This is a genomic window from Treponema primitia, assembly GCF_046533075.1.
GTDB classification, from domain to species: domain Bacteria; phylum Spirochaetota; class Spirochaetia; order Treponematales; family Breznakiellaceae; genus Termitinema; species Termitinema primitia_B.
Window position 1 is genome coordinate 1 of record NZ_JAJQRB010000064.1, and the last position, 57,671, is coordinate 57,671.

Sequence of the window (57,671 nt, forward strand, 5' to 3'; positions counted from 1 at the left end):
CGGTAAAGTTGCTGACAAATTCCCCCTGTATCAGCGCGGGAATATAATCTTGCGTGTCCGCTAAGCCCTGCGTTTTGGGAGCCAGGATGGCGAGGCTTATGCCCTTGCCGCCTTCCCCTGAGAAGTAGGAGCTGGCCTCCGCCGTTAAAGTCTCCTGTACGGGTTGTTCGGACGAAACGCATGACGCAAGGACAAGCGCAACAATACAAAACAGCGGAACGAAAGTTTTATGATTCATTCGGCTACTCCTTTTTTCTCTAATTCCTGCCTGAAATATGGAAATATTGTAGCCAATACGAGAAATTTGTGCAATATCTTTTCTATACCGGCTAAGAAAACTCCGTGTCCCCGCGCCTGTCCCGATTACTTTTTCCTTTTAGGCTTTTCCGGCAGGGCCTGGGGCCCTAGGGCATCCAGAAGTCCGTCAAGCCGATACCCGGATTTGGCCTCCGCCTTGGTAAGGGCTTCGGTGATTGCTCCAATTTTCGCGACCCGGTCAAGCCAATCATCTGCCGAAAGCTCCGCCCTTGCCTTTGGGGCAGTTTTTTTGGGCGGACAGGGGACCCCTTCCAGGGCGGCGCCGCTTTCCAGGGTTATGAACAGGGGCGCATAGAACAGCGCTTCCTCAAAGGATTCCTTGTTAAACCATATGGTATCCTCAAAGATATTCACCCCCAGAAGCTTCCGGAAATCCTCCTCATGGTAATTGTCCAGGATAAGGGTTTCCGCCCGGGAAAGGGCGGGAACAGTTGTCTTTTTTTCTGGCGGCGGAAGCACAGGGCTGGTGCGGGCCAGTACGGCCTTCATAATTTCCATGACCCGGTAGGCTTCGTCCCTGTTTATACCGCTGCCGAAACATTCCCGCAGCTTCCGGTCCAGGGTCCAGTGATCCGAGAGAGCCTTGGCTTCAAGCCCGGAAGCTCCTGCGCCGATGATATTTCGCAGCAGTGATAGTGTTCCATAGGCATAGGCAAAGACCGCGATGGCCGGTCGGGCGATAATCTTTTCTCCAAGGCTCCGCAGAAAACGTATCGCCTGAGCATCAGTCTTATGGGGTGTGCTGTATCCGTATTCCGTCAGGGTCTTCAGGCGGTTGAGGTAGGCGGCAAACTCTTTCCATATCTGTTCACCCGGTATTTTTTGGCAGGTCCATTCGGTGACAAAGGGATCGTACAGGGCGCCGTCAAGGAACTTTTCCGCAACGCTTATAAAGCTCAGGGCGGAATCTTTCAGGGAATCGATAAACTCCGTGATAGTAACACTGTTTTTAACCGGTTTTGACCGGGTGGATTTTGCGCTTTCCGCCGCCGGCTTTCCCGGTTTTTCAATGAGAATGCTGAGCAGGGTATCCACATGGTCCCGCCTGAAGAGTTCGGTAAAGCGGTAGTAAAGTTCACCAAGATAGATATCCTGGATCGCCGTATGCACATCTTTGACGCCCCGGCCGTTGAGTTCCGCGTGAAGCCGGGCAAAGCGTCCCCGCTTATCGTCTTCTGCTTCGTGGATATCGATAAAGACCTGGGCTTCGTAGCCCTTAAGGGAAACAAAGAGACCCCGTTCGGCAATTTCCTTGGAGGACCGGATATACCAAAGATCCTGCCTTTGTTCTTTGAACAGGGCAAAAAAAGTATCCGTGCCATGCAGACCCAGGGCTTGGCAGAGGCTGTCCTGCCGGAAACTGCCGTCCTTCTGGGGGATAGCCACTGCGCCCTTGGAGATCCAGCCGCCGGCTTCTGCATAGGCGTTGTTGAACAGCACTAAACTCCGGTCGTTACCGGCGCGGTTGGAGTAGGCAAACACATTTTCATTCACCGAGCCCTGGGGGGTGTAGAGATCGTAGAGACAGAAATCGGCGCTTCCGGAATAAATATGGCGCTTCTTCATCAGGGGGAAGATTTCCCGTTCATGGCGATCCATCAGGTGGCGATCCGGCTGTTCATCCCGGTAAGCCCGGCGGTATTCCATACCGTACTTTTCCTCAAAGCCCTCGATCTGGCCGTGGCCGAACATGGGGAGCCCCGGCATGGTTACCAGGAGGGTGGCAATGCCGAAGTACTTGTCCCCCTTGCCAAACTGGGCAACCGCAGTATCCTCATCGGGGTTGTTCATAAAGTTGACGAACCGTTTGAGAACCTCGGGGTCAAACTCCAGGGTGTTTTTGATGGAAGCCCGGTATTTGGCGTTTTCTTCGTTTTTGAGCATGTTCATAAAGGCCGAATTGTACACCCGGTGCATACCCAATGTACGTACAAAGTACCCCTCCATCATCCAGAAGGCTTCCGCCAAAAGCAGGGTATGGGGAGCCTCTGCGGCGCAGCGGTCTACCACTTCCCGCCAGAACTCGTTGGGGATACGGCGGTTAAATTCGTCCGCGGGAAGGGCGTGTTCGGCCCGGCTGGCTATGTCCCCGCCGTGTCCCGGTTCGGGGTACCAGAGCCGCTGGATATGCTTTTTGGCCAGGGTCATGGCCGCATCAAAGCGGACTATGGAGAACTGCTGACAGACCCCAATAATGGTACGGATAACCGCTTCCCGGGCTTCGGGGTTCAGAAAATCTATCTGTGCGGTGTCGTTCCAGGGCATGGATGTACCATCGTTGCCGTGGTAGATGTAACGCACATCCCCAGTGTGGTGATCGATCCGTTTGAAAACCACCGCAGCGTCACTGCGGTTATAGTAATGGTCCTCAATCTGAACGGTAATACCATCCCGGTTGGAAAGGTTACCGCCGTTAAACGTATAGGTAGGGAAGGGCGAGTAGCTGAGCTGAAGGAACCGGTCCGGGTGTTCCATGACCCACCGGGAATCAATACCCGTGTGGTTGGGGACCATATCAGAACCAAGCCGTATGCCCCGCTGAAAACAGCGTTCCCGGAGATTGGTCAGAGAACCCCAGCCCCCCAGTTCCCCGGCAATATCGTAGTCGTGGAGGCTGTAGGCGCTGGCCGCAGCTTCGGGGTTTCCCGTCCACTGCTTAATAGTCTTGGAGGCGTTACTCCGCTCCCAGAGGCCGATAAGCCAGAGCCCGGAGAAGCCCCGCCGGGCCAGTTCGTCCAGTTCCTCGTCGGGGATTTGGTCCAGGCGCTCAATGGGGCGGCCGTATTTTTTGGTCAGCTGGTAGAGCCAAACCAGGGTACTTTTTGCCAAGAGTACCGTCCGGGGCATCCACTCCTGGTCCGGGCTGAACCGCTCGTATTCGTCCTGGCCGTCATAGGTGTAGGCCTGGGTCGGGCCGGGGCCGAAAAAAACAGGCTTATCCTCTTCCTTGATGACATCCAGGCCCATGAGAAGCCGGGCTATAAATTTTCCAAGCAGAAGCCCCCATTTGCTCCGCATATATTCCAGTTGGCCGCTCAAGGTCGTTGAAGCCAGGGCCGGGGCGCGAAGGAGATCCCAGAGGTTCTGGCCATCAGGGCCAAAGGTGGGGGACTCCGTTAAATGGGCCCGTAACACGGAGATCGCATCGGTATAGGCGGTAGCGGTTTCCAGGTCCTTATCATCGAAGAGAAACGTAAAGGGGGTAAAGGCGGGGTTGAGGTTTGCCAGGGCCAGGAGCATCAATTCCTCCAGGGCCAGGGATTTACAACTCTCCCCTTCGTCGGTTCCCCGGAGATAGTCTGTAACCGAGGTTTTCCCGGCATAAACCGTTTGGGGCGGGAATTGGGCGCCGAAGGTTTCCAGAAGATGGGCGGTTTGTTCTTCCCCAAGGGATGTATTCAACCGTTCCAGGGCGGTTTCAAAAATGTCCTTTTGGACCTGCTGACGGTAGAGGGCAACCATAAAGTGAAGGATCTCGTCGATGAGGCCCATGGCATTAAGCTGTCCCGCCTTGATGATCCGTTCCGGGTGGGCAGCCCCGTCCACCTTTGCGTTGAACTTCGCCGTAAGTTTTCGTACCTGCTGAAAATCCGCCAGGATTACGTTGCCCCGGAGTGAAAAAAGGGCCGTATCAAGCTCATGCTCCACACGGACATCATGACGAATATGAAACTCCATGGTAGCCCTCCGCTGCGCCGCCCATCCGTCCTGAAAGGAAGCGTTGATTATAAATTTCCGCATTGATTTTCCTTTCTTGATTTATTTTTTTTTCGGTACAACCGCAGATAACTCCTGAATTGATTTGATCAAAGACTCATCCTTCCCTATCTCCTTAATAGGAGCGGGAAGACGATAGGTCCAGTTAAATTCGTTGACATTACCGGGCACATTGATCCGTTCCGATGCGGGATCCTCGGCATACCACTTGGTGGAAAGGTGGAGCAGATCCTGGATCTGGAAGACCCGGAACCGGGATGCAGCAGCAGCGGCCTTGGTAAGGATAATCTTTGCCGTACCGGGATTATACACCTTCGGCAGGGAAGGAACCCCAAGGAAGGCGCTGAAGCCGTCCTGATCCGCTTCCCGGTCCCACCACTCCCGCAGGGTAGAGCTGTCATGGACCGAGGGGGTACAGACGCTCAGTTCCGGGTACTCGTCGAAGGCATAATAAGGCTGGCCCGGTTTGGCCCATTCACGGTGCCACCGGATAACCCGGAGCCCCAGAATCTTGAGTTTTGCCAGTACCCGGGGCACACAGTCCGGAACCGCCCCCAGATCTTCCGCGCAGGGGAGCATTTTGGAGGATTCGAGCAGCACCGAAAGGAGTTTTTTCCCCTGGGCTTCCCAATTCTTTTCCGATTCATCCTGCCGCCTTTTCAACAAATCCTCCAGGGCGTTCCGTTCGTCCCCCGAGAGGGACTTGTAGGCCCGGGATTCCCGGAAAAACCATAGGGGGAAGAACTTTCCCTTTTCATATTCCAGGAAGAGCCGGTTCCGCCAAGCCCAGCGCAGATAGTTGGTTGCAGCCGGGTGTAGTCCCAGGTCGGTAATATCCTTCTCGCCCTTGATGGTTTTTTTGAAGAGCCACAGTTCCTCGCTGCCGATACGTTCCAATACCTTGGAGAAGATCTTCTCCGCTTCCGAAGCGGCGCCGGTATCTTTCAGGGCGTCCCAGACTTCACCGGTAGGGACATGAGGCTGGGAAAGCCAGCGGACCCGGGCTTCATCAAAGTGAAGCTCATCGAAGTCCTTTTTAGTAACCGGAGTATAGGGCGCATAGCGGCCTAAAATTGACTGATCGTAGTTATTTTCCCGCAGGGAAGACCAGATACGGAAGAAGCCGAGTACATGGTCTATACGGTAGGCATTGTAGTACTTTTCTGCGGTTTTAAGCCGCAGACGCCACCAGGAATAATCATCCTTGGCTTGGACGGTCCAGTTATAGGTGGGGAAACCCCAGTTTTGTCCATAGGCATTGTACATATCCGGGGGCGCCCCGGCGGAAAGCTCGGGATAGAAGTATTCAGGGTGAGCCCAGACATCACAGCTGTCTTCGTTCATCAGAATGGGAAGGTCCCCTTCAAGGAGTATCCCCTCTTTGTTCAGGGCCTTTGCGGCTTTACTGAACTGGGTATCCAGCGCTTCCTGGAGCCAGGCCCAAAAGAGATGATCCTTTTGCTGTTTTTGGTCCTTCCAGAGGACCTGAATATCTTCGGGAGTTACGGTCTGGTGGGTTTTCCATTCTTTCCAGCTTTTTTCTTCGTTAAGTTCTTTAAGCCGGCGGTATACGGCATATTCCTTTACCCAGGGGTTTTTATCGATCCAGGCGGCCAGAGAAGCCCCTGGTTTAGCCTTTGCAACTATGCTTTTTTCGTTTGCCGCGTATATTTCCCGGAGTAGATCCATCTTTGCCCGGAGTATCTTGTAGTAGGGGAACCGGGATTCCTTGTCAAATTTCTTTTTAAGGGCCGTAAGTTTTTCCGTAAATTCCGCAGCTTCGCCCAGATCCCCAATCCTAAGGTAGAGGGGATTGAGGGCAAAGGCTGTCAGAGAACCATAGGGGGAACTTTCGTACCCCGTATCGTTTACAGGCAAGATCTGGATAAGACCTACCCCCATCTGTACGCACAGACCGGCAAATTCGACCAGATCCGGAAATTCCCCGACCCCAATACTCTGTTCTCCCCGGAGGGAACCAACCGGGACGACCACGCCAATAAGACGCCCTGTGGAAACTTCAGTGACCTTCTGTTCTTTCTGAGCCTTTGCCATAACGTCCTCCCGAAAATAATAAGTAGTTTCACATTTTGATAATACGTAAGTATATTATTATCCATATATTGTGAAAATGAAAGATACCCAAGTGGCGCCCTCTATAAATATTTTGATAAAATGATTAAAATTTGAATGATCCTTCTTAAAGGCAATGGTATGAACAAGATACTTAAGGAAAAAATCCGGGAAGCCTATTCCTCGGTTCTCCCTATTTCTGTGATTGTTCTCGTGGCGAGCGTGGTGCTGGTACCCATGCCTACCGGTACTATCCTGATGTTCATAGTCGGCGCGGCCATGCTTATCGTGGGAATGGGGTTTTTTACCCTTGGGGCGGATATGTCCATGATGCCCATGGGGGAAGGCATAGGGGTTCAGCTTACCAAAACCACTAAACTGATCCTGACCATGGTTATCTGCTTTTTCATGGGGCTCATCATCACCATCGCCGAGCCGGATCTGCAAGTTTTGGCCGCCCAGGTACCTGCGGTTCCCCCCCTTCAGCTGATTTTGGTCGTCGCCGTCGGGGTGGGGCTATTTCTGGCCTTAGCGATATTCCGTATCCTTTTTAAGATACGGCTTTCGGTGCTGCTCCTGATTTTTTACGGCATTTTGTTTGCGGTTATCATTTTTATTCCCATGATCCCCCAGTACAGTTTCCTGACCGACTTTATCCCCGTGGCCTTCGACTCCGGGGGGGTTACCACGGGCCCCATGACGGTACCCTTCATCCTGGCCATGGGTGTCGGCGTTGCTTCGGTTCGTAGTGATAGGAACTCCCAGGATGATAGTTTCGGCTTAGTGGCCCTTTGCAGCATCGGCCCGATTCTGGCGGTCTTTTTTCTGGGGGTTTTCTTCAGGCCCAGCGGAGAGGATGTGGTGATCTCCGCCATTCCCCAGGTTAATACTTCCCGGGACGTGATTAAACACTTCGCCATTGAATTTCCCCGCTATATCGAGGATGTGTTTCTGGCCCTGGCGGCTATCGTGGTATTCTTTATTATTTTCCAGGTTATTTCCAACCGTTATAAAAAACGCCAGATCGTCCGTATCCTTATCGGGTTTCTGTACACCTTCATCGGCCTGGTGGTATTCCTAACCGGGGTCAATGTAGGCTTTATCCCCGTGGGCCATTTCCTGGGGGAACAATTGGCTTCCTCCTCTTTTAAGTGGATTTTGGTTCCCCTGAGCGTTCTAATCGGGTACTATATCGTGGCGGCGGAACCTGCGGTCCATGTGTTGAATAAACAGGTGGAGGAGATTTCCCAGGGTACCATACCCCAAAAGGCCATGAAGCGGGGACTCTCCATCGGCATGGCTGCTGCTCTGGCTATCACCATGGTCCGGATCCTGGTGGGCATACCCATCATGTATATCCTGGTTCCCGGCTATGTTCTGGCCCTGGCCCTTACTTTTTTTGTTCCCAAGATTTTTACCGGTATTGCCTTTGACTCCGGCGGCGTATGTTCCGGCCCTATGACCTCCACCTTCCTGCTGCCCCTGGCCATGGGGACCTGCAAGGGCGTTGGGGGGGACCTGATGAAAGACGCCTTCGGTATCGTTGCCATGGTTGCCATGACCCCCCTGATTGTTATACAGATCATGGGATTGCTTTATGGCCATAAGATCAAGACCGTAACGAAACATGCGGCGGCACAGGCCATGGATAGCTCCGGGGCCGGAGAGATTGTTGAATACGGAGTGGAGGGATCCTCTGATGATAGATAGTAATGGCGTAAGAATACCCCTGTTAAAGTGTGTAATCTTTATCGTTGACTGGACTAAGGCCCGGGTGGTTACGGATATTTGCGAGCAGGAAAAGGTGCGGTTCCACTATATCGTTAAGGGCCGGGGTACTGCGAGTTCCGATATACTGGACCTTTTGGGAATAGGCAGTACCGAGAAAGCGGTGATTATGTGTCTGGAACAGGATGTCGGGGTAGCGTCTCTTTTGAAGGAGGTTACCAAGAAGATTGGTCTCCACAACCCCGGCGCCGGGATTTCTTTTACCCTCCCCCTTTCGGGGATAAATCAGCCTATTTTGCAGGTTTTTAAGGAAAGTATAGAGAAGAACTTTAAAATTTCGTTAGAAGCGGAGGCGGAGAAAGTGATTTCCGAAACTAAATTCGATTTGATAGTGTCGGTGGTAAACCAGGGTTATAGCGATGAATTTATGGCCGTAGCCCGGGAAGCCGGGGCCACCGGGGGTACCGTGATTAATGCCCGCGGTATCGTTCATCAGGGGCCGGTTAAATTTTTCGGTATTTCCGTTCAGGACGAAAAAGAAATTATCACCATCCTGTCCACCCGTGAAAAAAAGGCGCCGATCATGCAGGCGGTAAGCCAGGCATTTGGCATTTCCTCCAAAGCGGGGGGGATAATCTTTTCCCTGCCCGTGGACGGGGTTGCGGGTCTCGATCTAAAATAAATAGTTTTTTTCCTATAATCTTGTTTTATTTCTATGGTAATGATATAGTCTGTCTTATTGTATAGTAAAAGGAGGGTTTTTTAATGCGTAGTAAGTTATATGCTGTTTTTACCGGAATACTATGTGTTTGTGTAGTGATTGCCTGTGAAATACCGCAGTCAGTAACCGTTAAGGGCCAGCCGGGGGTATATCTTAACCTGGGCAGTCCCTTTGGGAGTGAAAATATTCTCACCGATAAGTTCCTTGATGTGGATAGCTTACGGGGGCAGATGGGAGACAGTTTTACCGGCCGTATATATACGTATCGGGGTGATAGCGATGCGACAGACGTTGTTCAGACCTATTTAATAAGCTTCCCGATAATTCCGCAGTTTACGTTGCCGGCAGAGGCAACGGGGTATCCGATGGAGCCTCGTTCGGTTGAAATACCAAACTTGGCTTTACACGAGATTGCGGATTTCTTAGGGGGCGCTGAATTTGATGCGGTTCCGGCGTATTTATATGTATCCGGACTGACCGGCGGTAAAATGACTCTAACCTATAAAATTTCTGAAGTAACAACGGCGTTGCTGAATAATGTAGATATTAATAGCACCCTCCCAAACCCCTTCATCACAGCAACTCTATTTGCGGATAAGGCAGTAAATGTTGTAACGTGGGAAACTTCGGATATACCTGCTGTTCCTACCGTTGATCTTAGACCTGCATTTAATGCTGAATCCGATGTCACCCTGGGTTTTACAATTAATGGAACCGTTGCGGGCGGCCCGATCAAGGCTGATCTGGTTATAAAGCTGCCGTTAAGATTTTCCCCTCCTTTAACTAAGGAGGGTGTTTCGCAGGAAGTAACAATAGCAAATAAAGAGTATGTTAAATTGGCTTTGGACGCCCTCCCTACGGACGATGAAGATTTATTCGGCAGAGAGGGAAACGATGATGATCTATTTGATCAGTTACAATCTGTAACCGTATACATTAAAGCCATTGAGAACACCGCAATTGGGAATCTGAAATTAGGAATAAGCAGGAAAAATCAAATCATATCCTTGGATAATGACCCCGGCGCCGATTACAAAATACAATTTGCAAATAGTGAATTGGATCATCCCTTTAATCCCGGGTTTCTGGTCCTTGTGGAAAAAGCGAATAACAAAATCATCATAAAGCCCCAGGCAGATGGTGTGGAAGCGAAATTTGATTTTAAATTAGCCTTGGAAGCCCAAGCCGATTTAAACATAAACCAGAAACTTAATTAGGGGATGGCAAAAATGAAGAAACTTTTACTGTTTTTTATTATATCATTCTTGGCTGTGGGATTGTACGCTCAGGAAACTGAAGAGCCCACGCTTACTCAGGAAGAAGTTCCGGCGGATAGTGTTGTTGAAGAATTGGAAACGATAGCTGCGGAAAGTGCTGAAACAGCCCAGGAACAAGCGTATCAACCGTACCAGGAACAAACATACCAGGAACAAGCGTACCAGGAACCGGAACCGGAACCGGCAGAGGAAAAACAGCGGTCCTCGTTCATAGGTAGAATTGGTACCGGTATTCTGGATTATTTTACCCAGCCCGCAACCACACGGCATAACGAAGCCATCCGGTTTTTTGATTTTGGGTTTAATGCGGGAGGAGGTTTTGCAAATAGCCTTATCGGTGGGAGCGATATCTTTACAAAAGATGTTGTCATTGATCTGAATAGCTGGAATGATAAAATAAAGAGTAATGGCGTCGATATCGGTTTTGACGCATCTTTCCACCAATTTATGAATGTTAATATTAAAAAGGGCGGATGGGGTTTCGGGGAATTTGCTCATGTTGACGCTCAATTTGACGGGAACCTGCCCAAATCCTTGTTTAATCTTTTGTCCGAGGGGAATCTGGGTGACCACAACCCGTCCGGTGAATTTGCTGTTTCCGGCGCTGTATTCGCGGAGGCAGGCTTTCATTGGTACGGAACTTTCCTGAACAAAAAATTGCGGGTCGGCGTGGCCCCGGCCTATTATGTTCCGCTGATATATATTCCCAAATCTACCCTGAACTATGAATTGAATACCGACAACGGATTGTATGTTGCCGTTGGCGGCGATTTGGATTTCTTTAATGCTTTTGATGACTTTTCAAATCTGGGAGGGGGTGGTGATATTTCCTTGCGCGGGGAATATGCGCTCTTCCCTATTCTTGATGTGGGAGGCACGATTAGCCATATTCCTCTTATTCCCGCCAAATTATCCAATGGTAAGAAGCTTACCGTCGAAGGGATATTATTAAATGATGATAACCTTTTTGATGGAATTGGCGATATTGGAGAAATTACAACGGAGGATGGCATAGCAATCGGTGAACGGACTGTGGTACGTCCTCTGCGTTTTGATTTTTATGTTCTGTACCGGCCTCTCAGAAGGGACCTTCTGACCATTAAGCCGAGCGTCGGATTTACCGTTTTTAACCCCAGCGAGGAAACGTATTTTAACGGCATTCTTGAGGCTCAGCTGAACGTGGCTCGTATTCTCTTTCTTAGCCTGAGTACCGGTACGGAGGAAGGATATTGGCGGCATAAATTTGGATTTGCCGTTGATGCGCGGATCTTCGAATTTGATATTACCGCTGCATTAAAATCCCAGGATTATCTTAAGAGTTATCAGTTAAGCGGAGTAGACGTTGCGCTTGGACTGAAATTTGGGTTCTAAGGTTGTTCAGTTTTTATCTTCCCGATGAAGTGGGAAAAGGTATATAACACAAGGGCAAGTGCCGAGGGGAGTCCCAGAAGCACCGTGGCTGGCAGGGCTCCGAAAAACTGAGCCCCCAGGCCAATGCGTTCCGCCAGGGCAAAGAGCAGGGCTGCGATGGCAACCCCCCACACCTGGCGGAAACCCAGGAACACTGCGGCCAGGCATATCCAGCCCCGGCCGGCTACCCCGCCGGGGGCATAGGCGCCAACCCGGAAAGTCAGGGCCGCTCCGGCCAAGGCTGCAAGGAAGGCTGCCGCTGCCCAGGCGCCTTCCCGGTAGCGCTGGGACCGTATTCCCCGTTCCGCCGCTGCCTTTGCCGACAGCCCCGATGCCCGCAGCCGCAGGCCTATCCTGGTCCTGCCGATGATCAGGGCAGCCAGGAGGGTCAAGCCCCAGGCGGTATACACAGAAGGGCGTTCCCCCGAAAGTATCCCCCCTGCGACGGGGATTCGCTCCAGCAGGGAAATGGTTACCGGCCCGGGAATTAGGATATTCGGATTACGGAGCACCCCCTTTGTACCAAACCAAATAATGGAAAGAGAGTCGGTGATGCCCACGGCAGCCAGGTTAAGGGCCAGCCCTGCGATAAAAGGGTCGGCTCCGGTGGCGTGGACGAACCGGGAAAGACCGGCTCCGGCAAGACCTGCCAGGACTGCGGCAAGGATGATACCCACAGCCGCCGATCCGGTCCAGCCGGCGAAGATCCAGGAAAAGAAAGACCCTAGGGTCATAAAACCTTCAATAAAAATTCCCAGGGTTCCTGATAATTCTGTAAAGAGCGCCCCCAAGCTGCCCATCATCAGGGGGGCGGCGGAGCTAAGTAAGCCCCGGATCATTTCAGCGGAAAATAAGCTCGTCATAGGTTTGATTCCTTTTTTTTAGATGGAGACTTTAAGATGAGCGGCGCCGAGAAGTGGATAGTGGCAAGGATAAGAACCACCGCCTGAATGAAGGCTGAAGTTTCAAAGCTTAACCCCCGGGCCAGTAGGGCCGATTCGGAACCGGCCTTGAGCCAGCCGTAAATAAGGGCTGCGGGGATCAGCGCCAAGGGCCGGTTCCGGGCGATAAGGGCCACCGCTATGGCGTTCCAGCCGAGACCGCCTGAAAAGCCCTGGTGGCAGAGTCCGTAGGTACCTGCCACGGCGAAAAACCCCGCAAGCCCCGCAAGGCTGCCCGATGCGGTCATAGCCGGAATCCAGCGCTGTTCAGGATTGATTCCTCCGTAGCGGGCAAATTCCGGGGCGGAACCTGCGGTTTTAAACCGGTATCCCCAGACGGTTCTGTAGAGGAAGATGTGTCCCAGAAGGATCAGGCCCAGAGCAAACACAAAGGAAAGGGAAAGATTTGAGGGGGGGAGCAGCCGGGGGAGCAGCCGGTTTTCGGCAAAGCGCTGGGTAGCCAGAAGATTGCCCCCGGGATTCCGCAGGGGCCCTGCGATGAGGTAATCCGCCGCCGGAACCAGTGCTGCGGACAGCAGGAAGGATGTGATCAATTCATTGGCCCCGAAGCGCCTTTTCAGGATCCCCGAAAGGGCTCCCATGGCGCCCCCGGCAGTCATAGCCGCAAGGCAGGCAAGACAAAGCAGCCCCAGAGAGACAGCGTTTCCGGTTGCGGGAATGAGGAGTACCAGCGAAGCGGCTATACCGCCAATGTAAACCTGCCCCTCGGCGCCCAGGTTAAAGCAGCCGCCCCTAAAAGCAATGGTTAAACCCATGGACGCGGTGAGTAGTAATGCTATTCCATCCAGGGTATTCCCCAAAAACCAGGGGGAAGCCCAGGGGCCGATAAAAAAAGCAAGGAGCGATGTTTGGGGAGCGGTGGAGCTAAATACGATAAGGAGTACCGTTAGTAACACTGCTCCGGCCACCGTAATAAGCGCTCCCATAAGGGCAGCGGGGATAAATAAAACAGATTTAGTACGGCTTAATTTAAACATTGAACTGTTCACCCCCAACCATGGCCCGGCTTATCCGTTCTTTAAGTTCCCGAAACAGAGGCGCTTTTTCCTTCCCCCGGAAAAAATCAAGGGAAATCCTATCGGAAAATTCTCCGTTCCGTAAAACCAGGATTTCATCGGATAGGGATAGCAGTTCGTCCACATCGGTAGAAAAAATAAGCGCCCCCTTCCCGTGGGCAGCATGTTCTTTAAGCGCCCGGGCCAGCGCTTCCCGGCCGGTCCGGTCCAGTCCCCAACCGGGTTCCGCCAGTATCAGGAAAGCGGCGTCCTCAGCAAATTCCCGGACCAGGATGACTCGCTGCAGCATACCTCCGGAAAGGGAATCCGCCCGGACCAGGGGGTTTCGGTCGACCTTGGCCGCTTCCAGAATACGCCTTATCCAGGATTTCAGCAGTCCCTCATCCATGATGCCGAATCTGCCCCAGAAACCCCGCCGGGAACGGCGGTGGACGTGGATAATGATATTATCGCGAAGCCGGAGTGAGGGCGCCATGGCCTGGCCGGTCCGGTCTACGCCGATGTAGGCTCCCCGGGCAGTCCGAAAAGCCCGGGGACCCTTGCCTGTTATGTCCTGACCGCAGAGGAAAACCTTCCCCGCCGAAGGGTGCAGGAATCCTGTTATCCCCAGTTCCAGAGTTTCCAGACCGCTGTCCCGGACCCCGGCAATGCCCAGAATTTTCCCCGGCGGCAGTTCCAGATCCACATTGCGGATAAAAGGCCGGCCCCGGACTTCCACCGACAAACCCTCTACCCGCAGTCCCTGTTTTTCCGCAGCAGCACCCGCATCAGTGTCCGGCGCAGGCGCTGCAGGGTTTAGCGTTACTGTCATGGCTGCAGTCTGTTCCGCCGGTTTAATCCCAAACATCAGTGTACCGGCTTTTTCGCTATCCAGAGATGCGGCCTTCAGGACGGCGGTGGTTTTACCTTTCCTCAAAATGCTTACCCGGTCGGCAAGGCTAAGGGTCTCCTCCAGTTTGTGGGAAATGATACCGATGCCTCTCCCTTCCGCCTTGAGACGCCTGAAAAGGTCAAAAAGACCGGCGGTTTCTCCGGGGCTCAGGACCGCGGTTACCTCGTCAAAGATAAGATAACGCACTTCCCTATGCTTTCGATGCAATTCACCCCTTAAAAGGAGGGCGAGGACGGCAGTTTTTTGCCGCTGGCTTACGGTGAGGGTTTCAGTGTTCCTGTCCAAGGGCAGATCGAAACCCCAGCGGTCTGAAACGGACTGCGCCAGTATCCGGGCTTTTTTACGGTTTACTATTCCTGCTGTACTAGGTTCCGCGCCGAGTATGCAATCCTCCCAAACCTTAAACCCCGGTACCAGATGGGGGTGCTGGCGGACCATACCGATCCCGGCGGAAAGCGCATCCACCGGGGCGGCAAAATGGTGTTCCTTCCCGTCTATCAGGATATGTCCCGATCCGGGTTTTAGGTAGCCCGCCATAATGTGCATCAGGGTAGACTTTCCCGCTCCGTTTTCTCCCAGCAGTGCGTGGATTTCTCCGGGCCGGAGATCAAATTCAGCGTTATCCAGGGCGGTAACTCCGCTGGAAGGAAAATATTTCTGTATACCCCTAAGCTCCACCACGGTATTCTGCTCCCCGCATCATTTTCCTAAAACTAAAACCCCTGAACGAATTTGTTCAACAAGCCGGGCCTGTTTTTCCCGTAATTCCCCACTGACCGCTGCGATATAATGGGGATCATCGTCAATAAAGCCCACATAGCCATCTGCTACTCCAACTATTTCGGCGCTGCCAAAGGGGAGACGGCCTTCCAGATATCGCTTTGTCTGCTCATAGGCGGCTTCGTTTTGATGCAATACCGCGCTCCCCACTACTGTTCCCGGGAGCAGGTCATAGCCATTGATATCGAACCAAACCACTTTTGCCCCTTCTTCGAAGGCCGCCTGAAGGACCCCTGTACCGGCGCCTCCGGCAACGGGAAGGATCACCGATGCGCCGTTGTGGATCATTTCCTCTGCAAGCTGGGCTCCCCGTTCCGCATCAAACCAATTACCTACCACCCGGAAGTCCACGGTAAAGGCCGGATCAACCGCCTGGGCGCCTTCCCGGTAACCCGGCAGAATAATATCGTTCATGGCAGGATATTCCTGGGCTGCCACCAGACCAATTCGGGCTTGGCCCTGTCCCGCAGCTTTAGCAACCAATGCCGCGATATGCCCCGCCATATAGGCTTGTTCCCACTGGTTATAACGCAGGGTATAGATACTGGGATTCCCCGATAATTCCCCATCCAGAAGCAGGAAATACTGTTTAGGAAATTTTGCGGATACCTCCGAGGCAATCGCCGGAAGGGAGGGATTGGAAGAAACGATAAGATCATAATCCCCGGAAGCGGCCATGGATGTTACCCGGCTTTCCCATTCCGCCTGGTTATAACCACCCTCGATGATCGTTGCTTCAACGCCGGTATTTTCCGCCGCCGCCCGCTGTACCCCCAGGGCCAGCATTTCGTAGAGGGGGCTCCCGGACATAACCCCGGGGATGAATATGCCTATGGATACGGTCTTCGCTGCGCCGGCCCCGGCTCCGCCGGAGTTACCGCTCTTGCATCCGAACAGTAACGCTGTGAGGGTAATGAGTATTAGTACTTTTTTCACAGAGGCCTCCAAGGGGATTTCCAATCGGGGCCAAAAAAAGCCCCGGCAAGCTACGGAACATTCCGCAGCAAAAATCCAGGGCGCAGGTTCATGGGAAATTCGGGCTTGGGCCCGGGATTTTCTTCCATCCGGACTATACCGTCGGCGCCGGAATCTCACCGGTTCGATCCCGGACCTGCGAACCTTTGGTTCGAATAATCCCGGATTCGCGGGCTATAACCGCCGGTTGGGAATCATGAAGCTGCCTTCAATCACCCGACCCTGAAAATCTACACTTAAAACGATAACAGCAATGTCTATCAGGGTCAATGGCTCGCTGTCTCAGCAGGGCCTATTGTTCTTGTGATTAAATTCCCATTTTCGTCAAGTTTGGCAAACTTCATGACCAAACCACTCTCCGCTGCAATAGCTTCCGCTCTTTTTTGGACGTAGTCCCCGAATTCGGGGGAGAAAACATCATGTTCATCCTGCAATTTTAACCGAACCGCATGGATTTCCCGCAAACCCATAGGTTCGTTCACAATTTCCGGATCATTCATGTAATCATCAAAAGTTTTCATCAAGCGCCTCCCGCGGCTTATAAATGCCGATTTCCCTGTACCCTTCCCGGGCATTTATTATAGCCACCTTTTCGATGGTCCAGGGCCTTACAATATGCTGAAAATTCAGACTCACAATAAAGTTTAGTCCATAAATAGCGGTCATGGCAATATGGATAGCATCGGTTCTGAAGCGTAGAGAAATTACATTCTCTGCTAGATAAATGTCTGCAAGACTTTCCGCTTCCCAATTTTTTTCTAACATGGCGATCCCATATTCAGGGATAAGCTGCTTCATCCGATACCTTTTTTCCTTTTCCGGCGTATCATCTATCTCCAGTAGGGTATAAGCCGAGGTGTAGGGCTTAAATCTTCCGGTATTGATTGCATGGAAAAAATCTAAAGTATCCTGTCTATACTGTGGGGAATCATCGACATAGGGAAAGTTAAATATGGTTGTTTCTAAATAGACTCTAGGTATACGCATTACTCAAATTTCCTCCGGGTGTTCGGGCATAGATATCCCGTTTAAACCTTGTTAGGAGGCTATTATGGAAAATGCTTTAGTTGGACTGAAAAAATTTGTGGTTTTTGTAAAAAATACTTTGAACCAGCTACGCTCCAATCTAGGCGGTAAAAAGGCCTTGACCAATCAAATCTCCTAGTGTATACTTAAAGTGTACACTAGGAGATATACCTATGGAAATTACCACAAAGCAGCTAAGAATCCAACCCGGAAAAATCATTTCCCAGGCATGTAACGGCCAGGAAATTATTGTGACATTTCGGGGGAAAGCCGTTGCAAAAATTGTGCCTGTTTATAATAAAAGCAGCGCGGATTTAGCGGAAGCGGATGATGAATTATTCGGCATGTGGAAAAACAGGGAGGACATGGCCGATGTGGATGCCTATGTCAGAAACCTTAGAAAAGGGAGACAATTTTGATCATCGACACGGATGTGCTGATATGGTTTTTACGGGAAAATGAAAAAGCAAAGAAAGTAATTTACCAAAACATTCCGTTTAGTATTTCAGTGATTACCTATATGGAATTAATACTCGGCATGAAAAATAAAAATGAATTACTCGTACTGCAGAAATACTTTAAGAAATGGACGGTAAAAATACTGCAAATAAACGAAAATATTTCAGTCAGGGCGATGATACTCATGGAGCACTATTTTTTGAGCCACTCATTAGAAACCGGGGATTCATTAATAGCGTCGACATCCCTGGAAACAAATGAGATATTACTTACGGCAAACGATAAACACTATAAATTTATACCAAATATTCAATTACGAGTTTTCAGACCCCAGTAAGATTTCAAAGAGCTCAACCAACTCCGGGATATCCCAGTTTATCGCCCCCACAAGCCTGGTGAGGATTCTACCCTCCCGGCTTATGATGTAGGTTGTGGGGAAGGCTTCAATTCCGTAGATCGCCGCAACATCTCCCCTGGGGTCCAGCGCCGCAGGAAAACTAAGGCCGAGCTCGTCCATAAAGGCGGCGACGTCTTTTTGACTTTCCAGGACATCTACCGCCAGGATCTCAAGCCCCTGATCTTTAAAGTGTCCGTACAGGGCTTCCATGGAGGGCATTTCCATTCTGCAGGGACCGCACCAGGTGGCCCAGAAATTGAGGAATACCACTTTTCCTTTGAAATCCGATAGTTTGATGAAAGATCCGTCTAATAACTCTGCGGAAAAGTCAAATATAGGAATAGGCCGGTCTACAACCGGAATGCCCAGTTCTTCAAAAGCCTTTTTTACACCCGGATCTATCTCCGGCAGGGAATCCCTGTCGATTTCTTCCGCCGGGGCTGCCGTGCCGGTGGTCCTGTCGGTATTACCACTGTTTTTTTGCAAGGCCCCTTTGGCCGGAATGCACTGGGGGAAGATCAGCAGGGTTCCTAAAATGAAAAAGATGCATAAAAACTGTTTGTTTATCATTGTTAAACTCCTATATGGTCTGCCGGTAGAGCAGCCAGCGGGCGAGGAGACCCGCGCTGTCCAGAATTCCCGCAGCCTGGACAATACCCAGAATACTAAAGATACCGGAAAAAATGATAAGCGGCCAGGACCGCAGGGGCCGTTTTTTGAAGAGCCGAAACGCCGGGGGCAGGGCCGCGATAATGAAAAAGAGGATGGCCGGCAGAACCTGCACCGGAGGGTCTCCGGTTTTAGCCCAGGATGAGAAGGCGTATTCAGCCTTTAGCAGGAAGATATTCAGCCGCTGGTACTGGCCCAGGAGGATGAAAACGCCGATGCCGATGAGGAAGATTCCGCTGATCCGTTTTATCAGGGGCAGGCGGGAGCGAAGTTTCGCGGCGCCCTTGAGAAAGCGGTTAAAAAAGACCGCAGCAGCCAGGAAAGGCAGCCCCAGCCCGGCGGAATAGACCGCCAGGTACAGCATAGCCTGACCGGCTTTTCCGCTTTGCCCGGCCATGAGGAGTATACTGCCCAGAATAGGCCCTACACAGGGGCTCCAGCCTGCGCCAAAGGCGATACCCACCAGGAAAGCCCCGATAAAGCCCTTGGGACGCCCGGTAAGGGCCGCTCTTTTTTCGTAATTCAGGAATTTGAGAAAGTCGAAGAGGACATTCAAGCCAAGGAGGATGACAATGATCCCTGCGGCTATGTTGATATACCGGGCTGCTCCGCCTAAGAGGAGAAAGGTCCCCGAAAAGAGTATGCTCAGGGCAGTAAAGACGGCGCTGAACCCCAGGATAAAGCTTAGGGTTGCCGCAACCAGGTGGCGTTTGTTTGCCATACCGCCAAGGAAGGCAAGATAAGAGGGGATCAGGGGTAATACACAGGGGGATAAGAACGAAAGCAGGCCCGCCGCAAAGGCTAACAGGATGGATATCTGGTAAAACATGGTTTTCCTCAAAAAATAATTGTTGACATATACAATTATATGGTATAAATTGGTATAAGTAAAACATACTAATCATAGGTGTTTTATACCCATTAATAAATGGGGCATGATTAAGAAGCTACTGAATTTTATAAAGCCAGAAGGAGATATATTATGGCTAACAAAAATTACAAGTTTGAAACCCTCCAGGTCCATGTGGGCCAGGAGAAGCCGGATCCCGCCACCGATTCTCGGGCGGTGCCTATCTATCAGACATCCTCGTATGTCTTCCCCTCATCTAAGTCGGCGGCGGATCGTTTCGCCCTTACTGAATCGGGAAATATCTATACCCGGATTATGAACCCTACCTGGGATGCCTTTGAACAGCGGATCGCCGCCCTGGAAAAGGGGGTCGCCGCTCTGGCCACATCGTCCGGGGCTGCCGCCACCACCTATGCCATCCAGAATATCACCAAAGCGGGGGATCACATCGTTTCGGATTTCCAGATCTACGGCGGTACCTTCAACCTTTTCGCCAATACCTTTAAGGATCTCGGCGTGGAGACCACCTTTGTGGACGGCAGCAAGCCTGAAAACTTTGAGAAGGCCATTAAGCCCAACACCAAGGCCATTTTCTTTGAAACCCTGGGTAACCCTAATGCGTCGGTGGTTGATATTGAAGCGGTGGTAAAAATCGCCCACAGCCACGGTATCCCGGTAATCGTGGACAATACCTTTGCTACGCCCTATCTCTTAACCCCAATTGACTACGGAGTGGACATCGTTGTCCATTCGGCTACCAAGTTTATCGGCGGCCACGGAACCTCCATCGGCGGGGTTATCGTGGACAGCGGTAAGTTCAACTGGGCCCAGAACGATAAGTTCCCCGGCCTCTCCAAGCCGAACCCCAGCTACCACGGCGTAGTCTTTACCGATGCGGTGGGCCCCGTGGCTTACATCATCAAGGCCCGGGTTACCCTGCTCCGGGATACCGGTTCCGCCCTCTCCCCCTTCAACGCCTTCCTCTTCCTCCAGGGCTTGGAAACCCTATCCCTGCGGGTGGAACGCCATGTGGCCAATACCATTAAGGTGCTGGACTTCCTCAAGACCCATCCCCAGGTAGAAAAGGTGAACCATCCGTTGCTTGCGGAACACCGGGACCACAAGCTCTTCCTACGCTACTTCCCCCGGGGCGGCGGTTCAATCTTTACGATCGAGCTTAAGGGCGGCGCGGAAAAAGCCAAGCGCTTCACCGAGGAACTGAAGCTTTTCTCCCTCCTGGCTAACGTGGCGGACGTAAAGTCCCTGGTGATCCATCCGGCATCCACCACCCACTCCCAGGTTGATGAAAAGGACCTGTTGGTCCAGGGCATCAAACCCAACACCGTTCGGCTGTCCATCGGAACCGAGCATATTGATGATATCATCGATGACCTGAAGCAGGGCTTTGAAGCAATAAAGTAAGCTGAGAATAAACGAACAATGAGAAGGGCTGTTCAGTATTTGTAGGGCAGCCCTTTTTACTTGTAATATTGCGGATATTCCCCGCCTCTTGACAAATTTGTCATTATAAAATAGTATTTACCTAAGTTTACTAAGATTTAGGAGGATATGTATGTCTAAAAAACCTATTTTAGCGCTTCCTGTTTTTTTCGCATTTTTGTTTATTATAATTGGCCTCTTGATCGCCATTGGCCCGCTTACCCTGTTTCCTGTGTGCGAAGTGATGGGAACCATGATCATGAAATGTTTCTGGACTGCCCGGGCTGAATTGGGAATAGGTCTGGTCATTGCCATCCTGGGCGCCTTAGGTCTTTGGTTTAAATCTCCCCAGATCCGGCTGGGGCTGGGTATCGGGGTTTTTCTAAACGCCCTGTTGGCCCTGCTCATTCCCACGGTCCTGATTGGGGTTTGCGATCATGGCCATGCCTCCTGCCGGGTTCTGACCCTGCCGGCGCTCACGGTCCTGAGTAATCTTTTGCTCCTCGGAGCGATCATTAACGGTCTGGTATTGGTTAAAACCAAAAAATAAAAAGGAAAAAAGATGGGATACAAACCCTTAACAACCGGACGGATTGCGATCCGTAATTTGCTGCATAAGCCCTTCCGTACCGCCTGTCTGGTTATCGCCGCAGCTATGGTAGCCTTTACGCTTTTTAGCGGCGCGGTCTTAACCGCGAGTCTGCGGAATGGCATAGATCGTATGACTCAGCGTTTTGGGGCGGACCTGATGGTTGTTCCCTCGGGTTATAGCGAAAATGCATCGGCCCTGCTGCTTAGAGGCGAGCCCCAGGTTTTTTATTTTAATCAGGCGCTGGTTCAGAATATCGCCCGTTTGGAGGGGGTAAAACAGATAAGCCCCCAGTTTTTTCTTACCTCACTGGCGGACGCATGCTGCTCCCTGCCGGTTCAGATTATCGGGTTTGATCCGCAAACCGATTTTGTGGTCCAACCCTGGATTGCCGAGGTTCTGCGTGATGGCATTAAGGACGGAGAAATGGTGGTGGGCAGTGAAATCATCGTAAAGGAAACCGGGACCCTGAAATTTTTTAACCATAAATACCCGGTAGCAGCAAAACTGAGGAAGACCGCTTCCGGGCTGGACACTTCTATTTTTGTGACCATGAATACCATCCGCACTCTAATAGATGCCGCCCACAAGGAAGGTAACAGCTTTCTTGCCGACAGTCAGCCGGAAGGGGCGATTTCTTCTATTCTGATACGTTTGGATAAGGATAGTAACGCCGCCCAGATCAGCAGAACGATAAGGAAAGAGAATCCCGGGGTGGAGCTTATTGCTTCCAGTAAAATTTTTCAGGGAATTAAGGAAAGCCTGAACTCCCTGACCGCATATACCAAGGGGTTTTCTGTGATTCTTTGGATCCTCGCCGTGGTGGTGCTTGGGGCGGTATTTTCGGGTTCGATCAATGAGCGGAAAAAAGAATTTGCCGTTATCCGGGTATTAGGGGCCACCAGGCAAAAGTTGGCGGCCATCGTATTGCAGGAAGCCGCTTTGGCCGGGCTAACGGGGGGGCTTATCGGCACAGCGCTTGCGGCGCTGGTGATATTTCCTTTCAGTACTTTTATCGGACTGCGGCTGCAGCTGCCCTATATCCAGCCCAGGGGCTTGGAAGTTCTTTGGATTACCGGCGTAAGTCTGGTCCTATCCTTCATAGTGGGACCCGTGGCTTCGATTTACAGCGCCGTCAAAATCAGCCGGGCGGAAACCTACTATACCATGCGGGAAGGAGAATGATATGCGTTTAGAGATTAGGGATCTTACCAAGGAATATAAACGGAACAAAATTCCCTTTGCTGCGGTTAATAAGGTAAACATGGACATAGGTTCCGGGGATTTTATCAGCATCATTGGACGTTCCGGGAGCGGTAAAACTACCTTTCTGAATATTATAGCCGGTCTCTTAAAACCCGACTCGGGTTCCGTAAGCTTAGACGGCAGGAGCATCCTTACCCTGCCGGACCGGGAAGCTTCCCTGCTGCGGAACACGCAAATCGGTTATGTTCCCCAGGGGCAGAGCCTTCTGGCTAACCTTACGGTTCTGGAAAATGTAAGTCTCCCCCTGTACCTTTTTAAACATGAGGGGGACCCGGAGGAGGATGCCGTCCGGGCTCTGGCTCTGCTGGAACAGGTGGGTATAAGCCATCTGGCCGCATCCTACCCCAAACAGCTTTCCGGGGGGGAGCTTCGCCGGGTTTCCATTGCCCGTTCCCTTATCAGTAAGCCTGAGCTCCTCATCGCCGATGAACCTACCAGCGATCTGGACAGTGAAACTACCGCGGATATTATGGAACTTTTCCGCCGCATAGCCGGAGAAGGCGCTGCGGTACTCCTGGTAACCCACGAACTGGATACTCTGGAATATGGGAACCGTGTATACTCCATGGCCGGAGGGAATCTAACGGAGCAGAAAGCCGGAGAGGTGTAAGTTCGGTAGATTTGAGTAAATCTCAGGTAAAGACTTCTTTGCCAAGGGGAATCGCTTCCATGGCGCCCTTTCGTGAGACCGCGAAGGAAGAGGCTTTACAGGCGATTTCCAGGGCCTGAGCTACGGTACAATTTTTCGCCCGAGCGGCGATGAAATACCCCGTAAAGGTATCCCCCGCTCCAGTGGTATCCACAACCGGCAGGTCGATGATGTCCCCTTTTTCCCGGGTTTTTCGGAAACCGTAATAGGCGCCGTCTTTTCCGGCGGTGAGTATTATCTCGGCCCTTGGGAAACGCTCTACCAGGCGATCCAGTATCTGCGGCGCTTGTGTTGTAGAAGGCAGGGACACTAATGCGGCGCCCTCAATTTCGTTCACAAAAAAAAGATCCACCAGATCCAGGGGCAGTTTTTCTATTTTCTCATCGCAGGGCGAGGGGTTAAGACAGATCCGTAAACCCTGGTTTTTGGCGGCTTCCATGATTTCCCGGAGATGGGCAACTTCGTTTTGCAGTACGATAGTATCATCCTTACCGAATTCCCCTATGGTCTCTTTAATCTCCTCAATGCCTATCTGACCGTTACCCCCGGAATACAGTACAATTGAGTTCTGCCCATTTTTATCCACCTGGATAATGGCCTGGCCGGTAGCTCCTTCGTACAGGCGTACCTTGTCCGTATTAACCCCGTAGGAACGAAGGAGCTCCAGGAGAAACTGCCCATCCTGGCCGATTTTTCCCGCCATATAAACGGGCAATCCCGCTTTGGCCAGGGCCGTTGCCTGATTAGCCCCCTTTCCGCCGGCGCTTTTTACCAGGGAAACGCTGCTTATGGTTTCCCCGGGCTTCACAATGTGGTCTACGGAGAAAATCAAATCAATATTCATAGAGCCAAAAACAAGAATTTTCATAAAACACTCCAATCCTTTAATTATCGAATAGTATACAGTCTGCTTGATATTTTATTATATAATAGTATTTCGGGCCAGGATGGTACGCAGTATTCTATCCGGATTAGGGTTGAAAAAAGAAGGACGGCAGGGAGGAGGAGACACCCTGCCGTCCATTCACCCCTTTTTTAAATATCGGATCGGGAAGACGCGGGACCCGGTCCATTTGGGTTTTTGTAATAGTATATTCATATCTTATAAATCATATGAATATACTAGGAATATATTCGAAATAGAACTTCCTGTCAAGCGGTTTTATATTATTTTTAAAATCTTTTTCACCGCTATAATTCCACTAAATTGAAGGGTGTTTCCTGGTATACATAGTTAAGCCAGTTATTGAAAAAAAGGTGGGCGTGGGCCCTCCAGCGGACCACAGGCGCCTGAGAGGGGTTATCCCCGGGGTAGTAGTTCTTGGGAACATTGATGGAAAGGCCTTTCCCAATATCCCGGCGATACTCCTTGTCCAGAGTCAGAGGATCATACTCCAAATGGCCCGTAACATAGAGCTCCCTGCCTTCCCGGGCGGTAACGATAAAAACCCCTACTTCATCGGTTTCCGACTCAATGGTCAGCTCCGGTATGGCGGCAATGGCCTTACGGTCGCTTTCGGTGTGCCGGGACTGGGGGGCTAGGAACTCATCGTCAAAGCCCCGGAACAGGGTGGTATGCCGCTCATTCACCCCGTGGGGGAATACACCGAAGAGCTTCCGGGATAGTTCCAGCTTGGGAACCCCATAACGGTGGTACAACCCTGCCTGGGCGCCCCAGCAGATATGCAGGGTGGACCAGACATACTTCGAAGAATAGTCCAATACCGCCGTCAGCTCGCTCCAATAGTCCACATCCTCAAAGGGCAAGGTTTCCACCGGAGCGCCGGTGATGATCAGGCCGTCAAAACGAACATTTTGCCGAATAATATCCTCGGAACTGACATAAAACCGTTCCAGATGCCCCGGGGGGGCGTTCCGGGATTCGTGGCTCCCCATACGGAGGAAGCTGATATCAACCTGTAGGGGACTGTTCCCCAAAAGCCTGAGAAGCTGTATCTCCGTATCCACCGTGGTAGGCATAAGATTAACAATCCCCACTTTAAGGGGGCGTATATCCTGATGTTCCGCTCTGTCGTCGGTTATAATAAAGACATTTTCTTCCCGCAGGGTATCATGGGCGGGCAGGGTTCTTGGAATTTTAATCGGCATGGTACACCCTAAAGCCCTGCGTCCAGGGGGATCCGGGGAACTCCGGAGACTCCCAGGTAACGGCTGATGGTCTCGACCAAAATATCATGATCCTGCAAATGGGGCAGCCCGGAAACCAAGGCCACGGCAACAATACCTGTTCCCTTTACCACAATGGGGAAGCCGCCGCCGCACAGGACATATTCCGCCGGAGACAGCCCCTGGTACGCGAGGTTCTCATCTTTCTTCTGCCACCGCAGGGTCGTAAGGAGGCTGCTGTTTTCCTTATCCCTTACCAGATTAAATTTGCGGGTCAAATAAAAATTATTATTCAGATTGGTTCCTTCGGGAATGTACTGAAAAGCGATCAACCCATTGATCAAACGGATACTGGTGGAAAGCACATACTTTTTGTCAAAAATTTCGCTTACAATCACATTTCCCAGATCCCAGACATCCTTCCGTGAAAAATGGGAAAATTGAAGCAGCGCTTCCTGTTTCTCCGCAATACCGATGGCAGTATCAATATCCATACTCATGACTCACCCCTTCTAAAACACTGTAAAGGTCCGTGGTTGCCGGTATTTCCAGGGACAGCACACAATGTCCATGTCTATTTATATATCTTTTAAATACCCTTGCAAAGGACCCAATCATTCACAGTATAATAATATATGCACCATTTTAAAAGACTTGCCCTATCCCTTGTACTGATACCGGTAATCCTCTCCTGCGCGGGGATATCCGTTGTAAATAGCGCCACCGCAGGAAAATCCGTGGTCAGCTACGGAGGCCTGGGCGCCCCCACGGATCCCATACCCTTCACTACAGAAGCCCGGACCGGTACACTTCCCAGCGGGTTGAAGTACTATATCCTGGAAAACAGCATGCCCGAGGGCCGTGCCTACCTGACCCTGGCGGTCAACGCTGGTTCGGTTCTGGAAAAAGACAATGAACGGGGGCTGGCCCATTTTGTGGAGCACATGGCCTTTGACGGTACCGAGCGTTTCCCCAAGTCCGATCTGATAGAGTACCTCCGTTCCCTAGGCATGCGCTGGGGTCCGGAGGTGAACGCCTATACGAGCTTCGACCAGACGGTCTACGGCATTGAAGTTCCGGTGGAATTTGACGGGGAAGGCCGCAAGGTTATCCCCGATAAGGCCCTGGCGGTTATTGACGACTGGACCCGGGCAATCAGTTTTACCCCGGCGGACGTAGACAGCGAGCGGCCGGTTATATTGGAAGAACACCGAACCCGCCGCGGCGCCGGAGAGCGGGTTTCACAGAAATTGGTCCCCATAATCTACCGCGGCGCCCCCTACGCGGAACGGCTCCCCATAGGGCTTCCGGAAATTATCGAAACCGCCCCGGCGGAACGGCTGGTAAATTTTTACCGTACCTGGTACCGGGCGGATAACATGGCCCTGGTCTTTGTAGGCGATTTTGACGGTCCCAAGCTCGAGGCGGATCTTGCCTCCCACTTCTCCATAAGCGCCCCCGCAGACGGCCTGGAAAGGCCTGTCTATGATCTCCCGGAGCCAAAAAAGGGTAACTTTGCTGTGGAACTATTTACCGACCCGGAACTGACCCACACCCGGATCGACCTGTTTTATAAACTGCCATCGGATAAATCTGCGGAGGATCTGGCTTCCTTCCGGCGGGGGGTAATCGACCTTCTTATTGACCGGATGCTGGAAATCCGCTTTGCGGAAGCAAGTTATAACCCCGATACTCCTTTTACCGCTGCCGGCGCGGGGCTGAACCATGTTGCAAGAAGTTCCCGGTATTACCTGATGATAGCCATCGCCAAAACCGGCAATATCGAGGCAACACTAAACAGGCTGCTTCTGGAGAAGGAGAAAATGGCCCGGTACGGCTTCACCGCCGCAGAAATTGACCAAACCAAACGTTCCATCCTGGCGGATATTGAACGCCAGGTCTCCGAGAAGGACCGGCAGCATTCATCGGGCTACTTAGACAGTTTTGTCTCCCATTTCATCAGCGGTTCCTCCGTTACCAGCATCGAATGGGACCAGAAAGCATTCTCCGCATTACTTCCCGGCATTAGCGCCGAAGAAATCGCCGCCGCCGCTAAGGACTACTTTGCCTACAAGGATCTTACCGTATTCATCAGCGCCCCGGAGGCCGAAGCGGCAAGCCTCCCTACTCCGGCCCGTATCCGCACCATGGTACGGCAGAGCGCCCGTGTCCGCATCCCCCGGCCGGTAAACGAAGAGCTGGACGACAAACTTTTGGACACCCCTCCGGCGCCCGGGAGTATCAAAGAGGAAAGCACGGATACTGCGAGCGGAACCACTCGGTGGGAACTCAGCAACGGCGCGACGGTCATCCTTAAAGAAACGAAAAACAAGAACAACGAGATCGTCCTCTATGCCCTGGCTAAAGGCGGCATCACCGCCGTGCCCGAGGAGCAAATCGTTTCTGCGGATCTTGCCGCAGAAATGCTAAGCGCCTCCGGTATAGGCCCCTATTCCCGGCCGGATCTGATAAAAAAGCTCGCGGAAAAACAGGTTTCCATAAACTTTTCCCTCTCGGGCTTCATGCGGAATGTCCAGGGCTCCTCTACCCGGGGGGATCTGAAAACTCTGTTTGAACTCCTCTATCTTACTTTTACCCAGCCCCGGATAGACCAGGATGCGGTGGCATCGATACTCGACGAGTATCGTACCGATCTTGCCCAGCATGATCAAAACCCCGAAGCTGTCTTCTTTGACGAAAGAACCAGGACTATCTTTAGCGACAACCCCTGGTACCGGCCCATGGTCCTTGCAGATTTAGAAAGGGTAAACATCGCCGACGCCATGGCAATTATCCGAAAATCCCTCAATCCTGCTGACTACACCTTTGTATTTACCGGCAACCTGGATATGAACGAACTACGCACATATGCGGAAACCTACCTGGCCTCCATACCCCGGGGCGAAACATGGAACACCTGGGCGGATATAAAGATCACCAGGCCGGGGAAACTCGAAAAGGTAATCTACAAGGGGCAGGAAGAGAAGAGCCAGGTTATTATGGACTGGATAGTACCCCAGGAATATTCCGAATCCGGAGAAGCCACCGCGGCGGTGCTTGGCGAATACCTTGAGAACAGGCTCATGGAAATAACCCGTAAGCAGATGGGGGGAACCTACTCCCTTTCTGCGGGAGTATCCCAATCTATCCTGCCCCCTGGCGGTGAACTCAATCTGTATATCTACTTCCCCTGCGATCCTAACCGGGTAAAGGAACTCAGCGCCGCGGTTCTGGAAGAGCTGAATCTGATCGCCCTGGGAACCATTGACCAGGACGCATTTAGTAAATCCGTGGCAGCCCTGAAGAAATCCTTCGAGACCTCCATCCAGGAAAACAGCTATATCAGCCGGAACTACGCCTATTTTTCGGCGATCTACGATCGCCCCCTGTCCCGGCTGGAAAAACGCCCTGAACTCTACGAAACAGTCACGGCCCGCGATATTCAGCAGGCCGTAGAAAAACTATTACCCCAGGGTCCCGTTACGGTGATCCTCTATCCTGAAAATGCAAAGGAAGTAAAGTAAGATGAAAAAAACACTATTCACCCTCGCCCTCATCGCCGCCCTCGTCGCTCCCTGGCAGAGTCTTAGTGCCGCAGACGCGGACACCCAGGCCATTGGCGTCATCACCGGCCACTATGCCCCCCGGAATTTTGCCGCCGGATCCATAAGCCGCGCCGACCTGGACAGGATCCTCTCCGCTGCGGTCCGCGCCCCCAGTGCCTCTAACCGCCAGAACTGGCACTTCACCGTAGTGCAGGATGTGAACTTGGCCAAGCGTATTGTCTCCAATATCACCGACGGCAATATCCTCATCATCGTCTCCGCTCCCGGTGACAGCAAAACCAATGGAGCAGTAATGCTGGACTGTGGCCTAGCCACACAAAGTATCTATCTGGCAGCCCAAGCCCTGGGCCTTGGTTCTCGAATCTACACCGGCCCCATGGATGCCCTAAACGCCACCCTCAAGGGCGAACTCGGTCTCCCCGGCGGTTACAGCGCCGCAGCTCTGGTACGCATAGGCCGCCTCTCCCCCGGAGTGGACGCAGTCAGCGCCGCTTCCAGCAGAAAGTCTATAGATAGTGTTGTGAGTTATAAGTAACAGAGGCTGAAAAAACAAAACCCTGGGAGATATGATCCCGGGGTTTTTGAACGGGTTATTTATGATCAATAGCCAAGAGGAGTCCGAACACAGCTTTACTATTTTCCGACTTTACATCAAACCGGATCTCGTGGCCATCGTAGCTTGCATTATTGGAAGGGATAAAATCAGGACCCACTGCGGCGGCTACCCGCTGGGGGAAGCTGCCCTGGGCCTGGTCAAAACGCCTTCGGATGGTTTCAATGGGGATCGACTGCTTCGAATAGAGGATGATCAGATAATCGGTCCCCGTGATTTCATCCATCCGTATCCATTCACGTTCACCGGGAAGGACAATAGTGTTTTCCGCATAATCCAGTATGGGAGATATGCCGCGTTCCCGGGGCGGAAAGATCTGGGTACTCGGGCTGCCGCTGCTGTCTGCGGCAAAAACATAGACATAGGCGGGACTGGTATTACCCAAATGAAAGCGGAATTCCGTTCCCGATGAATAGGACTCGGTGGTTCGGTAGTATCCTTCTTCGGCGAATGCTACCGGCATCTGATGGGGGAGCCCATCGGCGGAGTCGGCCAATTCGATTTGGGCGAATCCGGAATACTGGTTCGTTTCATCAAAGACGGCGAAGTTCTCTATTATCTCATAGGCTTCCATGACCCATTGGCCAAAGGCTTCATAGGGTATCCACATATAACCGCCGTTTCCCCATTTCTTACCCCAGCTGTTCTGAACTTCAAAGGCGCCGCCGAATCTTGTATCATCGTATCCAACCACACACATGGCATGACCGCCATAATGGTAACCGGGGTTTTCCCGGGGACGCCATACGTCTTGGGCGTTAAGAAAAGATTCCGGAGTGTTCATGCCGATGATTACGGGCTTTTTTTCCGCAAGGCTCTTCTTGACCATCTGGATACGGGATGGCCGGTTGGATCCGCGTTCTTCATCATTCCGGAACAGGGTTACATAATCCGCTATAGGATATTTCCTACTTTCGGTAAAAGAATCACGGTTTATTTTTCTGAAATCCAGATCCCGTTCACTTTCAAGCATCTTAACCGCTCCGGTGTTTTTCATCAGATCCAGGGCCCAGAAAATCATGGCCCCGGACTGGCAATCGGGATCATCGGTAATGTTCATGTATATATATGCGGGGGAAAACACATTATCTGTGGATAGGGAACGTTCCCGCCGGTTTATGGCTATGGACTCCGATATGGTCCGGGCGGCATAGGCGGAAGCCCAGGCTACACAGGTTCCGTAGGGAGTCTGATTTCCCGGAATGGGAGAGTATTGTTTTAGGGAAACCGTAGGCGGAAGGGCGTTATAAGCCCTGGTGGAAAGAACTGCTTTCTGGGGGAGTCTATTATATGTTTCAGAATCGAGAATCGCCCCCAGGGCAAATTCTTGGGGGAAAACCTGAAAAGCAGAAAACAGCAGGAATATCAGCGTGAAAGCCCATACTTTTATTCCGGTTTTGTTTTTCATAGTATTACTCCCATTCAATAGTTGCCGGGGGCTTGGATGAAATGTCGTAGGTCACCCGGCCTATGTCTTTAACCGTATTCGTAATACGGGTGGAAATTTCCAGCAGATCCTTAACCGGGAAGGGATAGACATCGGCGGTCATGCCGTCGGCGCTGACTATAGCCCGAAGAGCGAGAACCCAGCCGTATTTACGGACATCGCCGGCGACCCCCACGGACCGTATGGGAAGGAGCACCGCGAAGGCCTGCCAGATTTCGTCGTAGAGCCGTTCCCCCGCCGGGGATAGCCTGTTTTTCAGTTCCTCAATATAGATTGCATCGGCATCCCGGAGTATATCGCACTTCTCCCTGGTAACCTCGCCCAGGATGCGGACCGCGAGGCCGGGGCCGGGGAAGGGATGGCGGCGGACCACTTCCTCATCGATTCCCAGGATACGTCCCAGGCGGCGGACTTCATCCTTATAAAGCCGGTCCAATGGTTCGATGATACGGCCGGCCTTGCGTTTGGCATCCACCAGGGGGCTCCCCACATTGTGATGACTCTTGATCAGATGGGCCTTCTTGCCCACCCCTTTGCCGCTTTCGATAAGGTCCGTGTAGAGGGTACCCTGGGCGAGGAAGTAGGAATCCGGCAGCCCAAGACGCGCCACTTCCCGCTCCTGGATGGTGATGAAAAGATCTCCGATAGCCTTTCGTTTCGCCTCCGGATCATCAAGCCCCTTGAGGGCGCCGAGAAATTCTTCTTCACAATATATGATATGGAGATGTTTGGCGCCGAGCCGCTCCAGGGCGGTCTTCACCGTTTTGGTTTCGTCCTTCCGCATAAGTCCGGTGTCCATGTACATGAGGTGCACCTGGTCCGCTTTCAGGGTTTTGAGGAGCAGCGCCCCGGCCACGGTGGAATCGACCCCGCCGGAAATAAGGAGCAGCACCGGATTTGTTCCTACCCGGTTTTGCAGGGACGCGCGGACTTCCTCCACATATTGTTCCATGGTCCAGCTTTTCTTGCAGCCGCATACCCCGAACACAAATGCTGCGAGTATTTCAGACCCGCGCTCAGTATGGGTAACCTCGGGGTGGAACTGGAGGCCAAACCAGGGTTTTTCATCATGGGCAAGCACCGCCGGGTAGCCGGTGTCGCTGACGCCGTATTCCTGAAACCCCGGAGCAAGTTTAGTCAGGGTATCGCCGTGGCTCATCCAGGCGGTAAAAGAAAAATCTCCTGGGCGCGCAGTATTGCTAATAGCGCTCCCTTCGACGATTTTTTCCAGAGAGATGGTCTTATCAAAACCCGTAAGGAAGCGCCGAACAATCCCTTCCCCCGCAGCCTCTCCCTCACTCCTAATTGTCACACCTATTCTACCGTATTCTCTTTTAGGTAAAGGCTCCACTAAGCCGCCATGGTCGGCGGTCATGCGCTGGAGACCATAGCAGATCCCCAGAAGGGGGAGGCCCAGTGTATAGACCTTCTGGTCCGGTACGGAACCTTCGGCGGTGTAGACCGATTCGGGGGAACCCGAAAGGATGATACCCCGAAGCGTACTGCCGGCGGTTCCCGAAAGAACAGCATCGCTCAGAACCGTGTCCCCGGGAAGGATCTCTGTGTAGACCCCCAGGTCCCGGATACGCCTTCCGATAAGCTGGGTGGTTTGGCTGCCGAAATCTAATATCAGTATTTTGTCCATGACTTCACCAATAAAAATACTTTTTTATTTGGTCCACGGACTCTTCCTGATAATGGTTTCCTTCCGGTCATATCCTACGGATACGATATCAATGGGGGTCTCGCAGAACCGTTCGATAAACTCAATATACTCCATGGCGGGAATGGGAAATTCCTCATAGGTCAGCGCATTGGTCAGGGACTTTTTCCAGCCCGGAAAGGCGCGGAGCACCGGCTGGGCCTTGTTTAGGGCTTCCACAGAAGCGGGGAAGGTTTCCACCATCTTATCACCGATGCGGTAGGCGACACAGGCCTTGATTTCATCCAGGGTGTCGTACACATCCAGGTGGGTCATCACCAGGGAATCGATGGAGTTGGTGAGGCAGGCGTAACGCAGGGCCACCAGGTCCAGGTAGCCGCAGCGGCGGGGACGGCCGGTGGTTACGCCATACTCCCGGCCGGTTTCACGGACAAAGCGGCAGAGCTCGTCCTCCGCATCAAGGTTGAATTCGCTGGGGAAGGGGCCGTTGCCGACCCGGGTGGAGTAGGCCTTGAATACCCCCAGCACCTTGTCCAGATTCCGGGGTCCCACGCAGCCGCCAATAGCGGCGCCGGCGGCACAGGACATACCGCTGGACACATAGGGGTAGGTTCCCAGATCCAGGTCCAGAAGGGTTCCCTGGGCGCCCTCAAATAAGGTTTGGGAATTCTTATGGTGAAACAGGAAGGAAGAAAGATCGATGGACATGGACTTCAGCTGTTCCACATAGGGGGCCAGAAAATCCCGGTCCGCAGCATCCAGCTCATCCATCTTTTCCTTCCAGTCCAAATCGGCTATCCGTATACCGTCCCGGTCGCTTTTCATGGAATAGGTGATTCCGATACCCCTGCCGGTGGTACCAATGGGCTTTTTCCGGGCCAAATCCCGGGCCTTATCAATCTCAATATACCGGGGAAGCACAATATGGGCGCGATCGGAGATAAAAACCCGTCCTGTGGTGTCGATACCCCGGTCCCGGAGCATCTTAATCTCCTTAAACAGGGCAACCGGATCGATAACCATACCGGCCCCGAGGATCACCATTTTATCAAGGTACAGTATCCCCGAAGGGATTAAATGGAGGGCATATTGCTCCGCTCCAATAACGATAGTATGGCCGGCATTGGCCCCGCCGGAAAAACGAACGATAATCTGGGCCTCGTTGGCCAGATAATCAACAATTTTGCCTTTTCCCTCATCACCCCATTGGGCGCCGATTACAACCACATTCATGAGTTTAGGGTAGCATAAGGACCGGTCCCTGCGCTAGGGGGCTGAAAAATTCCTTAAGGTCGATATATGCCATTTTGTCCCTATTGGCGTTATCCGCCCATTCCTCTTATACTAATTATGGAGGCTATCATGAAGTTAAGTTATACCTACTACGAATCTGAAGACGGTTGGTTTGTTGGGCATTTTGATGATTATCCCAATTATGATACCCAAGGCCAGTCTCTGGAAGAACTGGAAACCATGCTCAATTCATTGTTTCATGATATGGAACTCGCTAAAGAAACGCCCGCCAAACGGAAAGAGATGGAATTGGCAAGTTGAAAAGGGACTTGCTGCTTAAAAGAATAACGGAAAATGGCGCTGTATTTCTCCGTCATGGCGGTGGTCATGATATTTATTACAATCCAAAGACAAAGGCAAAACAACCAATCCCCCGGCATACCGATATTGAAGAACGGTTAGCGAAAAGTATCATTAAAAAACTTTCGTAGGATGAAGATCGCTACCATAAATATTATTCTTTGGAGGAATTCTATGAAAAAACAAGATTTTCCGGTATTTCTGCCCTTGGTAGATTCTACAACGCAAGGCTACTGACTGTCGGGATAGACGGCTGCCGTATTGATTACCCACTACGGCGTTGTTTGGGAACTTAAAAATGATTTTTGATTTACTAAAAGTATTATTATAAAGAAAAGCCGAAGAATACAAGACCGTGTCTTAGTCATTTTTCCTATCGCCTGTATCATAATCTTTTAAAACGCCTCCGATGCCATGGCTACTATTTCGGCGGTTCTCACATCAAGGGCCTTAACCCGCAGACGCCGCAAAACACCTTCGCCACTCATGCTACCGGTGATAACAATGTTTGCCCCCAGCTTATTGCCAATTGATACTGCCGAATTATCATCCACTTCTCCGGACATCTGAAAATTCTGTTCATCCCGAATGGCATCAAGACTTCTGCGGTCTACCATTCTGAAATAACCGGTATGCACAAGGATGTAAGTAATTTCCTCAATAACGAATTCCGCCATATTTCTATCCTGGGTTGCAATACTGATAACCGCTATGGTCGCCCCGTCCGGGAGTTCGTTTACCAGGATTTTTCCCGCCCGGCTCAGTGCGCCTTCGATATCGTCGGTGTTTCCGGTGTTCGCCGGGGCGGCGGTTGTTCCCTGCACCACTGTCCGGGGACCTGCCCGGTTCAGAGCCTCAACCTTTGCTATCCGCAGCCCCCTGATAACGCCGGTTATGGTTTCATCAAATTCGATCGTTATAGAATTGGATTGGGGCCGACAGGATATGCTTTGCCGATCCCCCTGCATCCATTTTTTTGAACGAACATTCCATGCGTTTAAGACAACCTCAATGGAATGTTCTCCGTTCATCACGATTATTTTTTCCAGGGTTCCCGGATCGTTCTGGGCGGAAAGTTGGCCGTCAACGTATATAAGCGCGGGATGTTCGCCGCTCACATAGTTGACAGTGATTTCCGATTCCCGCTGGCCGGGGATAGCGGACAGATCCGTCTTGGGAGTCAACCGGTTCTGGGCATAGACGGGAGTAACCATCAGGACAAGACCGGCAAGAATTGGCAGGAATAAGAAAAATGGTTTTTTCATATACTCATGCTATTCAATAAGGATCGTCGCCGTCCATATTTCGTTAAAGCCGCCGGCGTCAGAGATAAAATAAATGGTGTTATCTAGTCCCCAGCTCGGTGAAAATGCGTTCACCATACCTTCGGTTAACTGCGTTAAATTCGACCCGTCGGCATTGATTCTGAATAAATGGCTATACTTGGTATTCGTGTTAGCCACTGCCGCTTTTTTGGAGAATACTATGTATTTCCCATCCTTAGAATAACTGGGGGAATCACACGTTAAAGTTACCCCATTCTGTCGGTCAATATAAAGTTGGGTAATCTGAGTGGTATTGGAATCCATTTCCCAGATAGCGCCTTCTTTGATAAATACAACCTTTGGCAGGAACGGATGCCAGCTCGGCCGCCGCCCCTCTCCAAGGACGGTAATGTCCGATCCATTAAAATTTAAGCTGACCAGCTGGCGCTTACCGTTAATATCCGTGTCACAGATGATAAGGCCGTCTTTTTCGGCGGGATTATAGTCGGATTTACCGATAGGATTCCGGGTGATATAGACCTTCCCGCCCCCGGTAATACTGGACCGTACCAGTTTGGAGGAACCGCCATCATTGGTAACATAAACAAAACCTGTGCTGTCCCCAAACCATGAAGGATAAAATCCCGCTTCATTCACGATAGGGGTTTTTGCGAAGATCGAAATATCCTTGAGGAGCATGATCTTGTAGGAATTACCGTCCTTTTCGGTATAGAGCAGCTTTTTCCCATCCGGGGATAATACTACGTGGTCTTTCCACATTTTATCATCCGACACTCGCATAACATTCCGCAATGTGGAGGGATCAAAGGTAATGGAATCGGCAACCTTGGATTTAAATTTAAATAAAGAAAAAAGGGACGCGCATCCGCTCAAAGAAAGCAAAACCAATAAACCCAGAATTCCTGCCAGAATTCGGCTTTTTTCGGCGGTGATTTTCATCCATCGGTTTTTCCCATATTTCGATAAAAAAATACCCATAAAACACTCCTTTTATAACCTATGGATTTTAAGAGGATCATCCATAAGAACATCATAACATTCTCATAATAATCGTCTATTAGGCAATAGTCAAGTACTTCTATAACCTTATGATTTCCTTATAGGCAAGTAGACTTATAAGACATGGCAAAATTAAGAGAGATATTAGCCCTTAACATGAAGGAAAAACGGCGTATTCTCGGCATATCGCAGGCAAAACTGGCGGAAAAGGCGGACACGTCTACTCAATATGTTGCGATGATCGAACTGGAAAAGAAGTTTCCCTCCCCGGAAATGCTGGAACGGCTCGCAGCGGCCCTGGAAATTGAAAGCCCGGAGCTATTTTCAATGCCCCCTTCCCCTGCGGGAACTCTCAAAAAGCTCCATGTGGCGGTTCTGACGGATATTGAAGAGGCGGCAGTTACCGCGGTTGAACAGGCGGTAAAGGGAGCCGTCCGGGGGGTTATCGCAGAGTATTTGAAGAAACTGGAGAAGGAGGATTAGGTATAGCATTTAACTCGCCATTTTACAGGATTTTTTAAAATCTACATTTTTGCCGGGGCAATTCCCGGTTTAGCCAGGATTTCATTTGAAATTTTTACCCTTTCATTGACAAGATGCATGCCAAGTTAGATGATTATATTATAAATAATATTCTTTTGAGGAATTTTATGAAAAAAAATAAAATGTTCCGGTATATTTTGTCAATTCTTATTATAGCTGCCCTATTCGGCGCTTGTGCAAAAAAGAATGCCGTTCCATCGGTCTATTTGCTCAATTTCAAGGCGGAAATCCAGGCCCAATGGGAAGAGGTGGCCGCCCAGTTTACCCGGGAAACCGGTATTCCCATGAAAGTGGTTACCGCCGCAAGCGGAGGCTACGAGCAGACCCTGCGCTCGGAAATCGCCAAATCCGCCCCGCCGACGGTGTTCAATATCAACGGTCCCGTGGGGTATAAAACCTGGGGCAGTTACTGCGCGGATCTTAAGGATAGCCAGCTCTACAGCTGGCTTCTGGACAAGAGTATGGCGATCAGTTCCGGCGGCGGGGTCTACGGTATCCCCTATGCGGTGGAAACCTACGGCATCATCTACAACGACGCCATTATGCGGAAATACTTCGCCCTGCCCAATAGGGCGGTGAATATCGCCGGTGTGGGGGATATTAAAAACTTTGCCACCCTCAAGGCAGTGGTAGAGGATATGACGAAAAACAAGGCTGCCCTGGGCATAGGCGGGGTTTTCGCCTCCACTTCCTTCAGCCCCGGTGAAGACTGGCGCTGGCAGACCCATTTGGCCAACCTGCCTGTCTACTATGAATATCAGGCGAAGAACGTGGGAGACCTCGAAAAAATCGAGCTTACCTATACGAAAAACTATCAGAACATTTTCGACCTCTATATCAACAATTCCATAACGGACCGCAAAATGATTGGCTCCAAGACCGTGGGAGATTCCATGTCGGAGTTTGCCCTGGGACAGGTGGCTATGGTACAGAACGGCAACTGGGGTTGGAGCCAGATCTCCGGTGAACCGGGCAATGTGGTAAAACCGGAGGATGTTAAGTTCCTGCCCATCTATACCGGTGTAAACGGGGAGGAGGCCCAGGGGCTTTGTACGGGTACGGAAAACTTCATCTGCGTAAACGCCCGGGCCTCCGCGGCGGATCAGGAAGCTTCCCTCAAACTGCTGGAATGGCTCTTTAACACTCCAGCGGGGAAAAAGAACGTCATTGAAAAACTGGGATTCGTGGCGCCCTTCAGCACCTTTGGTCCGCTGGAACGGCCGGAGGACCCCCTGGTTAAGGAAATGTTCCGGTACCTGGATAATTCCAGCCTGAACTCCGTGGCCTGGAACTTCCCCACCTTCCCCAGCCAGGAATTCAAAAACGAGCTGGGGGCGGACCTGTATCAGTACGCCTTGGGTAATAAGTCCTGGGACGACCTAACCAAGGAAACGGTCACAAGCTGGGCTTCGGAAAAAGCGGCTATTCAGTAACCGTGTTTTTCAATATAAAAAGGAGCGTACGTGGAAAAATCGCTTAAAAAGTATTTTTTGTTTTTTGTAGGTCCCACACTGATAGCATTTCTAATCGCTTTTGTTATTCCCTTTATTGCGGGGATCGTTCTTTCCTTTGCCCGTTTTACCACCATGACTGATATTAGTTGGGTGGGGTTTAGTAATTATGTCCGGGCTTTTTCCAACAGCGATTTTGTAAATGCCCTGAAATTTTCGGCCCTGTTTACCGTTGTTTCGGTTATTATCATCAATGTTGCCGCCTTTGCCCTGGCCCTGCTGCTTACCCGGGGGATCAGGGGCACAAATATTTTCCGTACCATGATCTTCATGCCCAACCTTATCGGCGGTATCGTGCTGGGGTATATCTGGCAGTTCATCATCAACGGATTCCTCAGTATCTTTGGGGTAACCATCACAGTGGACGCCAAGTACGGTTTCTGGGGTCTGGTAATCCTGAGCAACTGGCAGTTTATCGGCTATATGATGATCATCTTTATTGCGGGGATACAGAATATACCCGGAGATATTATGGAGGCCGCCACCATCGATGGGGCAGGTCCCTTTACGGTGCTGCGGAAGATCACCATACCCCTGGTGATGCCCTCCATAACTATCACCCTCTTTATGACCATTGCCAATTCCTTTAAGATGTTCGACCAAAACCTGGCGCTTACCGCTGGTGCGCCGGGTAAGGAAACCGCCATGGTGGCCCTGGATATTTACAATACCTTCTACAGCCGTGTCGGCTGGGAAGGGGTCGGTCAGGCTAAGGCGCTGCTGTTCTTCCTGGTGGTGGTGGTCATCACCCTGGTACAGCTTACCATTACCCGGCGCAAGGAGATAACCAATTGAGTGGTATCCAACAACAGCGGAAACCCCTGACCCTCGGCGGGCTGGTAATAATTCTGGTTCTCCTTGTTATTTCCCTGCTCTTCATAGCGCCAATCCTGTTAGTATTCCTGAACTCCTTTAAGGGAAAACTCTTCGTCATCAATACCCCCTTTGCATTCCCCAACGCTGAAAGTTTTACGGGGATCAACAATTATGTCAGCGGAATTGCCGCCACGGGATTTTTCAGCGCCTTCGGCTGGTCACTTTTCATCACCGTGTTTTCCGTGGTAATCATCGTGCTCTTTACATCCATGACCGCCTGGTATATCACCCGGAGTACCGGCCGCTTCTGCAAGGGCCTCTACTATGCCTTTGTATTTGCCATGATTGTTCCCTTCCAGATGGTAATGTTCCCCCTGACCAAGGTTGCGAATTTCCTTCACCTTGACAATCCCTTGGGTATTCTGGTGCTCTATCTTGGCTTCGGATCAGCCCAGTCGGTGTTTCTCTTCAGCGGCTTTGTTAAGTCCGTCCCCATTGCCGTGGAAGAAGCGGCGACCATCGACGGCTGTACCCCCATACGCGCCTACTTCTCGGTGATCTTCCCCATGCTGGCCCCCATTGCCGTAACCGTGGCGATCCTCAACGCCATGTGGGTATGGAACGACTTCCTCCTGCCCAACCTGATAATCGGTTCGGAATACCGGACCATACCGGTGGCGGTACAATACCTGCGGGGCGGTTATGGTTCCATCGACTGGGGCTATATGATGGCCATGATAGGTCTGGCGGTTATACCGATTATTATCTTCTACTTTGTCTGCCAGAAACATATCATCCAGGGCGTTACCGCAGGATCGGTGAAGGGTTAGGGTCATGTCCGAAAGATCCGCAGGAATACTGCTGGCGGTAAGCAGTTTACCCTCCCATTACGGCATTGGAACCTTTGGGGAAGCCGCCCGGCGCTGGGTTGATTTTTTGAAAGAGGCCGGGCAGAAATACTGGCAGATCCTGCCCCTGGGGCCCACCGGCTGGGGGGATAGTCCCTATCAGAGTTTCTCCGCCTTTGCCATAAGCCCCTACTACATTGATCCGGATATACTCCGGGACCAGGGACTCCTTACCCGGGAGGAACTTGAAGCCGTTCCCTGGGGTATTAAACCGAACCGGGTCTACTACGCCGCGCTGTACGCACATCGGGGAAAATTATTACGTATGGCATTCGACCGGTTCAGAGAAAATCCTTCCGCCCATGGCGGAAATACCTTTCGGGAGTTTCGGGAAAGAAACTCCGCTTGGCTTAATGACTACAGCCTCTTTATGGCCTTAAAACGATACAATAGGGGCGCGTCCTGGCTTGAATGGGGGGAGAAGCTCCGTTTCCGGGAAGAGAAAACCCTGGCCAAATATCAGGAAAAGCTGGCGGAGGATATTGAGTACCATTCCTGGGTACAATTTCAGGCCCGTACCCAGTGGGAAAACATCAAGGCTTATGCGAACAGTAACGGTGTTTTGATTATCGGCGATATCCCCATCTACGTTGCCCTGGACAGCGCCGATACCTGGGCGAACAGCGATCTGTTCCAGCTGGACGATCAGCGCAGGCCAATCCGGGTGGCGGGCTGTCCGCCGGATCCTTTTGCCGCTGGGGGACAGCTCTGGGGGAATCCCCTCTACCGCTGGGATGTTCTGGAGCAGAATGGGTATGCGTGGTGGATCTTCCGGCTACGGACCTGTATGCAGCTTTACGATGTAACCCGGATCGACCATTTCCGGGGCTTTGAAAGCTACTATTCCATCCCCGCGGCGGACAAAGACGCCAGCAGAGGCGAATGGGTTAAAGGCCCGGGGCTCAGTTTTATTAACACGATAAACCGTGAACTGCCCGGGGCCAACATCATTGCTGAGGACCTTGGCTACCTTACCACGGAGGTACGGGAACTTCTGCGGGCCTCGGGCTATCCGGGGATGAAGGTACTGCAGTTCGCCTTTGATTCCCGGGAATCCAGCGACTATATGCCCCACACCTTTGAACGGCACTGCGTGGTATACACCGGCACCCACGACAATCCCACCAGTCTTGGCTGGTTTAAGACCGCCCGCTTCGAGGATGTGGTACTTGCAAGGGAGTACCTAGGCCTCCGGGACATTCGGGAAGGCCACTGGGCTTTTATCCGTTCCGCCCTTTCAAGCGTCGCCGATCTCACCATTATCCCTATGCAGGATTACCTGGGTCTGGGAATCACCGGTCGCATGAACACCCCTTCTACCACCGGGGGTAACAACTGGCGTTGGCGTATGAACGGCGAGGCGCTGCAGGGTGAACTGGCGAAGAAGATTGAACATCTTACCCATATCTACGGGCGCTAGGATTCCAACAGTATTCTATCGGAATCAAGCTCCTCGTGGACAGCTTCCTTGTAGCGTTCGAGCAGACCCTGGGCGCTAAGTTTATGCCGCTCATCCCCGGAAATATCCATCACGATTTTTCCCTTATGCATCATTACGGTACGCGTTCCAAGTTCCAGGGCCTGGGAAATACTATGGGTGATCATCAGTGTAGTAATATTGTGTGTTTTCGTAATTTCGCCGGTAAGATCGATAACCTTTTTGGCGCTCACCGGATCGAGGGCCGCGGTATGCTCGTCAAGCAGGAGCAGTTTCGGCGGTACGAGGGTTGCCAGTAAAAGTGTCAGCGCCTGCCGCTGTCCGCCGGAAAGCAGGCTGGCTGGAGTTTTCAGGCGGCTTTCAAGACCCATATCAAGCTGGGACACAACATCCGCAAAGTAGGTCCGGTCCTTTGCACGGAGCGCCCGAGAAAGGGCAAAACGCCTGCTTACCTTTGAATATACAAGCGCAAGGTTTTCTTCAATGGTAAAGTCCGGCGCAGTACCCATGTGGGGGTCCTGAAACAGCCGCCCTATATCCCGGGCGCGCTTGAACTCCTTTTTGTTGGTAATATCCTCATCGTCAAGGATGATGGAACCCCCATCCAAAGGGATGTTTCCCCCAATTGCGTTAAACAGCGTTGATTTTCCCGCGCCGTTTGAGCCGATTATTGTTACAAACTCCCCGGCGCTAAGCTCAAGGTTTAACCCGCGCAGAACGGCATTTTCATTGGGCGTACCGGCTTCAAAGGTTTTATACGCGCCTTGAACACTAAGCATGTTGCACCCCCTTATCGCGGGTACGGAAAAGCCGCCTGATCTGCGGGGCAGCAAGGGCTATGGTTACAATTACTGCGGATAAAAACCGGAGCATATAGGCGGGGAAAAAGTTCAGCCACAACACAAGGGCTATCAAAAGACGGTAAATAACGGCGCCGGCGGCGGCAGCGATAAGCCCGCCGCTCAAGGAACGCAGCCGGAACAGGGTTTCTCCGATGATCACCGAGGCAAGCCCGATGATAACGATACCCGTACCGGCGTTAATGTCGGCGTAACCCTGGTACTGCGCAAGGAAAGCCCCGGACAGGCCGATAAACCCGTTGGCAAGGGCAATTGCCGCGATACGCATGGCATCGGCGTTAATCGAGGACGCACGTACCATTTTTTCGTTGCTGCCGGTGGCGCGGATACGCAGACCCACTGCGGTTTTAAAAAACCATGCCACCACAGCGATGGACGCAAGGCATATTACCAGGGTAATCCCCAGACGGACAAACTGTTTTGCACCCGGGGGAAAGCTCTGTTGTATAAGAGAAAAAAGCGTCCCGTGGCCAAGCAGTGAAATATTCGGCGTTCCCTGCATCACCAGAAGATTGATACTGTACAGGCCTGTCATCGTCAGTATGCCGGAAAGGATGGGGTGAATGCCCGCCTTTGTCTGCAAAAGCCCGGTAACAATGCCGGCAGCGGCGCCGAACAGGAGCCCTGCAAACAGCCCCAAAAACGGATGTCCCGCCACGGCGCACACCGCCGAAACGCTCATACCAAGGGTGAAACTCCCGTCCGCCGTCAGGTCCGGTGTATTCATCACCCGGAAGGCGATAAAAACACCGAGCGCTAAAAGCGAATAGATACACCCAAGCTGCAAAGAACCAAGGATGTTCATACTTAATTTCCAATCAATGTTGCGGAAGCAAATTCAGCCGGGATTGCAACACCGATTGTATCCGCCGTCTTCTTGTTAATAATAGTATAAAGCGTATCAAAGGTAACCGCCGGCATGTCCGCAACCGGCGTCCCTTCCAAATACTGGATCACCATATCTGCGGAACGGGCGCCGATAAGGGCGTCGCTGATTCCCACCGTGGCAAGGGCGCCGCTGTTTACGTGGGCAAGCGCTGTTCCGTACACAGGAATCTTCCGGCCATTCGCCGCTTCAACAATCTGGGGCATTGCGGAAACTACCATTGAATCGTTAGGAATAAAGAAGGCGTCAATCCTGGGCGCAAGGGCTTCCGCCGCCTGCTGGACCTCCGACGAATTGGTTACCATGATCTCCTGATATGTGATACCGGTAGAATCGAGATACTCCTTCGCCTTGTTGATCGTTGAAACCGCGTTCACCTCACCAAAGTTGTAAATCATGCCATAGCGTTTAATGCCGGGACTGAGTTTATCCGCAAGCTTGAAAAGTTCACTCACCGGAATAAAGTTTGAGGTCCCCGTGGCATTTTTGTCAGGTTTTGCCATGGACGTAAGAACACCCGCCGCAACCGGATCGGCCACCGAAATAAAGATGTTCGGAATACTGCTTTCCAGATTGACAAAGGCCTGGGTCGCAGGAGTTGCCAGGGTTACGACCACATCGTACTTCCCGTTTCCCATTTCCTGACAAATAGTGTTCAGCGTACCGGTGTCGCCCTGGGCATCCTTATAATTGATCGTAAGCCGATCCTCGCCATATCCCCGCTCCGCCATACGCGCGTAAAACCCATCCCGCATCTCTTTGAAGGTAACATTGTCAATAAGCTGGATAAACCCGATGGAATACCGCTTCGCAACGGTCGCCCCGGGCGCAGCTCCTTCTTTTTTCGCACAAGCGCTCAACACCATGCCCGCCAACAAGATGCTGCAAACTAACCTGTAAACCGCTTTCATAAAATACTCCTATAATAATCTTTTTGCGTTTCTATATATAGAAACAATACACCAAAAGCCTCCCCCTGTCAAGCGCTATTTTGCCGCCTGTGCTTCAGCCTTTTCTAACAAAAAATCTCATACCACGCTTACTTCGGATAAGAATCACAGGCGTCCATGAGAAGCCGGATAAACCCTTCCCGGTCCAGATCAAGACAGACCGTAACATTGGGCTTTGCCTTGGTCCAGAAACGGAGATCCGCCATGGTCATGCCCGTGGTATGTTTTCCTTTTGTCTCGATTTCAACATAAAAATCGCGGGTGGTAAACAGCTCCGGTTTGATAAGCCAGGCTACTGCACAGGGATCGTGAAGGGGGGCTCCGGAGAAACCCAGACTGGTATCGTATTTTGAAAAGTAATCTATAAGCTCCGCTGCCAGCACCGGGATCTTTCCGCCAAGCTTCCGCAGGGTCTCTGTTTCATTGGCCAGGATCATTGCCCTATGGGTTACATCCAAGCCGCACATGGTAATGGGTATTCCCGATGTATACACAATGTCCGCTGCTTCGGGGTCCACCAGGATATTAAACTCCGCAGCGGAAGTCCAGTTCCCACCGGCGAGGATGCTCCCGCCCATGAGAGATATCCGGGCGATATTCTGTTTTACCTCCGGGTAGGCGGTAAGGAGTATCCCGATATTGGTTAGCGGCCCTGTGGGGATAAGGGTAATAGGCTCCGGGCTTTCCAGAATAGTTTTACGCAGCAAGTCCACCGCCGGAATAGGCTCCTCCCGATAATCCGTCTCCGGAAGAGAAGGGCCGTCCAAGCCGCTTTCGCCATGCACCTCCGGGGCAGTCTCCAGTTCCCGAAACATAGGCTTATCCGCTCCGGCTCCCAGGGGCGGCCGTTTCCCGATATAACTCAAAATTCTTTTGGCATTCCGCAGGGTTTTTGCCAGGGTCTGGTTGCCGCCGGTTACGGTCACTGCCTTTACATCCAATTTATCACTGGCAAAGGCAAGGATCAGGGCCAGAGCATCGTCATGGCCGGGGTCGCAGTCCATTATTACAGGTATTTTCTTCATATCCGTTTCTCCTTAAATTTTGTGAGTAAAACTATTGCCTAAGGCGGCGGCCTTCTGGCCCTTCATTCTCCATGCGCGAAGGGCGGAAAAAACTACCAGCCCGAAGACTGTAGCAAAATAAGGAACGATCTTCACAAATTCATCGGGTATACGCATGGCTGCCATGATATTGGACATGGCGTCAAAAAAGCCGAATACCAGGGAGGCTAGCATAGTGGGCGCCGGGGAAAGCTGCCCCATGGCCGCCGCAGCTAAAGCAATAAAGCCCCGGCCGGAAACCATGTTCCGGGTAAAGCCGCTCATGTACCCCATGGAGAGGAAGGCCCCGCCGGCGGAAGCCAAAAGGCCGCTTATAATGAGCGCGGCAAACTTGGTCCGCAGTACATGGATACCCACCGACTCCGCAGCATCGGCGTTTTCCCCTACCGCCCGTATACGCAAACCCAGCCGGGTTTTGAACAGCAGAACCCAAACCACAAAAACCATGATAAAGGCCAGATAGGTTAAGGTATTTTGACCGGAAATGATCCTGCCCAATACGGGGATATCCCGGATAAGGGGAATATCCAGCCGGGGGAAACTGAGGGAAACCAGGGAGGAGGTACTGCCCTTATCCCCGATCAAAGCGTACATCAGAAAAACTGTGCCCCCGGTAGCCAGAGTATTCAGGGCAATACCGGCCAGGATGATGTCGGTTTTCAGATAGAGGCCGAAATAGGCCAGGAGTACCGCGATCACCAGTCCCCCGGCCAGGGCCGCCAGGAAACCCCAGAGCAGGCTGTGGCTAAGTCCGGAACCTATGGCGCCGAAGAGGGCGGAAAAAAGCATGATCCCCTCCAAGGCGATATTAGAGGCGCCGGCCCGTTCCGCCACAACCGAAGCCAGGGCCGCATAAAGTATGGGGGTGGTTACCCGGAGTACCGAATAAGCAAAGTCCACGGCAAAAATATACTGAAGGATATTATCCATTGTTTCGCAACTCCCTTACCAGCATCTTCTGGCGTTGATGGCTCATAAAAGCCTGGGCGGCCACCAGCATTATAATTATTCCCTGTATAATGGAAATCATCTCACTGGTAACATCCGTAGCGGAGGACATACGATCTGCCCCAATCCGTATGTAGGCAAGGAGGAAAGCCGCCACAGGTACAAACTGGGGTTTATTTTTCGCAAGGATAGCTACGATGATACCGTCAAATCCGTAGCCCGGCAGGTTCTGCCACTGGAAGCGATCATACATCCCCAGGATCTCCACCGAACCGCCGACACCGGCGATAAACCCGCCGATAAGCTGGGAATAGATCAGCACCACCGGGGTATTGATCCCCGAATAAGCCGCAAAGCCGGGGTTCCTTCCGGTCTGAATAAGGGCATAACCCCAGGTGGTTCGTCGTATAAAAATCATCGTCAGGATTACTGCCCGGATCACGATAAAAAGCCCTGCGTGAATCCGGGTCCCCGGAATGATCTTCGGCAGTTTTGCCGTGATGGGCAGCAGGTAGGTAGAAACATAACCGCTGTCGGGGTCTTTAAAAACAGTATTGGTAAAGTACCGTGTAAAATAAAAAAATACGTAGTTCAGCATCAGAGAGGATACCAGTTCCGATGCACCCCATTTCTGTTTAAGCAGGGCGGGGATGGCGCAGACAATTGCACCGGTAAGACCACCCAATAGTATTACTATCAGAGGATGGATCACCGGAGGCAGAGGCAACGCCAGGGCAGCCATGGCGGCTACTGCGCCTGAGGCATAGAATCCGCCCTCAGCGCCCATGTTAAACTGGTTGGCGCTGAACATCACCGCCACCGCAAGACCCGTAAAGGTCAGCGCTATGGCCAGCTCAACAACATTACCGAAACGCCGCCAGGAGGACAGGGGTCCTAAAAAGAGGCCCCGAAACGCTGCCAGGGGTTCCTTGCTTACCAAGAGGATGATAACAAAGGATAGCAGCACCGCTATCAATATTGCTGTTGAAAAACGCAGTATCTCAAAGCGGGTTTCAATATTCGTTTTTTTACCGAAATATTTCTTCATGCCAAACTCCTTTGAACGGGAACTTTCATTGCAAGGAGCAATTCTTCTTCACTTTGCTGCTTAATTCCCAGCATATACAGCCCCAGCTCTTCTTCGGTAATCTCCGCAGCAGACTGAAAATACGCCGCAATCCGGCCGCCATACATCACCAGGAGGGTATCGCTCAGGTCCATGACTTCGGAAAGGTCTGCGGATATGAGCAGTATTGCTGCCCCATCGTCCCGGAGCTGAAGGAGTTTTTTGTGGATAAACTGCGCTGCACCCACATCAATGCCCCTGGTGGGTTGATCCGCTATGATACATTTCCCCTTGGATGAAAATTCCCGGGCCACCACCACCTTCTGGATATTACCGCCGGAAAGCATCCGTACCGGTACCTCCGGGGTATCAACCTTTATTTGGTAATCCCGGATCAGATTCTCCGACCGGGTGTCAATTTCTTTTATATTGAGAAAGGGGCCGTGCGAAAGCTTGTCCCCGCTGAATTCTATCGAAATAAGATTTTCCCGCACCGATGATGACAGAGCCACACCCTTGGTCATCCGGTCCTGGGGGATATGCGCCATACCGGCATCACGAATCTGTTTAATGGTTAGCGACGCTATTTCTTTACCAAACAGTTCCACCTTGCCCGTATCGGGTTTCCGCAGGCCGGTAATAGATTCTACCAATTCCCGCTGACCATTGCCCTCAACCCCGACTATCCCCAGGATCTCCCCCGTACGAAGATTAAACTGAATGTCCTGGAGCAGGCGCCGGTTTGCCTCGTCCACCACACCCAAACTACGCACTGCCAGAACGGTGTCGCCGATATTGGCCGGATTTTTTTGGATGCTCCAGTCCATATCTTTCCCCACCATGAGGTTGGAGATTTCCTGCTTGCTCAGTTTAGCAACATCGTAGACCCCAACGGTTTTGGCATTCCGCATGATGGTGATCCGGTCACAGATTTCCTTGATTTCGTTTATCTTGTGGGAAATAAAAATAATCGTATGCCCCTGTTCTTTCAGCATCTTGAGCTGTTGGAATAGCTCTTCTGTTTCCTGGGGTGTCAATACCGCTGTAGGTTCATCCAGGATCAGCAGTTTAGCTTTTCTGAATAAGGCCTTGAGAATTTCCACCTTCTGCCGGGCGCCAATGGGCAGGTCCCGTATGCGGCTTAAAGGGTTGATGGCAAAGTTGTACTTCTTGATTATAGCTTCGGCCTCGGAGGTGATCCGCTTGTAGTCCAGAAAACCACCCTTGACCGGCTCCATGCCCAGTGCGATATTTTCCGCCACGGTCATGGAATCCACCAACATAAAGTGCTGGTGGACCATGCCGAGCCCCGTTTGTATAGCATCAAGGGGAGATTTGACGTGCAGTTCCAGATCATTAAAAAAGATCTGCCCCTCAGAAGGCGCTTCTATTCCAAAAAGTATCTTCATCAGGGTAGTCTTTCCCGCGCCGTTCTCCCCCATCAGGGCGTGGATTTCGCCTGCGTTTACACTCAGGTCAACGCTATTGTTGGCTATCACGCCGTTGGGGTATATTTTTACAATTTTCTGCATTCGCAAGATTTCTGTCATATATTATCCCTATCAGGCCGGCTTAGGGGCGAACCTGATTTACTAAGGTAGTAAAGCTGCTTTGATCCATGCCGAAAGAAGTTATCACCTGGATCTGTTTTGCCTTAATTTGATCATTAAACTTAGTAATCGTAGATCGCGCATCCGCAGGAACAACTTTCTGGTAGATGGGGTTATCCGCAAGGCCTACGCAGTCTTCGTTTATTCCCAATTCCACCCGGGTTCCCCAAGCAAGGGTTCCCGCAATAGCCTGTTGTACCGCCAGATAGAGGGACTGATCCACCCGCTTCAGCATGGAGGACATGATAAGATTTGCCATCTCCGGATCGCTGTCCTGGTGGAGCATGGCTTGATCCGAATCCACCCCAATCACTAAGTGGTTCCGTTCCTTGGCTGCCTGCAGGACTCCTTCCCCGGCATTGGATGCCACGGAGAAAACTACATCGGCGCCCATCTGGTACTGTGCAAAGGTCAACTCTTTCGCTTTCGCGGTGTCGCTAAAGTTGCCCACAAAGGAGGGAACGACCTTGATGTTCTGGTTAAAATCCTTGGCGCCCTGGATATAACCCACCAGGAAATCCCGAATAACGGTGTTGTCCATGCCGCCCACAAAACCGATAATCCCGGTTTTGCTCGTTGATGCGGCCAGAACCCCCGCAAGATAGGAACCTTCATTCTGCTTGTATTCAATAGAATAAATATTTTTATAAACCCCCTTGGTATCCGAGGCATAGTCCATGGAAGTATCATACACGATGATTTTCTGGTTTGGATAATCCGGCGCAACCTTGGCAACCAGCTCTTGCATCTGCCAGGTGCCGCAAATTATGATATCGTGCTTTTCGTCGCAGAGATCCCGCAGGGCGGGCTCCCATTTTGAATCGTCGTAACCGACTTCCACCACCTTAATCTGCCCGCCCAATTTGTCCCGGATCATGGAAAGGCCATTATTGGCAGAATCGTGGAAGGACTTATCCCCCAGATTTCCGTTAATCAACAGGGCAACTTTCAGGCCGCCCCCGGTTCCCGCAGAACCGCTATCCTTGGTTCCGCAGGCGCTCAGCATGGCCAAGAGCAAACAGTTCAATAAAAGTAATTTCCGCATCGTTTTCCTCCATAAAAAACATTTATACAAAAATATCTTTCTAAAAGATATTGTTGATCCCTTCAAGCAGTCCTGTTAAACAATCCGGCGGTACGTACGGTTTTATCCACTAAGGATGTAAGCTCTATCCTCTTCATGTCATCCCGCAGATAGGTTAGGACCGTATCCCCCAGGGGCCGGAGCCAGCGCTCCTGAATAGCATCCCTGCCCTGCTGCGCCCCAAGAACAGCGGCGATCTGTGCAGCGTTGCAGTCCACATCTTGCCCGCACATGGCGATATGGTACATGGTCTCATCAAAATTGCCATTTCCGAACCATAGCGCTATTACTTCCGCTGCTGCGTTGGGATAAGCGTGGATCCAGTTGTACTGTTTGTACTGATCTTCGCAAGCAGCCCAAGCGGCGGCAAAATCTCCCAATTCCGCCTGCTCCCGGGCAAACTGTATCACCGAGTGGTATTCACTGTCAGCGGGGATAAGGCCGATAGCCCGGTCCAGGCAGCGGCGGGGATCGGCTTCAACAAAGGAAATGGAAACCAGCAGGGCGTTGAACACTTCCCCCAGGACGCCATTCCCGGCGTGGGAGATGACCCCGTCAAGCCAAGCCAGCCGCGCCGCCTCACGGGGGTTTCCCGGGGCTAGTTGACCACAGATTGCCCCCCGCATCTGTGCACCTATCCATTCCCGGTAAGGGTTTTTCAGGAATCCGCTTTCCGGGGGATAGATTCCCCTCCGTAGATTATCCAGGGCGATCTGTTCCGCCGACCAGCCCATAGGGATTAAGGCTAACCACTGATCCGCGATATCTGCGGAACTTACCAGAGGCCCCTTTTGTTCGCAGGCGGTAAGAAAGGCTATCTCATAGGTAATATCATCGTTATAGGTGTTGGGTTCCCGGACATAGGAGCGGATCTCACCGAATTTTTTCCTGAGCTGGGCGGCGGTATACCCTTCCAGGGCAGTACCCAGGGCGCCCCCGGAAATCCGGGCAATCCAGGCGGCATAGGTGCGATCATAAAAATCATTGCTTTTCACATCAACCGGGATCGGCGCCGGCAGAGAAACTGTCTGTTCATAGGTTTCAAAGTCCCGGTAAACCCTATAATTCCAATATGAAGACTGGGTATCAACCGGAAGAGTATCCATGGTCTGCCAGATATGGGCAGTAAGGATATTCAGTTTCTGCAGATCCTCCGCTGCCAAGGCCGCAAGTCCTTCTTCAAAGAGCCGCTCCGCCTCATCCACCCGATAACCCATATTCTCCATGGACTGTATAGCCCCGGCGATAAGGCATTCCGGCGCGGAGGAACCCGGAACGTTACTGGACCAAGAGGTTTTCAGCAAGGCATCGGCGTTTTTTTCAAATTCCGACATCATACGCCAAGTCTGTTCATCTTCGGACAGGATTACAGGGAAGGCATTTTGCGTTTTTCTAAAGGTGTATTCCCAAGCTTTCATCTTTAACCTACCCCACTATGCAATAAAAATATCCAGGATCGTAATATTACCTAAATATAACACAAAAAAGACTTGTCCGCACGCAAAAATGAGGCTTATACCCGGCTGTAGTTCGGGGCTTCCTGGGTGATGGTCACGTCGTGGGCATGACTTTCCTTCAAACCCGCAGCGGTGATCCGTATGAAATTACGGTATTTCTTAAAATCTTCGATGGTCTTGCACCCGCAGTAACCCATGCCTTTGCGGAGCCCGGACACCAGCTGATGAAGGTAACTCCGCAGTTCCCCCTTATAGGGAACCCGGCCTTCAATGCCCTCGGGTACCGGTGTTTCATCCTTGGTCATCTGATACCGGTCGCCGGAACCATCGCTAATGGCGCCTAAGCTGCCCATGCCCCGGTACTCCTTGTAGATTCTGCCGTCATAGATAATCTCACTGCCCGGCGCTTCCTTGAGCCCCGCAAAAAGATTCCCTATCATCACCACACTGGCGCCGGCGCCGATGGCTTTGGTGATATCGCCGGAAAACTTAATCCCCCCGTCGGCAATAACCGGTATGCCGTGCTTTGCACCCTCTTCGGCGCAGTCCCAAACTGCGGTGAACTGGGGCACCCCCACGCCGGCCACAATCCGGGTGGTACAGATCGAGCCCGGACCTATCCCCACCTTTACTGCATCCGCTCCGGCTTCAATAAGCCTGCGGGTACCTTCTTTGGATGCCACGTTCCCGCCCACAACCGGGATACCGAATTGTTCTTTTATACCCCGCACCGCATCCATAACGTTCTTTGAATCCCCGTGGGCGGTATCCAGGATCACAAAATCTACCTTAGCGTTTTTAAGGAGGGGCATACGTACCGGATAATCCATAGGGGAAACCGCCGCTCCAACGATAAGCCGCCCTCCCTTATCGGTGGCTGCCTTGGGGTAACGGGCGTGCTTCTCCATATCCTTAACGGTGATTAACCCCGTGAGCAGCCCCTTGGCGTCAACCACGGGCAGTTTTTCAATCCGGTGTTTATCAAACTTATCCCGGGCGCTGGAAACCGTGGGTACCCCCTGCTCCGTCACCGGGTCCCTGGTCATCACCTCCGCCACCGCCAGGGTATCGTCTTGGCAGAACCGAAGGTCACGGTTGGTGATGATCCCCACCAACTGCCCTTCCCGGTTCAGCACCGGCATCCCGGAAATCCGGAACTTATCCCGTAGGATCTTTACATCCCGGATCAGGGCATTTTCCAGCACCGTAACCGGGGAATCGATAATCCAGTTGAGGTAGCGTTTTACATTGGACACCTGCTGAGCCTGTTCCTCGGGGTTCAAATTCCGGTGTATCACCCCGGCGCCTCCTTCCAGGGCAATGGCAATGGCCAGCTTTTCCTCGGTTACCGTATCCATGGCGGAAGAAATGATGGGAACATTCAGATCCACATCGGCGCATAAGGTGGTACGGACATCGCAATCCTTTGGCAGAGTATCTGAGTACCCCGGGAAGAGCAGGACATCATCGTAGGATAGGGCTTCTGCAAACATAGTATAACTCCTAAATATGAATTAGAAAATAGGAATGAGGAGTTAGGAAATAAAAAATCCTTCGCTCCTCCTTTCTCACTCCTCATTCCTCATTAATTGCCTGTATTTTGCGGACAGGGTTTTTGCCTTCTTTACCGCAAGACCGCAGTACCGTTCGGGCTTTTCAAAAAACGAAAGGGCATCGGAAGCGGATGCCACAAGTCCCAGTTCCGCCATCTTGCCGCCAATTCGGGAAAGGACATCCCCCTCCTTTGTCAGGGCCGCAGCAAAACTAATGTTCTCTTTTTCCGCCGTCAGGGTGATTTTTCGTATAACCTCGTGGGCATCGGAAACGCCGGTCTCCGCAAGCAGTATGTAGGCCGGTTCAGCGAGAACTCCACCGGGAATACCGGTCTCGCCGCGCAGGTTGCGGAGCAGCCGTTCCCGGTCCGCCCCCAGGCCCCGGATAACCGAGGCCATGCGGCTCACCGCCAGACAGAACCCCGCGGCATAGTCCGCTATAAAACGCTGGCTCGCCGAGTTGGACAGGTCCCGCTGATGTTCGCTTATCTGGTCCATAAAGAAGCTTGTAACCCGGGGCATAAAGGCCTTCCAGAGGCTCTTAACGTGTTCCGAGTTCCAGGGATTCCGCTTCTGGGGCATGGTGGATGATCCAACCTGGTCGGCGGAAAAGCCCTCCCGGAGTTCCCCTATTTCGCTGCGCTGAAGATTCCGAAGGTCGTCCGCCAGATTGGCGATGATTCCAAAGGCAACATTGAATTCCAGAAGGAGCCGCAGAAGATATTCGGGCTCCACAAGCTGGGTAGAATGTTCAGAAGCTTCAAGTCCAAGACCGGCCAGGTAGAGCCGCTCCAGTTCCTCCGGGTCCTTAACGATCATGCTCGTGGCATTGTAGGCCCCCACGGCGCCCGCAAGTTTTCCCTTGAGCTGTCCCGAAAGGCGTTGTATTTCCAGGATCGACTTCCCCAGCCGGGACACGTATTCCGCCAAAGCAAAGCCCAGGGTGATAGGTACCGCATGTTGGCCGTGGGTGCGCCCCACCTGGGGAGTTTCCGCCTCGCGCTCCGCAAAGTCGCAGAGCAGGAGTTCCAGTTTTTTCAGCAAGGGGAGTACCACTTCCCGGGTGACCCCGGTCATTCGATAGGAAAGGGCGGTGTCTAAAATATCCACGCTGGTGGCGCCAAGGTGTACCAGGGGCGCGGTTTCGGGGGGAACCTTAGTTTTAAGGACATTCACCAATGCCCGGATATTATGCTTCGTCTTTTCTTCTTCGGCGTAGACCTCCGCCGGATCGATCTTCGCCCCCGCCTCTTCCAGAGCGCTTTTCAGGGCCGGCGTCAGACTGCCCCGAACGCTCAGGTGGGCAATAACCAGGGCTATCTCCGCCTTCACGCAGGAGGCTATCGAAGCTTCCTCGGAAATCCAGGCGCTGAGGGAATCAAACAGGGCTTTTTCGGAAATAGAATAACGATGATCTATAGGTGAAATATTTTGGAAAATATTACGGGTTTCCATACCAGACTATGGCACATAACGAAATTTATGTCCACTACCCGGGCAAGGTAAGTGTTTTGTGGGGCATATTCTTTTCTGTTCCTTTTTATTAAACTATCCTTATGGCTGAAACTAATACCATTACCCGGGACCAAGCCTGGGAACTGTTTAAGACCTACAATAAAGATCCCTTTCACATCCAGCATGCGCTTACCGTGGAAGGGGTGATGCGCTGGTATGCCCGGGACCTGGGTTACGGGGCGGAAGAGGACTTTTGGGGTATCGTGGGACTGCTCCACGATATCGATTTTGAGGAATTCCCCAAGGAGCATTGTATTAAGGCTCCGGAGCTGCTGCGGAAAGGCGGGGTTGGGGAGGACATTATCCACGGGGTATGCAGCCATGGATATGAGTTAACCGTGGATGTTAAGCCCGAGCATGAGATGGAGAAGGTGCTCTACGCAGCGGACGAGCTTACGGGGCTTATCTGGGCGGTGGCTATTATACGGCCCTCCAAAAGTGTGCAAGATATGGAAGTAAAATCGGTTAAGAAGAAGTATAAGACCCCGGCTTTTGCGGCGGGCTGTTCCCGGCCGGTTATCGAGAAGGGGGCCGCTATGTTGGGCTGGGAGCTGGACAAGCTTATCGAAAAAACCATCCTGGCCATGCGTTCCTGTGAAGACCTTGTTTCCCAGGGATGATTCGAACTCCATGGTTCGCGGAAAGGCGGTCATAGCCATGTCCGGCGGGGTGGATAGTTCCGTCGCGGCCTGGCTTATGAAAGATGGGGGGTATGAATGCATCGGCATAACCCTGAAGCTTTTTGTGAACGATGCTATTGGAAAGCCTAAGAATAATTCCTGTTGTTCCCTGGATGATATAAACGATGCCCGGGCGGTGGCCTACCGCATGGATATGCCCCACTACGTATTGAACTTTACCGAAGAGTTCCGGGATAGGGTGATAAACCGGTTTATCGAAACCTACGAACAGGGGGCCACCCCTAATCCTTGTATAGACTGCAACCGGTTCATCAAATTTTCCCGGCTCCTTGAACGGACACGGCAGTTGGATTTTGATACCATCGTTACCGGCCATTACGCCAGGATAGAACGGGACGGCGCCGGCAGGTTCCTCCTAAAGCGGGCCCTGGATACTAAAAAGGACCAGAGCTATGTCCTCTACGCCATGACCCAGGATCAGTTGGCCCATACTCAGTTTCCCCTGGGTGGGCTGACCAAACCCCGGGTTCGTGAAATAGCCGAAGCCCAGGGTTTTGTGAACGCGAAGAAACACGATAGCCAGGATATCTGCTTTGTCCCCGACCGGGATTACGGCGGCTTTATCGAACGCTATACCGGGAAGCGCTCGGCCGAGGGGAATATCATTGATGAAGCGGGCCGGGTCCTGGGTACGCACCGGGGTATCATCCGGTATACCGTTGGTCAGCGGCGGGGGCTGGGGATTGCGCTGAACGAACCGGTGTACGTTAAGGCTAAATCAGTAGTGGATAATACGGTTACCCTGGGGCCCGAGGAGTCGCTCTACACAAAAGCGCTGACCGCCAATGAGCTTAACCTGATTAGCTATGCCCGGCTGGAGAAGCCGTTACGGGTAACCGTTAAGACCCGGTACCTTCAGAAAGAGCAGTGGGCCACGGCGGAACAGACCGGGGAGGATACCCTGCGGGTGGACTTTGACGAACCTCAGCGAGCCATCACTGCGGGTCAGGCGGTGGTGCTTTACGAGGGGGATATAGTTGTGGGGGGCGGGACCATAATATAATTGTTGCTAGTAGAACACCTGTATGTGCTCCGTGGTCAGGCGGTGCTTCATCTTGACCATCAGGGTTTGTTCCGATGGCGAATAGGCCCAGCCCGAGGAATCGTAGCGCTCAAACTGGGGATCAGTTCGGAAGGGGATATTGTAGAGCTGTATCTGGGTAAAGGGCCGTATGCCCCGAATGAGCATATAATGGGTCTTCCCACTGGGGAAGGATACGGAAATATCCAAGGCATTATTTTCCTGGCTGAAACTTGCCGTAACCCCGGCGGCGGCGGTCCAAGTCCAGCCCCCGTTTATCGCGGGACCCAAGCTTATGGCCTTGGCGATATAATCTCCCAGCCGGAGCTGCAGGTAGATCCGGGCGGAGCTTAGGGTAGCATTGGAAACCGCTCTGTTGGCGGGGGTGATGTCGCCATTTTCAGAGAGGCCCAGGGTAAGGGGGGCCGTGCCGGTCTCGTCCACAAGGGAGAGTACCGACAAAACCAGAGAGCGGCCTATTCCATCCCAGATTTCTTGGCCGGCGTATTCACCGTAGGCGATTAGTCCTGCCCCTAAACGGAGGTTAAATTCCAGATCCGCCATCCCCTTGTCAAAGACAAAAATCCGCTCCCGCTGATTGTCCATAACGATTCCCTCGGATAGGGCAAAACAGGACTGATCCATTAGCCCTTCAAAGGGATTTTCCTCATTGGGCTGGTAGTGCTGCCAGTCCATATAGCCTTCCAGGATACCGGGTATCAAATTCGGGTCCAGTGCGGCGGTATCAATGGAACGGACTATCCCGGCCGCGCTGTCAAGCAGATTGTTGTAGCCCCGGATGGCGAGAAATTCGATGATGTGGAAATTTTTCAGAAAGTCTGCGGACCCGTTTTCGATAAGCCGAGTCAAGCTGTTGAAATTTTCCCGTTCAAAAACGGCGTTTGAACGAAGCCCCTGATCCAAATGTCCTATATATACGGTAGATTTAAAGCTTTTTTGATTGCCCTCCAAAAAATCGGGGGATATTGCGGAAACCGCAGGCTGAAAGGTACCGCGCTGTAAGGATTCGGAAAGATAGGCCAGAAGCGTTTCCTCATTCCGATTGTCTCCGATGTTCTCTCCCCAGAGGGAGAAGGATTGAGCCCGCCAGCGGTTAAGAACATCATTGTAGTTCCGCCTATCCTTGGTGGAACTGAGGATAAAACGGGAGGGGTCAAGGACTTCAATCCCCGGGACCACGCCGTAGAAAACAAGGGGATTTTGAATATCCA

52 protein-coding genes and 1 riboswitch (1 of these 53 running past the window's edge) are annotated in these 57,671 nt (G+C 51.9%); of the genes, 21 read left to right on the forward strand and 31 right to left on the reverse strand.

Annotated elements, in window-relative coordinates:
• The 3 genes from LQZ19_RS13205 to LQZ19_RS13215 form a co-directional block, all read right to left on the reverse strand.
• The coding region (locus tag LQZ19_RS13205; RefSeq protein WP_411048143.1) for a hypothetical protein at positions 1-238 on the reverse strand (238 nt) is incomplete at its 3' end.
• Positions 239-363: 125 nt separating this feature from the next.
• A complete protein-coding gene (locus LQZ19_RS13210; protein WP_411048144.1) occupies positions 364-4,059 on the reverse strand; it encodes an alpha-amylase family protein in 3,696 nt (1,231 codons plus the stop codon).
• A gap of 18 nt (positions 4,060-4,077) precedes the next feature.
• Positions 4,078-6,090: a 4-alpha-glucanotransferase gene (locus LQZ19_RS13215; RefSeq protein ID WP_411048145.1), complete on the reverse strand. Its 2,013-nt coding sequence runs from the start codon at positions 6,088-6,090 to the stop codon at positions 4,078-4,080.
• A gap of 135 nt (positions 6,091-6,225) precedes the next feature.
• Here LQZ19_RS13215 and LQZ19_RS13220 point away from each other — a divergent pair, with 135 nt between their 5' ends.
• From LQZ19_RS13220 to LQZ19_RS13235, 4 genes are all read left to right on the forward strand, one after another.
• Entirely contained in the window at positions 6,226-7,818 is a 1,593-nt protein-coding gene (locus LQZ19_RS13220) for a DUF1538 domain-containing protein (protein WP_486401706.1), read from the forward strand.
• A complete protein-coding gene (locus LQZ19_RS13225) occupies positions 7,808-8,518 on the forward strand; it encodes a P-II family nitrogen regulator (protein WP_411048146.1) in 711 nt (236 codons plus the stop codon). Before LQZ19_RS13220 ends, LQZ19_RS13225 begins: the two co-directional genes overlap by 11 nt.
• An 83-nt stretch (positions 8,519-8,601) precedes the next feature.
• Entirely contained in the window at positions 8,602-9,774 is a 1,173-nt protein-coding gene (locus tag LQZ19_RS13230; RefSeq protein ID WP_411048147.1) for a hypothetical protein, read from the forward strand.
• 12 nt (positions 9,775-9,786) lie between these two features.
• Positions 9,787-11,205 carry a DUF5723 family protein gene (locus LQZ19_RS13235; protein WP_411048148.1) on the forward strand — a complete coding sequence of 473 codons (1,419 nt, stop codon included), beginning with the start codon at positions 9,787-9,789 and terminating at the stop codon, positions 11,203-11,205.
• Here the strand turns inward: LQZ19_RS13235 and LQZ19_RS13240 are convergent.
• From LQZ19_RS13240 to LQZ19_RS13265, 6 genes are all read right to left on the reverse strand, one after another.
• Positions 11,202-12,107: an ABC transporter permease subunit gene (locus LQZ19_RS13240; protein WP_411048149.1), complete on the reverse strand. Its 906-nt coding sequence runs from the start codon at positions 12,105-12,107 to the stop codon at positions 11,202-11,204. The genes LQZ19_RS13235 and LQZ19_RS13240 overlap by 4 nt on opposite strands.
• Positions 12,104-13,183, reverse strand: a complete 1,080-nt coding sequence (locus LQZ19_RS13245; RefSeq protein ID WP_411048150.1) for an ABC transporter permease — start codon at positions 13,181-13,183, stop codon at positions 12,104-12,106. The genes LQZ19_RS13240 and LQZ19_RS13245 overlap by 4 nt, the downstream gene beginning before the upstream one ends.
• Entirely contained in the window at positions 13,176-14,795 is a 1,620-nt protein-coding gene (locus LQZ19_RS13250; RefSeq protein WP_411048151.1) for an ABC transporter ATP-binding protein, read from the reverse strand. Before LQZ19_RS13250 ends, LQZ19_RS13245 begins: the two co-directional genes overlap by 8 nt.
• 18 nt (positions 14,796-14,813) lie before the next feature.
• Positions 14,814-15,830, reverse strand: coding sequence for a BMP family ABC transporter substrate-binding protein (locus LQZ19_RS13255; RefSeq protein WP_411048152.1), 1,017 nt, complete (start codon positions 15,828-15,830; stop codon positions 14,814-14,816).
• Between the two features lie 112 nt (positions 15,831-15,942).
• Positions 15,943-16,103, reverse strand: a riboswitch (FMN riboswitch).
• Positions 16,104-16,135: 32 nt separating this feature from the next.
• Complete coding sequence (locus LQZ19_RS13260; protein ID WP_411048153.1) at positions 16,136-16,390, reverse strand: hypothetical protein; 255 nt, start codon at positions 16,388-16,390, stop codon at positions 16,136-16,138.
• Positions 16,377-16,856: a PIN domain-containing protein gene (locus tag LQZ19_RS13265; protein ID WP_411048154.1), complete on the reverse strand. Its 480-nt coding sequence runs from the start codon at positions 16,854-16,856 to the stop codon at positions 16,377-16,379. Before LQZ19_RS13265 ends, LQZ19_RS13260 begins: the two co-directional genes overlap by 14 nt.
• A 212-nt stretch (positions 16,857-17,068) precedes the next feature.
• Here LQZ19_RS13265 and LQZ19_RS13270 point away from each other — a divergent pair, with 212 nt between their 5' ends.
• Positions 17,069-17,314 carry a type II toxin-antitoxin system Phd/YefM family antitoxin gene (locus LQZ19_RS13270; protein ID WP_411048155.1) on the forward strand — a complete coding sequence of 82 codons (246 nt, stop codon included), beginning with the start codon at positions 17,069-17,071 and terminating at the stop codon, positions 17,312-17,314.
• Entirely contained in the window at positions 17,311-17,691 is a 381-nt protein-coding gene (locus LQZ19_RS13275; RefSeq protein WP_411048156.1) for a type II toxin-antitoxin system VapC family toxin, read from the forward strand. The genes LQZ19_RS13270 and LQZ19_RS13275 overlap by 4 nt, the downstream gene beginning before the upstream one ends.
• Here LQZ19_RS13275 and LQZ19_RS13280 read toward each other — a convergent pair.
• Positions 17,668-18,321, reverse strand: a complete 654-nt coding sequence (locus LQZ19_RS13280; RefSeq protein WP_411048157.1) for a TlpA disulfide reductase family protein — start codon at positions 18,319-18,321, stop codon at positions 17,668-17,670. The genes LQZ19_RS13275 and LQZ19_RS13280 overlap by 24 nt on opposite strands.
• Positions 18,322-18,331: 10 nt before the next feature.
• Positions 18,332-19,249, reverse strand: a complete 918-nt coding sequence (locus tag LQZ19_RS13285; protein WP_411048158.1) for a cytochrome c biogenesis CcdA family protein — start codon at positions 19,247-19,249, stop codon at positions 18,332-18,334.
• 153 nt (positions 19,250-19,402) lie between these two features.
• Between LQZ19_RS13285 and LQZ19_RS13290 the strand changes: the two genes are divergently transcribed.
• The 4 genes from LQZ19_RS13290 to LQZ19_RS13305 all read left to right on the forward strand — a co-directional run bounded on the left by LQZ19_RS13290 (position 19,403) and on the right by LQZ19_RS13305 (position 23,175).
• Positions 19,403-20,692, forward strand: coding sequence for an O-acetylhomoserine aminocarboxypropyltransferase/cysteine synthase family protein (locus tag LQZ19_RS13290; RefSeq protein ID WP_411048159.1), 1,290 nt, complete (start codon positions 19,403-19,405; stop codon positions 20,690-20,692).
• Between the two features lie 151 nt (positions 20,693-20,843).
• Positions 20,844-21,260, forward strand: a complete 417-nt coding sequence (locus tag LQZ19_RS13295) for a DUF4418 family protein (protein WP_411048160.1) — start codon at positions 20,844-20,846, stop codon at positions 21,258-21,260.
• 12 nt (positions 21,261-21,272) lie between these two features.
• Complete coding sequence (locus LQZ19_RS13300) at positions 21,273-22,484, forward strand: ABC transporter permease (RefSeq protein ID WP_411048161.1); 1,212 nt, start codon at positions 21,273-21,275, stop codon at positions 22,482-22,484.
• Between the two features lies 1 nt (position 22,485).
• Positions 22,486-23,175 (forward strand): ABC transporter ATP-binding protein, encoded by a 690-nt coding sequence (locus LQZ19_RS13305; RefSeq protein WP_411048162.1) that lies wholly within the window; start codon positions 22,486-22,488, stop codon positions 23,173-23,175.
• A gap of 22 nt (positions 23,176-23,197) precedes the next feature.
• Here LQZ19_RS13305 and LQZ19_RS13310 read toward each other — a convergent pair whose 3' ends face one another.
• The 3 genes from LQZ19_RS13310 to LQZ19_RS13320 all read right to left on the reverse strand — a co-directional run bounded on the left by LQZ19_RS13310 (position 23,198) and on the right by LQZ19_RS13320 (position 25,841).
• Complete coding sequence (locus tag LQZ19_RS13310) at positions 23,198-24,082, reverse strand: ribokinase (RefSeq protein WP_411048163.1); 885 nt, start codon at positions 24,080-24,082, stop codon at positions 23,198-23,200.
• Positions 24,083-24,405: 323 nt separating this feature from the next.
• A complete protein-coding gene (locus LQZ19_RS13315; protein WP_411048164.1) occupies positions 24,406-25,323 on the reverse strand; it encodes a homoserine O-succinyltransferase in 918 nt (305 codons plus the stop codon).
• 8 nt (positions 25,324-25,331) lie between these two features.
• A complete protein-coding gene (locus LQZ19_RS13320) occupies positions 25,332-25,841 on the reverse strand; it encodes a heme-binding protein (protein WP_411048165.1) in 510 nt (169 codons plus the stop codon).
• Positions 25,842-25,976: 135 nt separating this feature from the next.
• On the opposite strand from LQZ19_RS13320, the gene LQZ19_RS13325 reads away from it, so the two are divergent.
• Both LQZ19_RS13325 and LQZ19_RS13330 read left to right on the forward strand, forming a co-directional pair.
• Positions 25,977-28,865 (forward strand): M16 family metallopeptidase, encoded by a 2,889-nt coding sequence (locus LQZ19_RS13325; RefSeq protein ID WP_411048166.1) that lies wholly within the window; start codon positions 25,977-25,979, stop codon positions 28,863-28,865.
• A gap of 1 nt (position 28,866) precedes the next feature.
• Complete coding sequence (locus LQZ19_RS13330) at positions 28,867-29,442, forward strand: nitroreductase family protein (protein ID WP_411048167.1); 576 nt, start codon at positions 28,867-28,869, stop codon at positions 29,440-29,442.
• A gap of 55 nt (positions 29,443-29,497) precedes the next feature.
• Here LQZ19_RS13330 and LQZ19_RS13335 read toward each other — a convergent pair whose 3' ends face one another.
• The 3 genes from LQZ19_RS13335 to LQZ19_RS13345 are packed head-to-tail and all read right to left on the reverse strand — an operon-like array spanning position 29,498 to position 33,863.
• The gene (locus LQZ19_RS13335; RefSeq protein WP_411048168.1) at positions 29,498-30,928 is read right to left on the reverse strand and encodes a C1 family peptidase; all 1,431 of its coding nucleotides are present in this window, start codon (positions 30,926-30,928) and stop codon (positions 29,498-29,500) included.
• Between the two features lie 4 nt (positions 30,929-30,932).
• Complete coding sequence (gene guaA, locus LQZ19_RS13340) at positions 30,933-32,612, reverse strand: glutamine-hydrolyzing GMP synthase (protein WP_411048169.1); 1,680 nt, start codon at positions 32,610-32,612, stop codon at positions 30,933-30,935.
• A 24-nt stretch (positions 32,613-32,636) separates the two neighbouring features.
• Positions 32,637-33,863, reverse strand: a complete 1,227-nt coding sequence (locus tag LQZ19_RS13345) for an adenylosuccinate synthase (RefSeq protein WP_411048170.1) — start codon at positions 33,861-33,863, stop codon at positions 32,637-32,639.
• 129 nt (positions 33,864-33,992) lie between these two features.
• On the opposite strand from LQZ19_RS13345, the gene LQZ19_RS13350 reads away from it, so the two are divergent.
• Both LQZ19_RS13350 and LQZ19_RS13355 read left to right on the forward strand, forming a co-directional pair.
• On the forward strand, positions 33,993-34,184 hold the full coding sequence (locus tag LQZ19_RS13350; RefSeq protein WP_411048171.1) for a type II toxin-antitoxin system HicB family antitoxin: 192 nt from the start codon (positions 33,993-33,995) through the stop codon (positions 34,182-34,184).
• Positions 34,185-34,192: 8 nt separating this feature from the next.
• Positions 34,193-34,354 carry a type II toxin-antitoxin system HicA family toxin gene (locus LQZ19_RS13355; protein ID WP_411048205.1) on the forward strand — a complete coding sequence of 54 codons (162 nt, stop codon included), beginning with the start codon at positions 34,193-34,195 and terminating at the stop codon, positions 34,352-34,354.
• Positions 34,355-34,618: 264 nt separating this feature from the next.
• On the opposite strand, the gene LQZ19_RS13360 is transcribed toward LQZ19_RS13355, so the two are convergent.
• Both LQZ19_RS13360 and LQZ19_RS13365 read right to left on the reverse strand, forming a co-directional pair.
• A complete protein-coding gene (locus tag LQZ19_RS13360) occupies positions 34,619-35,488 on the reverse strand; it encodes a CsgG/HfaB family protein (protein WP_411048172.1) in 870 nt (289 codons plus the stop codon).
• A 9-nt stretch (positions 35,489-35,497) separates the two neighbouring features.
• Positions 35,498-36,487 (reverse strand): TolB family protein, encoded by a 990-nt coding sequence (locus tag LQZ19_RS13365; protein ID WP_411048173.1) that lies wholly within the window; start codon positions 36,485-36,487, stop codon positions 35,498-35,500.
• Positions 36,488-36,631: 144 nt separating this feature from the next.
• On the opposite strand from LQZ19_RS13365, the gene LQZ19_RS13370 reads away from it, so the two are divergent.
• From LQZ19_RS13370 to malQ, 5 genes are all read left to right on the forward strand, one after another.
• A complete protein-coding gene (locus LQZ19_RS13370; protein WP_411048174.1) occupies positions 36,632-36,991 on the forward strand; it encodes a helix-turn-helix domain-containing protein in 360 nt (119 codons plus the stop codon).
• A gap of 167 nt (positions 36,992-37,158) precedes the next feature.
• On the forward strand, positions 37,159-38,484 hold the full coding sequence (locus LQZ19_RS13375; protein ID WP_411048175.1) for an ABC transporter substrate-binding protein: 1,326 nt from the start codon (positions 37,159-37,161) through the stop codon (positions 38,482-38,484).
• A gap of 30 nt (positions 38,485-38,514) precedes the next feature.
• On the forward strand, positions 38,515-39,357 hold the full coding sequence (locus LQZ19_RS13380) for a carbohydrate ABC transporter permease (RefSeq protein ID WP_411048176.1): 843 nt from the start codon (positions 38,515-38,517) through the stop codon (positions 39,355-39,357).
• Positions 39,354-40,208, forward strand: coding sequence for a carbohydrate ABC transporter permease (locus tag LQZ19_RS13385; protein WP_411048177.1), 855 nt, complete (start codon positions 39,354-39,356; stop codon positions 40,206-40,208). Before LQZ19_RS13380 ends, LQZ19_RS13385 begins: the two co-directional genes overlap by 4 nt.
• A gap of 4 nt (positions 40,209-40,212) precedes the next feature.
• Complete coding sequence (gene malQ, locus LQZ19_RS13390) at positions 40,213-41,706, forward strand: 4-alpha-glucanotransferase (RefSeq protein ID WP_411048178.1); 1,494 nt, start codon at positions 40,213-40,215, stop codon at positions 41,704-41,706.
• Here the strand turns inward: malQ and LQZ19_RS13395 are convergent.
• The 11 genes from LQZ19_RS13395 to LQZ19_RS13445 all read right to left on the reverse strand — a co-directional run bounded on the left by LQZ19_RS13395 (position 41,703) and on the right by LQZ19_RS13445 (position 54,657).
• Positions 41,703-42,503, reverse strand: a complete 801-nt coding sequence (locus LQZ19_RS13395; protein ID WP_411048179.1) for an ABC transporter ATP-binding protein — start codon at positions 42,501-42,503, stop codon at positions 41,703-41,705. The two genes, malQ and LQZ19_RS13395, sit on opposite strands and share 4 nt — an antisense overlap.
• A complete protein-coding gene (locus LQZ19_RS13400) occupies positions 42,496-43,389 on the reverse strand; it encodes an ABC transporter permease (RefSeq protein WP_411048180.1) in 894 nt (297 codons plus the stop codon). The genes LQZ19_RS13395 and LQZ19_RS13400 overlap by 8 nt, the downstream gene beginning before the upstream one ends.
• Before the next feature lie 2 nt (positions 43,390-43,391).
• Entirely contained in the window at positions 43,392-44,381 is a 990-nt protein-coding gene (locus LQZ19_RS13405; protein WP_411048181.1) for an ABC transporter substrate-binding protein, read from the reverse strand.
• A 128-nt stretch (positions 44,382-44,509) separates the two neighbouring features.
• Positions 44,510-45,445 carry a nucleoside hydrolase gene (locus LQZ19_RS13410; protein WP_411048182.1) on the reverse strand — a complete coding sequence of 312 codons (936 nt, stop codon included), beginning with the start codon at positions 45,443-45,445 and terminating at the stop codon, positions 44,510-44,512.
• A gap of 12 nt (positions 45,446-45,457) precedes the next feature.
• The gene (locus LQZ19_RS13415; RefSeq protein WP_411048183.1) at positions 45,458-46,414 is read right to left on the reverse strand and encodes an ABC transporter permease; all 957 of its coding nucleotides are present in this window, start codon (positions 46,412-46,414) and stop codon (positions 45,458-45,460) included.
• On the reverse strand, positions 46,407-47,480 hold the full coding sequence (locus LQZ19_RS13420) for an ABC transporter permease (RefSeq protein ID WP_411048184.1): 1,074 nt from the start codon (positions 47,478-47,480) through the stop codon (positions 46,407-46,409). Before LQZ19_RS13420 ends, LQZ19_RS13415 begins: the two co-directional genes overlap by 8 nt.
• Positions 47,477-49,048 carry an ABC transporter ATP-binding protein gene (locus tag LQZ19_RS13425; RefSeq protein ID WP_411048185.1) on the reverse strand — a complete coding sequence of 524 codons (1,572 nt, stop codon included), beginning with the start codon at positions 49,046-49,048 and terminating at the stop codon, positions 47,477-47,479. The genes LQZ19_RS13420 and LQZ19_RS13425 overlap by 4 nt, the downstream gene beginning before the upstream one ends.
• Before the next feature lie 22 nt (positions 49,049-49,070).
• Positions 49,071-50,153 (reverse strand): BMP family ABC transporter substrate-binding protein, encoded by a 1,083-nt coding sequence (locus LQZ19_RS13430; protein WP_411048186.1) that lies wholly within the window; start codon positions 50,151-50,153, stop codon positions 49,071-49,073.
• 62 nt (positions 50,154-50,215) lie between these two features.
• Positions 50,216-51,610 carry an ADP-ribosylglycohydrolase family protein gene (locus LQZ19_RS13435; protein ID WP_411048187.1) on the reverse strand — a complete coding sequence of 465 codons (1,395 nt, stop codon included), beginning with the start codon at positions 51,608-51,610 and terminating at the stop codon, positions 50,216-50,218.
• 95 nt (positions 51,611-51,705) lie between these two features.
• Entirely contained in the window at positions 51,706-53,142 is a 1,437-nt protein-coding gene (gene guaB / locus LQZ19_RS13440; RefSeq protein ID WP_411048188.1) for an IMP dehydrogenase, read from the reverse strand.
• Positions 53,143-53,217: 75 nt separating this feature from the next.
• Complete coding sequence (locus LQZ19_RS13445; RefSeq protein ID WP_411048189.1) at positions 53,218-54,657, reverse strand: lyase family protein; 1,440 nt, start codon at positions 54,655-54,657, stop codon at positions 53,218-53,220.
• Between the two features lie 101 nt (positions 54,658-54,758).
• Here LQZ19_RS13445 and LQZ19_RS13450 point away from each other — a divergent pair, with 101 nt between their 5' ends.
• Both LQZ19_RS13450 and mnmA read left to right on the forward strand, forming a co-directional pair.
• Positions 54,759-55,337, forward strand: coding sequence for a hydrolase (locus LQZ19_RS13450; protein ID WP_411048190.1), 579 nt, complete (start codon positions 54,759-54,761; stop codon positions 55,335-55,337).
• A gap of 10 nt (positions 55,338-55,347) precedes the next feature.
• The gene (mnmA, locus tag LQZ19_RS13455) at positions 55,348-56,421 is read left to right on the forward strand and encodes a tRNA 2-thiouridine(34) synthase MnmA (protein WP_411048191.1); all 1,074 of its coding nucleotides are present in this window, start codon (positions 55,348-55,350) and stop codon (positions 56,419-56,421) included.
• A gap of 6 nt (positions 56,422-56,427) precedes the next feature.
• Here the strand turns inward: mnmA and LQZ19_RS13460 are convergent, their stop codons facing one another.
• Positions 56,428-57,671, reverse strand: the 3' portion of a protein-coding gene (locus LQZ19_RS13460) for a hypothetical protein (protein WP_411048192.1). 601 nt of this gene lie beyond the right edge of the window; only the last 1,244 of its 1,845 coding nucleotides appear in the window; its start codon lies off the right edge, out of view; it ends in the stop codon at positions 56,428-56,430.

Coding starts and splice junctions, on each gene's coding strand:
- LQZ19_RS13290 (WP_411048159.1), top strand. CDS start 19,403: ATGGCTAACAAAAATTACAAGTTTGAAACCCTCCAGGTCCATGTGGGC.
- LQZ19_RS13375 (WP_411048175.1), top strand. CDS start 37,159: ATGAAAAAAAATAAAATGTTCCGGTATATTTTGTCAATTCTTATTATA.
- LQZ19_RS13435 (WP_411048187.1), bottom strand. CDS start 51,610: ATGAAAGCTTGGGAATACACCTTTAGAAAAACGCAAAATGCCTTCCCT.
- LQZ19_RS13270 (WP_411048155.1), top strand. CDS start 17,069: ATGGAAATTACCACAAAGCAGCTAAGAATCCAACCCGGAAAAATCATT.
- LQZ19_RS13310 (WP_411048163.1), bottom strand. CDS start 24,082: ATGAAAATTCTTGTTTTTGGCTCTATGAATATTGATTTGATTTTCTCC.
- LQZ19_RS13450 (WP_411048190.1), top strand. CDS start 54,759: ATGGCTGAAACTAATACCATTACCCGGGACCAAGCCTGGGAACTGTTT.
- LQZ19_RS13230 (WP_411048147.1), top strand. CDS start 8,602: ATGCGTAGTAAGTTATATGCTGTTTTTACCGGAATACTATGTGTTTGT.
- LQZ19_RS13320 (WP_411048165.1), bottom strand. CDS start 25,841: ATGAGTATGGATATTGATACTGCCATCGGTATTGCGGAGAAACAGGAA.
- LQZ19_RS13325 (WP_411048166.1), top strand. CDS start 25,977: ATGCACCATTTTAAAAGACTTGCCCTATCCCTTGTACTGATACCGGTA.
- LQZ19_RS13305 (WP_411048162.1), top strand. CDS start 22,486: ATGCGTTTAGAGATTAGGGATCTTACCAAGGAATATAAACGGAACAAA.
- LQZ19_RS13360 (WP_411048172.1), bottom strand. CDS start 35,488: ATGAAAAAACCATTTTTCTTATTCCTGCCAATTCTTGCCGGTCTTGTC.
- LQZ19_RS13445 (WP_411048189.1), bottom strand. CDS start 54,657: ATGGAAACCCGTAATATTTTCCAAAATATTTCACCTATAGATCATCGT.
- LQZ19_RS13215 (WP_411048145.1), bottom strand. CDS start 6,090: ATGGCAAAGGCTCAGAAAGAACAGAAGGTCACTGAAGTTTCCACAGGG.
- LQZ19_RS13220 (WP_486401706.1), top strand. CDS start 6,226: ATGATCCTTCTTAAAGGCAATGGTATGAACAAGATACTTAAGGAAAAA.
- LQZ19_RS13350 (WP_411048171.1), top strand. CDS start 33,993: ATGAAGTTAAGTTATACCTACTACGAATCTGAAGACGGTTGGTTTGTT.
- LQZ19_RS13285 (WP_411048158.1), bottom strand. CDS start 19,249: ATGTTTTACCAGATATCCATCCTGTTAGCCTTTGCGGCGGGCCTGCTT.
- LQZ19_RS13365 (WP_411048173.1), bottom strand. CDS start 36,487: ATGGGTATTTTTTTATCGAAATATGGGAAAAACCGATGGATGAAAATC.
- guaB (WP_411048188.1), bottom strand. CDS start 53,142: ATGTTTGCAGAAGCCCTATCCTACGATGATGTCCTGCTCTTCCCGGGG.
- LQZ19_RS13210 (WP_411048144.1), bottom strand. CDS start 4,059: ATGCGGAAATTTATAATCAACGCTTCCTTTCAGGACGGATGGGCGGCG.
- LQZ19_RS13400 (WP_411048180.1), bottom strand. CDS start 43,389: ATGAACATCCTTGGTTCTTTGCAGCTTGGGTGTATCTATTCGCTTTTA.
- LQZ19_RS13330 (WP_411048167.1), top strand. CDS start 28,867: ATGAAAAAAACACTATTCACCCTCGCCCTCATCGCCGCCCTCGTCGCT.
- LQZ19_RS13410 (WP_411048182.1), bottom strand. CDS start 45,445: ATGAAGAAAATACCTGTAATAATGGACTGCGACCCCGGCCATGACGAT.
- LQZ19_RS13405 (WP_411048181.1), bottom strand. CDS start 44,381: ATGAAAGCGGTTTACAGGTTAGTTTGCAGCATCTTGTTGGCGGGCATG.
- LQZ19_RS13265 (WP_411048154.1), bottom strand. CDS start 16,856: ATGCGTATACCTAGAGTCTATTTAGAAACAACCATATTTAACTTTCCC.
- guaA (WP_411048169.1), bottom strand. CDS start 32,612: ATGGACAAAATACTGATATTAGATTTCGGCAGCCAAACCACCCAGCTT.
- LQZ19_RS13225 (WP_411048146.1), top strand. CDS start 7,808: ATGATAGATAGTAATGGCGTAAGAATACCCCTGTTAAAGTGTGTAATC.
- LQZ19_RS13370 (WP_411048174.1), top strand. CDS start 36,632: ATGGCAAAATTAAGAGAGATATTAGCCCTTAACATGAAGGAAAAACGG.
- LQZ19_RS13240 (WP_411048149.1), bottom strand. CDS start 12,107: ATGACGAGCTTATTTTCCGCTGAAATGATCCGGGGCTTACTTAGCTCC.
- LQZ19_RS13245 (WP_411048150.1), bottom strand. CDS start 13,183: ATGTTTAAATTAAGCCGTACTAAATCTGTTTTATTTATCCCCGCTGCC.
- LQZ19_RS13395 (WP_411048179.1), bottom strand. CDS start 42,503: ATGCTTAGTGTTCAAGGCGCGTATAAAACCTTTGAAGCCGGTACGCCC.
- LQZ19_RS13315 (WP_411048164.1), bottom strand. CDS start 25,323: ATGCCGATTAAAATTCCAAGAACCCTGCCCGCCCATGATACCCTGCGG.
- LQZ19_RS13425 (WP_411048185.1), bottom strand. CDS start 49,048: ATGACAGAAATCTTGCGAATGCAGAAAATTGTAAAAATATACCCCAAC.
- LQZ19_RS13235 (WP_411048148.1), top strand. CDS start 9,787: ATGAAGAAACTTTTACTGTTTTTTATTATATCATTCTTGGCTGTGGGA.
- LQZ19_RS13345 (WP_411048170.1), bottom strand. CDS start 33,863: ATGAATGTGGTTGTAATCGGCGCCCAATGGGGTGATGAGGGAAAAGGC.
- mnmA (WP_411048191.1), top strand. CDS start 55,348: ATGGTTCGCGGAAAGGCGGTCATAGCCATGTCCGGCGGGGTGGATAGT.
- LQZ19_RS13415 (WP_411048183.1), bottom strand. CDS start 46,414: ATGGATAATATCCTTCAGTATATTTTTGCCGTGGACTTTGCTTATTCG.
- malQ (WP_411048178.1), top strand. CDS start 40,213: ATGTCCGAAAGATCCGCAGGAATACTGCTGGCGGTAAGCAGTTTACCC.
- LQZ19_RS13420 (WP_411048184.1), bottom strand. CDS start 47,480: ATGAAGAAATATTTCGGTAAAAAAACGAATATTGAAACCCGCTTTGAG.
- LQZ19_RS13335 (WP_411048168.1), bottom strand. CDS start 30,928: ATGAAAAACAAAACCGGAATAAAAGTATGGGCTTTCACGCTGATATTC.
- LQZ19_RS13300 (WP_411048161.1), top strand. CDS start 21,273: ATGGGATACAAACCCTTAACAACCGGACGGATTGCGATCCGTAATTTG.
- LQZ19_RS13430 (WP_411048186.1), bottom strand. CDS start 50,153: ATGCGGAAATTACTTTTATTGAACTGTTTGCTCTTGGCCATGCTGAGC.
- LQZ19_RS13260 (WP_411048153.1), bottom strand. CDS start 16,390: ATGAAAACTTTTGATGATTACATGAATGATCCGGAAATTGTGAACGAA.
- LQZ19_RS13295 (WP_411048160.1), top strand. CDS start 20,844: ATGTCTAAAAAACCTATTTTAGCGCTTCCTGTTTTTTTCGCATTTTTG.
- LQZ19_RS13280 (WP_411048157.1), bottom strand. CDS start 18,321: ATGATAAACAAACAGTTTTTATGCATCTTTTTCATTTTAGGAACCCTG.